Annotated in this window: 46 protein-coding genes and 1 tRNA gene (1 of these 47 only partly in view); 24 read left to right on the top strand and 23 right to left on the bottom strand. The window is 45.7% G+C overall.

Features of this window, described 5'->3' with window-relative positions:
* The 7 genes in view from OV592_RS04205 to OV592_RS04175 are tightly spaced (at most 10 nt apart) and all read left to right on the top strand, a layout consistent with a single transcriptional unit that may run on beyond the window.
* Nucleotides 1-1,777, top strand: partial view of a TonB-dependent receptor gene (locus OV592_RS04205; protein ID WP_406610509.1) — the 3' portion only. The gene continues 449 nt to the left of window position 1, outside the view; the window shows 1,777 of its 2,226 coding nt (coding positions 450-2,226); its start codon lies off the left edge, out of view; it ends in the stop codon at nt 1,775-1,777.
* Nucleotides 1,778-1,787: 10 nt separating this feature from the next.
* Nucleotides 1,788-2,558 (top strand): ABC transporter ATP-binding protein, encoded by a 771-nt coding sequence (locus tag OV592_RS04200; RefSeq protein WP_406610508.1) that lies wholly within the window; start codon nt 1,788-1,790, stop codon nt 2,556-2,558.
* Entirely contained in the window at nt 2,555-3,499 is a 945-nt protein-coding gene (locus tag OV592_RS04195) for an ABC transporter substrate-binding protein (protein ID WP_406610507.1), read from the top strand. Before OV592_RS04200 ends, OV592_RS04195 begins: the two co-directional genes overlap by 4 nt.
* The gene (locus tag OV592_RS04190; RefSeq protein ID WP_406610506.1) at nt 3,492-5,414 is read left to right on the top strand and encodes an iron ABC transporter permease; all 1,923 of its coding nucleotides are present in this window, start codon (nt 3,492-3,494) and stop codon (nt 5,412-5,414) included. The genes OV592_RS04195 and OV592_RS04190 overlap by 8 nt, the downstream gene beginning before the upstream one ends.
* Nucleotides 5,411-6,034: a nitroreductase gene (locus tag OV592_RS04185; protein WP_406610505.1), complete on the top strand. Its 624-nt coding sequence runs from the start codon at nt 5,411-5,413 to the stop codon at nt 6,032-6,034. The genes OV592_RS04190 and OV592_RS04185 overlap by 4 nt, the downstream gene beginning before the upstream one ends.
* Nucleotides 6,031-8,757 carry a GNAT family N-acetyltransferase gene (locus OV592_RS04180; RefSeq protein WP_406610504.1) on the top strand — a complete coding sequence of 909 codons (2,727 nt, stop codon included), beginning with the start codon at nt 6,031-6,033 and terminating at the stop codon, nt 8,755-8,757. The genes OV592_RS04185 and OV592_RS04180 overlap by 4 nt, the downstream gene beginning before the upstream one ends.
* 10 nt (nt 8,758-8,767) lie before the next feature.
* Nucleotides 8,768-10,084, top strand: coding sequence for a lysine N(6)-hydroxylase/L-ornithine N(5)-oxygenase family protein (locus OV592_RS04175; protein WP_406610503.1), 1,317 nt, complete (start codon nt 8,768-8,770; stop codon nt 10,082-10,084).
* Nucleotides 10,085-10,200: 116 nt separating this feature from the next.
* Here the strand turns inward: OV592_RS04175 and preA are convergent, their stop codons facing one another.
* Nucleotides 10,201-11,475 carry an NAD-dependent dihydropyrimidine dehydrogenase subunit PreA gene (preA, locus tag OV592_RS04170; RefSeq protein WP_406610502.1) on the bottom strand — a complete coding sequence of 425 codons (1,275 nt, stop codon included), beginning with the start codon at nt 11,473-11,475 and terminating at the stop codon, nt 10,201-10,203.
* Nucleotides 11,476-11,479: 4 nt separating this feature from the next.
* Complete coding sequence (locus tag OV592_RS04165; RefSeq protein ID WP_406610501.1) at nt 11,480-12,835, bottom strand: NAD(P)-dependent oxidoreductase; 1,356 nt, start codon at nt 12,833-12,835, stop codon at nt 11,480-11,482.
* A gap of 293 nt (nt 12,836-13,128) precedes the next feature.
* Here OV592_RS04165 and OV592_RS04160 point away from each other — a divergent pair, with 293 nt between their 5' ends.
* Nucleotides 13,129-13,779 carry a TetR family transcriptional regulator C-terminal domain-containing protein gene (locus OV592_RS04160; protein ID WP_406610500.1) on the top strand — a complete coding sequence of 217 codons (651 nt, stop codon included), beginning with the start codon at nt 13,129-13,131 and terminating at the stop codon, nt 13,777-13,779.
* 86 nt (nt 13,780-13,865) lie between these two features.
* Here the strand turns inward: OV592_RS04160 and OV592_RS04155 are convergent, their stop codons facing one another.
* Nucleotides 13,866-15,137: a Zn-dependent hydrolase gene (locus OV592_RS04155; RefSeq protein WP_406610499.1), complete on the bottom strand. Its 1,272-nt coding sequence runs from the start codon at nt 15,135-15,137 to the stop codon at nt 13,866-13,868.
* Nucleotides 15,138-15,573: 436 nt separating this feature from the next.
* Here OV592_RS04155 and hydA point away from each other — a divergent pair, with 436 nt between their 5' ends.
* Genes hydA through OV592_RS04130 form a run of 5 tightly spaced genes read left to right on the top strand, consistent with a single transcriptional unit; the run spans nt 15,574 to nt 20,792 of the window.
* Entirely contained in the window at nt 15,574-17,013 is a 1,440-nt protein-coding gene (gene hydA / locus OV592_RS04150) for a dihydropyrimidinase (protein WP_406610498.1), read from the top strand.
* Between the two features lie 37 nt (nt 17,014-17,050).
* Nucleotides 17,051-17,884: an ABC transporter ATP-binding protein gene (locus OV592_RS04145; RefSeq protein WP_406610497.1), complete on the top strand. Its 834-nt coding sequence runs from the start codon at nt 17,051-17,053 to the stop codon at nt 17,882-17,884.
* Nucleotides 17,885-17,904: 20 nt separating this feature from the next.
* On the top strand, nt 17,905-18,792 hold the full coding sequence (locus OV592_RS04140) for an ABC transporter permease (protein WP_406610496.1): 888 nt from the start codon (nt 17,905-17,907) through the stop codon (nt 18,790-18,792).
* The gene (locus OV592_RS04135) at nt 18,785-19,747 is read left to right on the top strand and encodes an ABC transporter permease (protein WP_406610495.1); all 963 of its coding nucleotides are present in this window, start codon (nt 18,785-18,787) and stop codon (nt 19,745-19,747) included. The genes OV592_RS04140 and OV592_RS04135 overlap by 8 nt, the downstream gene beginning before the upstream one ends.
* Nucleotides 19,748-19,787: 40 nt before the next feature.
* Entirely contained in the window at nt 19,788-20,792 is a 1,005-nt protein-coding gene (locus OV592_RS04130) for an ABC transporter substrate-binding protein (RefSeq protein ID WP_016401617.1), read from the top strand.
* A 238-nt stretch (nt 20,793-21,030) separates the two neighbouring features.
* On the opposite strand, the gene OV592_RS04125 is transcribed toward OV592_RS04130, so the two are convergent.
* Entirely contained in the window at nt 21,031-21,519 is a 489-nt protein-coding gene (locus OV592_RS04125) for a DUF2937 family protein (protein WP_406610494.1), read from the bottom strand.
* A 224-nt stretch (nt 21,520-21,743) separates the two neighbouring features.
* A tRNA-Leu gene (locus OV592_RS04120) sits at nt 21,744-21,830 on the bottom strand.
* Between the two features lie 208 nt (nt 21,831-22,038).
* Between OV592_RS04120 and OV592_RS04115 the strand changes: the two genes are divergently transcribed.
* Complete coding sequence (locus OV592_RS04115) at nt 22,039-22,509, top strand: RDD family protein (protein WP_016401644.1); 471 nt, start codon at nt 22,039-22,041, stop codon at nt 22,507-22,509.
* Between the two features lie 2 nt (nt 22,510-22,511).
* Here OV592_RS04115 and lptG read toward each other — a convergent pair whose 3' ends face one another.
* Together lptG and lptF are read right to left on the bottom strand one after the other, a co-directional pair.
* On the bottom strand, nt 22,512-23,579 hold the full coding sequence (lptG, locus tag OV592_RS04110; protein WP_406610493.1) for an LPS export ABC transporter permease LptG: 1,068 nt from the start codon (nt 23,577-23,579) through the stop codon (nt 22,512-22,514).
* Complete coding sequence (lptF, locus tag OV592_RS04105) at nt 23,563-24,678, bottom strand: LPS export ABC transporter permease LptF (protein WP_152784291.1); 1,116 nt, start codon at nt 24,676-24,678, stop codon at nt 23,563-23,565. The genes lptG and lptF overlap by 17 nt, the downstream gene beginning before the upstream one ends.
* A 192-nt stretch (nt 24,679-24,870) precedes the next feature.
* Here lptF and pepA point away from each other — a divergent pair, with 192 nt between their 5' ends.
* From pepA to OV592_RS04085, 4 genes are all read left to right on the top strand, one after another.
* Nucleotides 24,871-26,379, top strand: coding sequence for a leucyl aminopeptidase (pepA, locus tag OV592_RS04100; RefSeq protein ID WP_016401647.1), 1,509 nt, complete (start codon nt 24,871-24,873; stop codon nt 26,377-26,379).
* 125 nt (nt 26,380-26,504) lie between these two features.
* Entirely contained in the window at nt 26,505-26,951 is a 447-nt protein-coding gene (locus OV592_RS04095) for a DNA polymerase III subunit chi (protein WP_040307119.1), read from the top strand.
* A gap of 14 nt (nt 26,952-26,965) precedes the next feature.
* Nucleotides 26,966-29,839 (top strand): valine--tRNA ligase, encoded by a 2,874-nt coding sequence (locus OV592_RS04090; RefSeq protein WP_406610492.1) that lies wholly within the window; start codon nt 26,966-26,968, stop codon nt 29,837-29,839.
* 60 nt (nt 29,840-29,899) lie between these two features.
* Nucleotides 29,900-30,601 (top strand): DUF445 domain-containing protein, encoded by a 702-nt coding sequence (locus tag OV592_RS04085; protein WP_406610491.1) that lies wholly within the window; start codon nt 29,900-29,902, stop codon nt 30,599-30,601.
* A gap of 177 nt (nt 30,602-30,778) precedes the next feature.
* On the opposite strand, the gene OV592_RS04080 is transcribed toward OV592_RS04085, so the two are convergent.
* From OV592_RS04080 to nudF, 10 genes are all read right to left on the bottom strand, one after another.
* Entirely contained in the window at nt 30,779-31,525 is a 747-nt protein-coding gene (locus OV592_RS04080; protein WP_406610490.1) for a substrate-binding periplasmic protein, read from the bottom strand.
* 85 nt (nt 31,526-31,610) lie between these two features.
* Nucleotides 31,611-31,982 (bottom strand): ribonuclease E inhibitor RraB, encoded by a 372-nt coding sequence (rraB, locus tag OV592_RS04075; RefSeq protein WP_152784283.1) that lies wholly within the window; start codon nt 31,980-31,982, stop codon nt 31,611-31,613.
* Nucleotides 31,979-32,761, bottom strand: a complete 783-nt coding sequence (locus OV592_RS04070) for a 1-acylglycerol-3-phosphate O-acyltransferase (protein ID WP_406610489.1) — start codon at nt 32,759-32,761, stop codon at nt 31,979-31,981. The genes rraB and OV592_RS04070 overlap by 4 nt, the downstream gene beginning before the upstream one ends.
* A 74-nt stretch (nt 32,762-32,835) precedes the next feature.
* A complete protein-coding gene (parC, locus tag OV592_RS04065; protein WP_406610488.1) occupies nt 32,836-35,127 on the bottom strand; it encodes a DNA topoisomerase IV subunit A in 2,292 nt (763 codons plus the stop codon).
* 14 nt (nt 35,128-35,141) lie between these two features.
* Complete coding sequence (locus OV592_RS04060; protein WP_406610487.1) at nt 35,142-37,544, bottom strand: putative bifunctional diguanylate cyclase/phosphodiesterase; 2,403 nt, start codon at nt 37,542-37,544, stop codon at nt 35,142-35,144.
* Between the two features lie 14 nt (nt 37,545-37,558).
* Entirely contained in the window at nt 37,559-39,451 is a 1,893-nt protein-coding gene (gene parE, locus OV592_RS04055) for a DNA topoisomerase IV subunit B (RefSeq protein WP_406610486.1), read from the bottom strand.
* 11 nt (nt 39,452-39,462) lie between these two features.
* Nucleotides 39,463-40,047 carry an esterase YqiA gene (yqiA, locus tag OV592_RS04050; protein ID WP_406610485.1) on the bottom strand — a complete coding sequence of 195 codons (585 nt, stop codon included), beginning with the start codon at nt 40,045-40,047 and terminating at the stop codon, nt 39,463-39,465.
* The gene (cpdA, locus tag OV592_RS04045) at nt 40,048-40,872 is read right to left on the bottom strand and encodes a 3',5'-cyclic-AMP phosphodiesterase (RefSeq protein WP_406610484.1); all 825 of its coding nucleotides are present in this window, start codon (nt 40,870-40,872) and stop codon (nt 40,048-40,050) included.
* Nucleotides 40,873-40,892: 20 nt separating this feature from the next.
* Entirely contained in the window at nt 40,893-41,333 is a 441-nt protein-coding gene (locus OV592_RS04040; RefSeq protein ID WP_406610483.1) for a DUF1249 domain-containing protein, read from the bottom strand.
* Nucleotides 41,323-41,973, bottom strand: a complete 651-nt coding sequence (nudF, locus tag OV592_RS04035) for an ADP-ribose diphosphatase (RefSeq protein WP_016401660.1) — start codon at nt 41,971-41,973, stop codon at nt 41,323-41,325. Before nudF ends, OV592_RS04040 begins: the two co-directional genes overlap by 11 nt.
* 245 nt (nt 41,974-42,218) lie before the next feature.
* Between nudF and tolC the strand changes: the two genes are divergently transcribed.
* Nucleotides 42,219-43,544, top strand: coding sequence for an outer membrane channel protein TolC (tolC, locus tag OV592_RS04030; protein WP_152784274.1), 1,326 nt, complete (start codon nt 42,219-42,221; stop codon nt 43,542-43,544).
* A 66-nt stretch (nt 43,545-43,610) separates the two neighbouring features.
* Here the strand turns inward: tolC and hldE are convergent, their stop codons facing one another.
* Nucleotides 43,611-45,044 carry a bifunctional D-glycero-beta-D-manno-heptose-7-phosphate kinase/D-glycero-beta-D-manno-heptose 1-phosphate adenylyltransferase HldE gene (hldE, locus tag OV592_RS04025; protein ID WP_221074736.1) on the bottom strand — a complete coding sequence of 478 codons (1,434 nt, stop codon included), beginning with the start codon at nt 45,042-45,044 and terminating at the stop codon, nt 43,611-43,613.
* Nucleotides 45,045-45,162: 118 nt separating this feature from the next.
* On the opposite strand from hldE, the gene lpxL reads away from it, so the two are divergent.
* Nucleotides 45,163-46,089, top strand: a complete 927-nt coding sequence (gene lpxL, locus OV592_RS04020) for an LpxL/LpxP family Kdo(2)-lipid IV(A) lauroyl/palmitoleoyl acyltransferase (RefSeq protein ID WP_406610482.1) — start codon at nt 45,163-45,165, stop codon at nt 46,087-46,089.
* 65 nt (nt 46,090-46,154) lie between these two features.
* On the opposite strand, the gene glnE is transcribed toward lpxL, so the two are convergent.
* Entirely contained in the window at nt 46,155-49,016 is a 2,862-nt protein-coding gene (gene glnE / locus OV592_RS04015; RefSeq protein ID WP_406610481.1) for a bifunctional [glutamate--ammonia ligase]-adenylyl-L-tyrosine phosphorylase/[glutamate--ammonia-ligase] adenylyltransferase, read from the bottom strand.
* 225 nt (nt 49,017-49,241) lie between these two features.
* Between glnE and OV592_RS04010 the strand changes: the two genes are divergently transcribed.
* Nucleotides 49,242-49,988 (top strand): potassium channel family protein, encoded by a 747-nt coding sequence (locus OV592_RS04010; protein ID WP_406610480.1) that lies wholly within the window; start codon nt 49,242-49,244, stop codon nt 49,986-49,988.
* A gap of 12 nt (nt 49,989-50,000) precedes the next feature.
* Here OV592_RS04010 and OV592_RS04005 read toward each other — a convergent pair whose 3' ends face one another.
* Together OV592_RS04005 and OV592_RS04000 are read right to left on the bottom strand one after the other, a co-directional pair.
* Complete coding sequence (locus OV592_RS04005) at nt 50,001-50,765, bottom strand: YdcF family protein (RefSeq protein WP_406610479.1); 765 nt, start codon at nt 50,763-50,765, stop codon at nt 50,001-50,003.
* 3 nt (nt 50,766-50,768) lie between these two features.
* A complete protein-coding gene (locus OV592_RS04000; RefSeq protein ID WP_406610478.1) occupies nt 50,769-52,256 on the bottom strand; it encodes a CYTH domain-containing protein in 1,488 nt (495 codons plus the stop codon).
* Between the two features lie 183 nt (nt 52,257-52,439).
* Here OV592_RS04000 and OV592_RS03995 point away from each other — a divergent pair, with 183 nt between their 5' ends.
* The 3 genes from OV592_RS03995 (at nt 52,440) to OV592_RS03985 (ending at nt 55,131) form a co-directional block, all read left to right on the top strand.
* The gene (locus OV592_RS03995) at nt 52,440-53,117 is read left to right on the top strand and encodes a TIGR00153 family protein (RefSeq protein ID WP_016401668.1); all 678 of its coding nucleotides are present in this window, start codon (nt 52,440-52,442) and stop codon (nt 53,115-53,117) included.
* 26 nt (nt 53,118-53,143) lie between these two features.
* Entirely contained in the window at nt 53,144-54,409 is a 1,266-nt protein-coding gene (locus OV592_RS03990) for an inorganic phosphate transporter (RefSeq protein WP_406610477.1), read from the top strand.
* 110 nt (nt 54,410-54,519) lie between these two features.
* Entirely contained in the window at nt 54,520-55,131 is a 612-nt protein-coding gene (locus OV592_RS03985; protein ID WP_338624064.1) for a TIGR04211 family SH3 domain-containing protein, read from the top strand.
* A gap of 64 nt (nt 55,132-55,195) precedes the next feature.
* Here OV592_RS03985 and OV592_RS03980 read toward each other — a convergent pair whose 3' ends face one another.
* Nucleotides 55,196-56,008 (bottom strand): general secretion pathway protein GspB, encoded by an 813-nt coding sequence (locus OV592_RS03980; RefSeq protein ID WP_406610476.1) that lies wholly within the window; start codon nt 56,006-56,008, stop codon nt 55,196-55,198.
* Entirely contained in the window at nt 56,008-57,630 is a 1,623-nt protein-coding gene (locus OV592_RS03975) for an AAA family ATPase (protein WP_338624059.1), read from the bottom strand. Before OV592_RS03975 ends, OV592_RS03980 begins: the two co-directional genes overlap by 1 nt.
* Between the last annotated feature and the right edge of the window lie 41 nt (nt 57,631-57,671).

The raw sequence follows: 57,671 nt of genomic DNA, 5'->3' as shown, positions 1-57,671 counted from the left end.
CACCAAAAAAGCGACGCCAGATGAAACTAAAGTTGAGCTAAGAGTTGGCGGTTCTTCTGGTTTTAATAGCAGCGAAGATCTCAACAAGAACCTAGCATTAGCAGTTTCTGGTGGTAGCGAAAAACTACGAGGAAGACTGTCTGCAGCCTACGAAGGGCGCGGCGCATCCTACGACGCCAATGGCCAAATGATTTTGCCAGACATCACCCAAACCGATCTGCAATTTAATCAAAGCATCGATATCATGGGTAATCTTGAATTTGAACCCACCAGCGAACAGCTATTATCGCTTACAGGCCAATACTACAACAGCGAACAAGATACAGAGTACGGCACTTATTTGGGTCCAAACTTAGCCGGTATTTTTGGTGCACCAGAACTAATTAGCATACAAAAAGGCCTGCAACTAGAGGAGCAACCCGCCACCGAGCGTGTGCTTGTAAATGCGCAATACCGCCATAATAATTTGCTAAATCAAACCATGCTGGCCCAAGCGTATTACCGCAGCGAGTCGATGCAGTTTTATCCCTTCCCATCAATTTATCAAGTAACTGGCTCGCCGCTACCCGGTAATAGCTATCCCTTATACGGCGCGTCATTACAAGAAACCGATGTACTTGGCGCAAAACTGCTGTTCACCAAAGACTTTGATAGCCTAGAAATTAGCTACGGTATTGACGCCGAGTCTGAGTCTTTTTCTGCCAAGCAAAAAATCTTTGATACCAACACCGCGCTAGCCTCTGGCGGCATGAACTTTAAGCAAGTACAAAGTCTGCAGCGCTACCCAGATATTGATACCCAGAAGCTGTCGGCTTTTGGCCAAGCGAACTGGGATATCAACCAAGATTGGAGTGTATCTGGCGGCCTACGTTACCAATACATTGAACATGAAGTAGGCGACAACGTAGGCGTATTGCAACAACACTTAGCAGGCATTGGCGCTTACGGCCCGATTTCACCTGATGCCATTAAAGGCGGAAAAACCGACTACAACGAGCTACTGCTTAACCTAGGTGCAATTTATCGCATTAACGACCAACAACAGCTTTGGGCCAACTTTAGCCAAGGTTTCAACTTACCAGATCCAGCCAAATACTACGGCAACGGCACTTACAGTGGCACCTATGGAGACGGCCCAAGCTTGGTTGACAGCATTAACGTTGCCGATAACCGCCTTGAAGGGGTTAAAACTAACTCACTCGAACTAGGTTGGCGTACCGCCCAACAAAACTACGATGTGCAACTAGCGGCTTACTACTCATTGTCGGATAAGACCACCTCTTACGATCGCAGCAACCTAGCAGTAGTTGTGAACGACGATGAACGACGCATCTACGGACTAGAAGGACAAGCTAACTACCTGTTCACCGAAAGTTGGTACGGCGGTGTACAAGCGCATTTAATCAAAAGCCAAACTAAATCAGATGGCTCTTGGAGCGCACTAGCAGCCGAAGAAACCAGCCCATCTAATGCTGTACTGCGCGGTGGTTACGACAACTTTAACTATGGCGCCGAGCTGCAATGGCAAACGCTGGCTGACTACAGCGATGACAACGGCGGAGAGCTTAAGGGTTATTCGTTAGCTAACTTAAGCGCTTACTACGCCTTGCCGGTTGGCCAACTTAACTTTGGTATTCAAAACCTCTTCAACAAAGACTACGAAACCCTATGGTCACAACGCGCGCAGATCCTTTACAGCAGCATTTCGGCACCAGAATTGTTTAGCTTTAAAGGCCAAGGCAGAACCTACGCACTTAGCTACAACGCTGAATTCTAGGGGATAGCGCTTGTTTACTTTTAATAATATTTCCCTCCAACTGGGGGGAAATACCATTCTCAAAAATATGAGTGGAACGATACAACAAGGCGCAGTTACCGCGCTTATTGGTCCTAACGGCTCAGGCAAAAGCACCCTTTTGTCGGTGCTGTGTGGTTTGCAAGCCCCTTCCAGTGGGCAAGTGGAATTTGCTGGCCAAGCTTTACCAAGCTATAGCCGTGCTCAGCTAGCTAAAAAGCTAGCCTTGTTACCACAACGCAACCCCGTGCCTGCCACCTTAAATGTGGCCGACTTAGTGTGTTTTGGTCGTCACCCTCACCGTCCTTGGTACAAAAATATCTCTAACGACGATAAGGAAATCATTGATTGGGCGATGCAAGAAACTGGGGTTAAACATTATGCTCGGCAATTGCTTACCGATTTGTCGGGTGGCGAATTACAGCGTGTTTGGTTAGCGATGGTGCTTGCTCAAGACACCGAAGTATTAATGTTGGATGAACCGACCTCTTGGCTAGATATCTCTCACCAATTAAGCCTGCTTAAAATTGTTCGACGTTTGAACCAGAAATACCGCAAAACCATAGTATGGGTACTCCACGATTTAAACCAAGCCGCACAGTTTAGCGACCACGCCATTTTGATAAATCATGGCCTCATTGTGAATAGTGGTAAGGCAAAACAGGTGATTAACGCCAAGGACGTAAGCGAAGTTTACCAAACACCGGTTACCAGCCACCAACTAGGGCAACAACAAATACTATGGCCAGAGGAACAGCAATGATCCTGCTAGCAACTCGCCTCATGTTTTTAGCCATAACCTTACTAAGCACAACAGCGACTCATGCCGCGGGACAGCAAGTATGTTTAAGCAATTGCGTTAGCCTCGAGCAGCCTGCTGTGCGGGTAGTGGCACTTAATTGGTCTGCAACGGAAATGCTGCTGAGCTTAGATATTGTGCCAGTGGGAGTAACCTTAACTAAAGGCTACAAAAAGTGGCAAACTAACCACCCTGCACTGCCCGACTCGGTCACCGAAATAGGTCGTCGCCAAGAGCCAGATCTGGCCACTATCGCGAGGTTAAAGCCCGACTTAATTATCGGTTATGAATTTCGCCATCGCCGAATTTTAGACGCCTTAGGGCACATAGCGCCTACTTTGCTTTACCAGCAATTTCCCTCAGCTAAGCAAACTGACTTTAGTTACTTTGAGCAGTCGCAACAGGTATTTAGTGGCATTGCTAAGTTAGTGAATAAAACTGAACTCGCCGATGCAACTTTACAGCGTTTAAGCCTGCGCTTAGCCGAGCTAAAACAGCAACTTGCAGACCAAGGTTTAAGCAATAAACCAGTTGCTTACGCCAAGTTTGTTGGCATGGGTTACGGCTTAAGAGTGTTCACCGATAAAAGCCTGGCCGGTGCGATAAGCCAACAGCTAGGGCTTAATTATGTTTGGCAGCAAGGTTTGCCGGGTAAAGACTTTATCCACCTGCAACTTGAGCAGCTGCCAAAGCTAAGCAACAGCCATTTGCTGCTTGCGGGTAACCAAGTAGACGGCGAGCGCATGATGCATTCACCGGTGTGGCCTTTATTGCCTTTTGTTGAGCAGAACCAGTTATCGGAAGTTGAACCTTTATTTAGTTTTGGTGGGCCCCTGTCGTCGATAAAAATGGCTGAATCCTTTGCTAATTCACTACTAGATTGGCAGGAGCAACAAGGTGGTTAAATCTCTTTCTTCAAGCCTAGGTTTATTACTGTTACTGCTAAGCGCATACTATTTTAGCCGCCCCGCCATTGCACCGGTTGGTTTGGCAGACGCAATGCTGACTAACATTTGGCTACCTACCGCGCTGATGGCTTTATGCACTGGCGCATTGCTGGCAAGCTCTGGCTTCTTAATTCAAAACAGCTTAGATAACGACTTTGCCTCCCCATCTACTTTAGGAATTGCGGCTGGTGCATTGCTCGGTGCAGTGCTAGTAAGGGTAATTGTGCCCGAAGCCAATCTACAACTGGTATGGATGGGTGCCTTAGTGGGTGGCCTGTTGCTGTCTTTAGCGGTATTAGCGGTTAGCCAGCTAATTGGCGGTGGCAAACTGCCAGTGGTATTAATTGGCATGGCGCTGGGTTTAAGCGCTGGCGCGCTCTCTTCGCTGTTTATGCTGTACTTCGAAAATCAAACCGATGGCTTGTTTTTATGGGGCAGCGGCCAAGTACTGCAAACCAACCCAGAAGTACTAAAACAAACAGTGCTCCCCATGCTGGCATTTTTGGCCTTAAGCCTCTTGGTCTTGCCTAAGTTAGCGCTATTTTTATTAGGCGATACCAATGCCGCAGCCTTGGGTTTAGCAGTTAAACCTTGGCGCTGGACTATTTTGCTGCTCGCCATTGGCCAAGCTGCCTTAGCCACATCAATCGTTGGCATGATTAGCTTTGTGGGCTTAATGGCGCCTCACCTTACTCGCTTAGTATTAAGACTCGCTAAGGGCGAAAACAATAATGTCGCTTTACAATGGCTAGTCACCGTTATTATTGGTGCAGCCTTAGTATTAGCCGCAGAGTGGTGCTCGCGTAGCTTACTGTTTCTAGGGTATCGCTTACCAACTGGCGCTTTTACTGCCTTGCTTGGCGCGCCTTACTTTGTATTCCTGCTCTTTCAACGCTCGGGTAAAGCGCTTGCAGCCGTGGAAAGCCAAAACATCGGCTTAACGCCAATCATTCATGCCCGACCTCGCGTGGTACTGGCTTCGCTTTGTGCTCTGCTTGGTTTAAGTTTGTTTTTTTGTTTGCGCAGCCCACAAGATGTAGGCGCAATATGGGTAAATCAGCGGGTGCTGCTGGCAGGTTTAGGTGGCTTTGGCTTAGCCTGCGCAGGTACTTTGCTGCAAACCTTATTTAAAAACCCCATGGCCAGCCCAGATATATCTGGTGTAAGTGCGGTGGCAGTATTACTGATTTCCGTGGTATTGGTGTACTTTCCAGCAGCAAATCAATGGCAGTTAACCCTCGCCGCGTTAGTAGGTGGAAGCTTGGTGATTGGCTTACTGTCTTGGGGCTTAAAACAGCAACTCAGTGTTGCCCAGTTAGCCTTATTTGGCATTGTAATTACTGCCTTTGCTGGCACCGCCACCCAGATTTTACTCACCTTTGGCAGCTCCACCGCCTCGGTCACCATGATGTGGTTAGCGGGTACCACCTACGGGGCAACCTTTGATCGCATCATCCCAATAGCCTCGGTTATCGCCCTTTGCTTGGTTGCCATCATCCCGCTGTTAAGGCAGTTAGATTTAATGTCGCTTGGCGAAGTTATTCCTAAAACCTTAGGCCTGGCATTACAGCGCCAACGTTACTTGTTATTGGCTATTTCGGCGGTTCTCACTGCTATTTGTGTATCCAGTATTGGGGCGATTAGCTTTATCGGCTTATTAGCACCGCACTGTGCGCGGCTTTTAGGTTTATACCGCCACAAGCATCTATTACCTGCATCGGGCATTACTGGTGCCATTTTATTGATATGGGCCGACCGCTTAGGCCGCGAATTAATGGCGCCTAACGAAATACCCGCTGGCCTTATGGTATCGGTTATCGGCTCCATCTACTTCATTTTACTCTTGCTTCTTAGCTACAGGAATCGCGTGTGAATACACTCCAACAATTTCTCTCTCAACGTGTGTCTTACCACGTTCATGAGCTGTCTTTGCCGGCGCCTAATACCCAGCAAATGACCGATATATTACAAGCGGCCATGAGCACTCCCGACCACGGAAAGCTAAAGCCATGGCACTTTTTAGTGATTAAGCAAACTCGCATTGAAGAGCTAATCAGCTTGCTACAAACCGCATGGCAACAAAGCAATAGTGAGCTAGATCCACAGCGAGCGAAACGCCTTGCTAGCTACTTAAAACAAGCCCCCAGCATCGTGTTGGTATCAGCCGAAATAAACGAGCCCAGCCCCATCTCCAAACAAGACCAAGTGTTCTCTGCAGCAGCCGCGTGCCAAATGATTTTGTTAGCTGCAGACGCTTTGGGATTTGGCGGAGTTTGGTATAGCACTGATGCGGTCGAGCTACCTAATGTGCGCCAATTATTGGGCTTACAAAGTAAGCACCAACCAGTAGGTTTTTTGGTATTAGGTAGCCCAATAAGTAAAAGAGAAAAAGCCCGCGCGAATGTGAGCGACCACAGCTTCGAGTGGCTTGGCGCGGCAAACGTAAGCCCTTGGGGAGAAACTAAATCAGCCAATCAGGAGCGACTAAAATGAGTACCCATGCACTTTGTCAGCAGGCCTTTTTCAATAGCCTTTTGGCTGAAACCGCCAACAAACATCTCGAGGGAGAGTCGGTCTTTCTTCCTCTTTCTACTAAGGCCAGCTTGGAGTTAAAGCTACGTTACGTATCGCCCAGCTGGCGCCACCGTTATAGCGGCGAAATCATTTTGCATGAGGCGCAAAGCCAAAGCCCAATAAGCTTTAAGCAAGCTACTACGCTGGTTGTAAATGCACTTTACCCTCAGTTAAGCGAAGACAAAAAAGCCTTATTCTTACAGCGGGTGCAAGATTCTAATTGCTACATAAATAGCGCTGAGCAGGCACTAGCAGAGCGCTCTGCGCTTACGCTAGACCAGTTTATTATGTCGGAGCAAAGTTTAACTGGTGGCCACAGCATGCACCCTGCAGGTAAAAGCTGCGAGCCGCTTAACCAGCAAGAGAAAACCCAATATTTGCCAGAGTTTGCTGGCCAATTCTCGATAGAATGGTTTGCGGTACATAGCTCGCACTTAGTAGGCGAAAGTGAAATTGGCGACCTGAGCGAAAAGCTCAAGCAGCTGTATAGCAACAGCGTTAAGATCGCCAAAGAGCCGAGCGAGATTCAATTTATCGATAAACAATGGGTGCCGTTTCCAATGCACCCCTTGCAAGCTAAAGCTTGGCGAGAAAGCCAGCAAGCTTTAAGCCTGAACGAAGTGGTAAAAGACTTAGCACTAAGCTCACCAGGCTGGACAGCCACCTCGTCTAGCCGTGCGATTTACCATCCACAACAAGCTTGGATGTTAAAGGTTTCATTACCGGTTAAGCTCACCAATTCTTTACGCCTATTAAGCAGCAAAGAAGCCAAACGAGGCATTCAATTTTCTCAACTACTTAACAGTGAGAACGGAGCAGAGTTACGCCAACGCTTGCCAAACAGCTATTTTATCGAAGAGCCGCTTTGGGCCAGCATTAACGACATAGATGGAGAGGTGTTAGATCTTCCACTCATTAGTTTTAGAGAAAACCCCTTCCATAAATCCAATCAAGAGAAAAGCCAGTTAAACGCAGCCAATGTGTATTGTTTAGCCAGCATAAACCAAGTTAACGCCAGCCAAACCGAGCCGCAAATAGTGAGTTGGATTAAGCACCATGCACAACAACAGCAACTGTGTTTTGAGCATGCTGCACTGCATTGGATGTCGACTTTTTGGGATAATGTAATCAAGCCACTGTGTATCGCACGTTCAGATTATGGCTTTGTATTGCTGGCCCACCAGCAAAATATCTTGGTCAAGATTGAAGATAATTTACCTACAGGCTCAGCCTTTAGAGATTGCCAAGGTATCGGCTTAACCAGCCAAGCATTAGCATTATTCAAAGAGCAACTTAGCGATGGCGTACCTGAGTACTTTATGGAAGCTGAGCAGGTGAATCCTTATCACGCTTACTATTTGATAGGAAATACCTTACTCAACACCATCGCTGCCATCGGAGCAGGCGAGCTAATTAACGAAACCAAACTGTGGGATTTATGTCGTGACAAAATGAGTGAGCTTAGCGCCAGAAACCCAAAAGATAACTCTTTTTACAGCTACTTACTCAACTCACCAAGCCTTCACTGGAAGCGCAATTTCTATTGCTTTTTAGCCGACCATAACGAGGCAACATTAGCCGACCCGAGCCAGATTTACTGCTCTATTTCAAATCCTTTTAAACAGCAAAAAGCTGAGCAATTAAGCTTTAAAAGCTTAGCCGGAGGCCGAACCCTGTGTTTCGCAGATGAACGCATCTCGGATAATGCCATTAAGTTCGAGATTCGAGAGAACGGGACAAGCCTAAGCCGGGGATTAATAGAAAAAGTAGGTGCTTGGTGCCAACTCAGTTTTGAAGAAGATAATGCGCAGCTAAATGCGACTCATAAAACCGATGACTTACTATGGTGGAGCGCTGCTGAACATGGCTTGTTCCAACTTAACGTAGCTGCCTTGCAAAGTAACTACTACCCCAAAGCAGCCAAAGCATTAGTTGCGGAGTCTCAATATAAGGCTTTGAGTTTAAGTCAGTTTTTGCAAACTGCGCCACTATGGCGAGAGCAACAAGCAGCGCATCAGCCACAAACCTCAGTGGTCACTAACGGCATAAAGCATCCTTCTCGCCCCAACAAACCAACCGGGCAAGTATTTACCCGCTATTTTTATCACCTTAAGCGACAAGTCACCTTTAGGGTGATAGACAAACAGCGAGACTTAAGCTGCTTTAACCGCTGGCACAACCACCCCATTATCTCACCGGTGTGGGAGTTAGAAGGCAGCCTTCAAAGCCACACTGAGTACCTAAGCAAAATGGAAGATGACGCCCATCAATATGCCGTAATTGGTGAATTTGACGGCGTTCCCTTTGGTTATTTTGAGGTGTATTGGACGCCAGAAGACCGTTTAGGTCCGCATTATCAATGCCAAGATTACGATCGAGGAGTACACATACTGGTAGGCAATTTTAGCTTTAGAGGCGGCGTGTACTTTGATACGTGGGGCAGCGCTATTTTGCAGTACTGCTTTTTAGATGAGCCCAACACCCAACGAATCATGGGCGAGCCGCGTGCCGATAATCACCGCGTAGTTAGCATTACCGAAAGACTGGGTTTAGAAAAGCAATTCGAGTTTGATTTTCCTCACAAGCGAGCGGCGCTATTACAGTGCGACCGCGAGCGTTTTTTCACTCAATATGCGATTTAGGGATAGTAATATGAACACTCAAAAAGTAGATCTATTAGGCGTTGGTATTGGCCCCTTTAACCTTAGTATTGCCGCGCTTGCCAGCACTAAATCGGCCCTTTCCACTCTATTTTTGGAACGAAAGAAGGAGTTTGCGTGGCACCCTGGCTTGTTGCTTAACGACGCTAAAATGCAAACCTCTTACTTAAAAGATTTAGTCACTGGTATAGACCCAACCAACCCCTATAGTTTTTTAAACTACTTGGTGGAGCAGCATAAACTCTATCCGTTTATTGCTTCCGGTCAATCGGTAATATCGCGTTTAGAATTTTCCCACTACTTAAGCTGGGCGGCCCACAGCTTGGCTAATACCCGATTTGACCAAAACGTTCAGTCAATCGAGCTTGATGGTGACCTTTTTAGCATCGAGACCGACGATCAGTGTTATCAAAGTAAGCATTTGGTTGTAGGCACCGGCATGCAACCGCAAGTACCTGTGTTTTGCGAACCACACATAAGCAACAGCTGTTTTCATGCCAGTGAATTAGCGCTTAGAAAACCTAATTTAAGCGGTAAACGAGTAGCTATCATTGGTGGCGGACAAACCGGTGCAGACGTATTCCAACACCTCTTCGACAATACCTTTGGTGAGGTAAAAGAGATTAACTGGATATCGCGCCGCTCTAACATAGAAGCCTTAGATGAAAGCTGCTTTACCGACCAGTACTTCATGCCAGATTACGTAGATGGATTTTACCAACTGGCACAGCAAACCAAGAACAGTGAAGTATCGCGACAGAAACTGACCAGCGATGGCATCACCAATGATTGCCTACAAGGCATTTATCAACGTTTATATCACGACCGTTTTGTACTCAATAAACCGAGTTGGTGGTCTATTCAACCCAATCGTACCCTTATGTCTATGGCATATTCAGAGCTTGGTTATAAGCTGCATTTAGAACATGGCCTAACCCACGACAATACTCAAATAAACGCCGATGTAGTGATTTTGTGCACCGGTTATAGCCGCGCCCTGCCGGCCTGTTTAAGTGAACTTGCCAAGCAAATTCCACTTAATCCACAAGGCCTGCCCGAGCTATGCCCAGACTTTAGCGTGAAATGGCCTGGTGCGAGTCGCAACCACATTTACATGGTTAACGCTGGCATACACAGTCACGGTATTGCCGAGCCACAACTAAGCTTAGCCACTTGGCGTGCGGCCAAAATACTTAACCACGCCAGCGGCCAAAATCTCTACGATATTGAGCCCGCCGAGGCAGTCGTTGACTGGGGGTTAAATGCTATAGAGCAAACCGACCAGCGTTTAGCTGCATTAGGTTCATAGTAATTAATTGCGGCTTCGGTCGCTTTATTTCCTTCTAGCTGCCCCTAAGTAATCCACAAAGAAACAAGCCTCCAAAAGATCTGGAGGCTAGTAGTTATGCGCAGAAACTAAGGCACTTATGAAGCATCTTTATAGGGGTTACGCGGGTCTTGCGTCCAGTTCATGTAAGGCTTCTCGGTCTCCTTTTGCTCCATCTTAATACACTGCTCAACTGGGCAGGTGATTTGGCAAAGGTTACAGCCAACACATTTATCTTCAATTACTTCAAACGCAACACTGCCATCGGCGCGCTCTGTTTTATTTATGGCTTGGTGAGAGGTATCTTCACAGGCAATATAGCAGCGGCCGCAGCCAATACATTTGTCTTCGTCAATATCGGCTACAACCTTGTAGTTCATATTGAGGTACTTCCAATCGGTTGTATTGGGAACTGCTAGGCCTTGGAAGTCAGTGATTTTTTCATAACCCTTGCTGTCCATCCAATTAGATAAGCCCGACTTCATCTCTTCAACAATTCTAAATCCGTAGATCATCGCCGCGGTACACACTTGTACTGAGCCCGAACCCAAAGAAATAAACTCTGCTGCATCGCGCCAATTACCGATACCGCCAATCCCCGAGATGGGTAAGCCGGCGGTTTCCGGGTCACGAGCAATTTCGCTCACCATGTTTAAGGCAATCGGCTTAACGGCTGGGCCACAATAGCCGCCATGAGTACTCTTGCCATCTACAATCGGTCTGGCGGCCATTTGGTCCAAATCGATACCAGTAATTGAATTAATGGTGTTAATTAGCGATACCGCGTCGGCACCACCTCGTTTTGCCGCCTGAGCAGAAAAACGGATGTCGGTAATGTTAGGTGTAAGCTTTACGATAACCGGCATGCTACTGTAGATTTTGCACCAGCGAGTCACCATTTCTACGTACTCTGGCACTTGTCCTACCGCTGCGCCCATGCCTCGCTCGGGCATCCCATGAGGACAACCAAAGTTAAGCTCTAAACCATCGGCTCCTGTTTGCTCAACTTGTTTTACAATTTTCTTCCAGGCTTCTTCTTCACAAGGCACCATTAGCGATACCACTAGCGCCCTATCTGGCCAGCTTTTTTTAACCGCTTCAATTTCACGTAAGTTAACCTCTAAGCTGCGATCGGTAATTAACTCGATATTGTTAAAGCCTGCCACTTCGCCATTGTGGTCGTAAATCGCCGAATAACGAGAGGAAACATTTACCGCCGCAGGGTCTTCGCCTAGTGTTTTCCACACCACTCCACCCCAGCCAGCTTCATAGGCTCGTTCCACATTGTAAGCCTTGTCTGTTGGCGGAGCAGACGCTAGCCAAAATGGGTTTGGAGATTTAATTCCTGCAAATTCTATTGATAAGTCAGCCATAATTTCACACCTCTACCGAATTAATATGTTGATGAATCGCTAAGGCTGCTAACTTGCCTTGCTGAACAGCTTCAACAGTAAGATCTTGTCCCTCTGCGGTGCAGTCGCCACCAGCAAACACGCCATCTAGGCTGGTAACCTGCTGGCCTACGGTAGTGATTTTGCCGTTACTTAGAGTGGGAATTAACTGCTCTTTTTCTGGGTAAGCAAATTTTTGCCCCACCGCTTTGAACACAGCAGAGCAAGCAATATCAAAGGTTTGCTCGCTATCTTTTAATTGCCCGTCTTCGCTATAGGTTTTCCTAAAGGTCATACTGCGTAGCACGCCATCATGGTCGAGGTTAATCTTCTCGGGTTTGGCCCAGGTTTTTATTCTCACCTGATGATTTTTAGCAATTTGTTGTTCGTGTTTGGTGGCGCTCATTTGCTCTTCACCACGGCGATAAACTAAGGTAACTTCTTCGGTGCCTAAACGTTTAAGCTGGCATGCCATGTCTATTGCGGTATTGCCCGCCCCAATAACTACTGCGCTTTCCGGTGGGATATCGAGTTGATTTAGGTCACTGGCTTGGCGCAACTCTCTAATAAAATCAACAGCATTAATCACTTGAGGATGAACTTCGTTCACCAACATTAATGACTGCACATCTTGTAGGCCCAGCGCCAAGAACACTGCATCAAACTGGTCTTTTAGTTGCTCTAGGCTGATGTCTTTTCCTAAAGCTGTTTCGGTATGTAAGGTAATACCGCCAATGCTTAATATAAAATCCACTTCTTTTTGCGCAAAGTTGTCGGTGAGCTTATATTTGGCAATGCCATACTCATTTAGGCCACCCGCTTTGGATGCAGCTTCGAAAATTTCCACATCATTACCCAACATCGCTAAACGGTGAGCACAACTTAAACCGGCTGGCCCAGCCCCTACAACAGCTACGGTTTTTCCGGTGGCGGCTTCACGCTTAAAGGGATGACCAACAAATACTGCGTTGTCTGTCGCATGACGTTGCAATAGGCCAATCTTCACCGGAGCCTGTTCTTGTTCTTTGTTTCGAACACATGCTTGTTCACACAGAATTTCCGTTGGACACACCCGCGCACAGCTGCCACCCATAATGTTTTCTTGGTAAATGGTTTTGGCAGCACCAGTTAAGTCATCAGCATGAATACTGGCAATAAAACTAGGAATGTTAATTTTTGAAGGGCAAGCGGTTATGCAAGGCGCGTCGTAGCAATAATAACAACGCGAACTTTCTATTCCGGCTTGGCGGGCACTTAACGCAGGGTTGATGTCCTTGAACATTTGATCAAGCGCTAGCTGCTGTTGCGAATAGCCTTGTGGCTTCTCCATACTCATCACCATGTGATCTCCTTATCTTTTTTATTACTGAGACGTGCATCTCTAGTTGTAAAAAAAAGGCAAAGCTCATGCCATCTCCTGACCACACGGTCAGAAGATTACTTTGAAATAATCAATATCATCATATCCATTTGTTTTATATGGATAATTAAGCCACTTTCCAGCTAAAAATAACCTAGCACTATTACAACTGCTGCAATTACACGGTATGCTTTAGTTAGGCTACTTGCTCACTTTAAAGGCAAACAGCTACATAATAGTGCAATAAGTGCTCTTACATTGAGAAACCAATTAGTATGAAAACTCCGCCGCCAGGCAAAGCAAAACGCCGTAAGCTCGCCGATATTCGCAAAGACAACTTGAAGCAAATCTTAGAGGTAGCAGAAAAGCTATTTGCTCAAAATGGCTATAGCGCCACTACCATTGCAGCCATCGCAGCCGAAGCTAACTTACCCAAAGCAAATGTGCTCTATTACTTCAAAACTAAAGAGGCCTTATATAAGGGTGTTTTAAGCCAACTATTGGTGATTTGGATGAGCCACATGGATGAAATGACAGCTGATAACCACCCCAAGCTGGCGCTACGCCAATACATATTGCAAAAAATGACGCTATCTAAAGAGCACCCAAATGCCTCTCGAATATTTGCTGCCGAAATCCTTCATGGTGCGCCTTACCTGCGTGAGCAATTAGCCACCGAGCTAAAACAACAGTTTGATAAAACCTGTCAGGTATTTAGGGAATGGATCGCCAAGCAGTGGATGGATCCCATCAACCCAGAGCACCTGCTATTTATGATTTGGTCGTCTACTCAGGCTTACGCCGATTATGCAATGCAAAGCAGTATGATGATGGATAAAGAGAAGTTGGAAGAAAGCGACTACGAGGAAGGCGTTGAGTTTCTCACACGCATGGTACTTAAAGGTTGTGGCGTTAAACTATTCTAATAAAACAATAGCTTAACACCACGCGAAACCAACAGAGCAAGCAAGATTACTCAGTACTCTGGCTAGCATTTTTCGTTAATTTAAGTTCAAGCCAAATCACTTGCCAGCATCGTACTATCTTCACTAACTTGTTCTGCCATTGTCAGCATGGCATTTAACAATACCGAACAGCCCGCTTCACACTCTTCTTGGGTCGTGCTCTCAATTTCGTTATGACTAATCCCATCTAGACAAGGGGTAAAAATCATTCCAGTAGGCGCAAAATCGGACACATAACAGGCGTCGTGTCCGGCACCGGCGATAATATCCATATGGCTGTACCCCAGTTTAGCCGTCGCGTTTCTTACTGCTTCGACACACGCTTTGTCAAAGTGGATAGGCTCATAATACCAAAACGGATCCAGCTCAATCGCTACTTCGGTTTGCGCGGCTAACTCAGCAACAAAATCACTCAGCTCTTTATCCATAGCACTTAGCTCTTCATCCAAGGGGTGGCGTAAATCAATACTCATTTCAATTTTACCGGGAATGGTATTTCTAGAGTTGGGCGTAACATTAACAAAGCCTACGGTTCCACATCCCGGGGGGTGAGCTTTGGCAATGTCTTCAACCTTTTGAATGAGCTGAGTACTGGCCAACAGCGCATCCTTACGCAAGTGCATTGGAGTAGTACCAGCGTGTGACTCTCGACCCGTTAACGTAGCATTAAACCAGCGCTGCCCCTGACCTCCGGTCACTACACCAATCTGTTTTTCTTCTGCCTCTAAGTAGGGACCTTGTTCAATATGCGTTTCGAAAAAGGCATGGAACTGTCTGCCGGTTACTGGAACATCTCCGGCAAAGCCTATTCGCTGCAGCTCGTCACCTAAACGCAAACCATCAACATCACGACTGTCCAATATCTCTTGCAGACTAAAGCGGCCAGACACCACCCCAGACCCCATCATTGCTGGTGCGAATCGCGAGCCTTCTTCATTAGTCCACACCGATATTTCAATAGGATATTTGGTTTTAATACCAAGGTCATTGAGTGAGCGCACCACTTCTAAGCCGGATAGTACGCCAAAAACCCCATCAAATTTACCACCCGAAGGTTGAGTATCTAAGTGACTGCCTGTTCCAACAGGCGCTAAACTCATATCCTCACCGGGGCGTACACAAAATATGTTGCCAACCTGATCAACACTTACCGTACACCCGGCTTCTTCAGCCCACTTAATGTAAAGCTCGCGACCTTGCTTATCGAGATCAGTTAAGGCTAAGCGCTTGCACCCCCCTTTGGCTGTGGCACCTATTTTTGCCATTTCCATTAAACTGTCCCACAAGCGGTCACTATTAATTTTAAAGCTACTCATCATGGCCTCCAATAACCAAACTACGCCTAGTACTAAGCAGTGAAGTAACAAATCAGTTCTATACGAGGTGGACACATGCAAACTACTGACCACGCGGACAGGATATAAACCATAAACACATAAATAATTGATTTATTTAAATATAAATAAATCACACACAAATGAAATCAGTTAATTCCCGAGTAAATTGCTCAGTTTTTATGCACTAATATTGGGCTTAACCGCCCAGCCTTGAGGCGTTAGCCTTCTTTGCCAAGCTATATAATCACTGCCACCTTAAGTACCCAAGCCAAGTAAGTACGGGGCTTACAGCATACTCAAATACAACTTCTGTCCACATGGTCAGTAGATTGCATAAGCATAAATACCTCAAAAGAGATAGATGAACACCTCAAGCATGGTGTTGTCTTTAAGCAAGTCGAAATGGAGTTTGTGAGCCATGAGTTTATTAATAAAAGGTGGAAAGGTAGTAAACGCTGATCAAAGCATATTTGCCGACGTTTACTGTGAACACGGTTTGATTAAAGCAATAGGCGAGAACCTAAGCGTTCCCGACGATGCCGAAGTCATCGACGCCAAAGGCAAGCTGGTTATGCCTGGAGGTATCGATCCGCATACTCACATGCAGCTTCCGTTTATGGGAACAGTGGCAAGCGAAGACTTCTATAGCGGCACTGCTGCTGGCTTGGCCGGCGGCACCACCATGATTATCGACTTTGTGATCCCCAATCCTCAGCAACCCTTGATGGAAGCGTTTAATACTTGGAGAGATTGGGCTTCGCGCTCGGTAGCTGACTACTCTTTCCACGTAGCGGTAACCTGGTGGGACGACAGCGTATACCAAGATATGGGCCTGTTAGTTAACGAGCACGGAGTGAACAGCTTTAAACACTTTATGGCGTATAAAAATGCCATTATGGCGGAAGACGAAACCTTGGTGAACAGCTTCAATCGCTGCTTAGAATTAGGCGCTATGCCTACGGTTCATGCGGAAAATGGCGAGCTAGTCTACCACTTGCAACAAAAGCTACTTGAAGCTGGCATGACGGGCCCTGAAGCTCACCCCCTTTCTCGACCTACCGAAGTAGAAGGCGAAGCCGCCAACAGGGCGATCCGTATCGCGCAGTCACTGGGCGTACCGCTGTATTTAGTGCACGTTTCATGTAAAGAAGCGGTAGATGAAATAGCCAGAGCTCGCCATGAAGGCCAGCGGGTTTACGGCGAGTGTTTAGCCGGACATTTAGAGTTAGATGACAGCGTTTATCAAAGCACTGATTGGGCGACTGCCGCAGCTCATGTTATGAGCCCGCCTTTCCGACCTAAAGGTCACCAAGAGGTATTATGGAAAGCACTACAAGGTGGCACATTACAAACTACCGCTACTGACCACTGCTGTTTTTGCGCTGAGCAAAAAGCGGCAGGGAAAGATGACTTTAGCAAAATACCCAATGGCACTGCCGGCGTAGAAGACCGAATGATGGTGCTTTGGGATTCGGGCGTCAATCAAGGCCGTTTAAGCGAGCAAGAGTTTGTCGCGGTCACATCGACTAACTCGGCCCAAATATTCAATATTTACCCACAAAAAGGCTGCATTGCTGCGGGCTCAGATGCCGACATCGTTATCTGGGATCCTCAGAAAAAACATACCCTCTCGGCCGCCACCCATAACCAGAAAATTGATTTTAATATCTTTGAAGGGCGCACTGTAACCGGCGCACCTCACATCACTATTAGCCAAGGTAAGGTGGTATTTAAAGATGGCCAGTTGTTCGTAGAGGAAGGAGCCGGGCGCTACATAAAACGACCCGCTTTCCCTTCTATTTTTGATGCCGTGGAAAAATTTAATAAGGCAAATACTCCAGTGCCAGTAAAGCGCTAATTATTTACCGAGTTAATCGCAAGATAGAGGGACAACAATGCTAGCAATTAAACAAGTCATGGATGAACAGACAATAGACCAAGCTGCTGAACTCAAACGCTCTATGATTTCGGTAGAGGATCTGTCGCTGGTGTTTACTACCAACGACGGCCCAGTAAATGCCCTTTCAAACATTAACTTGAATATTAACGAAGGCGACTTCGTTTCATTTATTGGGCCATCAGGCTGCGGTAAAACCACTCTGTTGCGGGTAATTGCCGACTTAGAACAGGCCACTTCTGGCAGTATCAAAGTAGACGGCACTTCTCCTAAAGACGCCCGACTTAATCGACTTTATGGTTACGTATTTCAAGCGCCTGGCTTACTGCCGTGGCGCACCATTCAACAAAATTGCGCCCTGCCAATGGAGATATCGGGTCAGTCTGGTGCTCATCAACAAAAGCAGATTGATAAAAACCTGAAAATGGTTGGCCTACTAGACTTTCACAACAAGTTTCCTTGGCAGCTATCTGGAGGCATGCAACAACGCGCCTCAATAGCCCGTGCTTTATGCATTAATCCGCAATTACTGCTAATGGATGAGCCCTTTGGAGCTCTAGATGAAATTACCCGTGACCACATGAACATGGAGTTACTACGCATCTGGCAGGAAACACAGAAAACCGTGGTATTTGTTACTCACTCTATCGACGAAGCGGTGCTTCTCTCCACCCATATCGTGGTGATGTCGCCGCGACCAGGGCGAATAGTAAAAGTGATTGAGAGCCCCTTACCTAGGTTAAAAACACTGGCACTACGCGACCAAGCGGCTTTTCATCAATTGGCTGCCGAAATTCGTAGCGCCCTAGCCAACGACCATGCCATTGATTAGATTCATGGGAGAGTAGTGATATGAAAAACCTCAACTTCCGCGCCAATTGGCTACCAGTCGTCAGCATGATTTTAGCCATTATTGGTATTTGGTATATCGCTGCCTTGCTGATGAATGGTAACCAGCTAATCAACCAGCTAGAACGGAAAAAACAACAGTGGACATACAGCCAAGTTATTAGCCAAGCCTATCAAGTAAAGCGCCCCATGCTGCCGGCCCCGCATCAAGTAGCCTTAGAGTTAAAAAAGTCGGTTTTTGATACGGCAATTAGCTCTAAGCGCTCCTTAGTTCACCATAGCTTAATTACCTTAAACTCCACCATGCTTGGTTTTCTTTTGGGCTCTGTTGTAGGCATTGTGATTGCCATTGGCATCGTTCACAACAAGACCTTAGAAGCGAGTTTAATGCCCTGGATTATCGCTTCCCAAACCATTCCAATACTCGCTATTGCCCCGATTATTGTGGTGGTATTAGGCGCGTTAAATATCACCGGGGTATTACCTAAAGCGGTAATCTCCATGTACTTGTCTTTCTTCCCGGTCACCATTGGCATGGTAAAGGGATTGCGCGCCTCAGACACTCTGCATGTAGAACTTATGCACACCTATAATGCCAGCGCTCTACAAACGTTTTGGAAGCTTAGATGGTATTCGGCGCAGCCCTACTTATTTGCCAGTTTAAAAGTTGCTATTGCGGCTGCATTAGTAGGGGCCATTGTTGCCGAACTGCCAACAGGTGCTCAGGGTGGTTTAGGCTCACGCTTGTTAAGTGGCTCTTACTATGGCCAAACGCAACAAATTTGGGCAGCGCTGATCATGGCAGCACTCCTCGGCTCATTACTGGTATGGATAGTTAACCTAGCAGAAACCGCCTTGCTAAAACGTCGCGGAGGGTTGAGCAATGCCTAAGTATGTTTTAACCATAATTTACCTCAGCCTATTGGCAGGCCAACTAGCCTTAGTAAGCTCGAGTGAGCAAGGCTTCTATCAACAATCTCCAGCCTTGCTAATGCTGCTTGCAGTATCCACTTATGCTGTTGCTGCCTTACTCAGTCAACTCACACAACTGGCCGAAACGCGCCCCAGCTACGCTGCCGTTACTAAGGTACTAGTGCCTAGCTTGTTTGCCTTTATGCTACTGCTTACTTGGCAAAGCATAGTGGTAGGTTTTGCCGTCTCAGCCGTGTTGCTGCCAGCACCTAGCGATATTTTTTATAGTTTAACTAACAACTTACCGATGTTTTGGGCCGACTTTAAGCAAACTTATTTAAAGGCGGTTTTGGCGGGTTACTTCCTAGGTTGCAGCGCTGGATTCATAGTTGCTCAAGTGGCAGTAAAAAGCCGGTTTTTGCGAGCAGGTTTAGTGCCATTGGGGAACTTTATGTCGGCGATCCCAATTGTTGGTATCGCCCCCATCATGGTGATGTGGTTTGGCTTTGACTGGCAATCAAAAGCCGCAGTGATTGTAGTGATGACATTTTTCCCAATGTTTATTAATACGCTTGCTGGTTTACAGTCAACCGACGCCATTCACAACGACCTCATGCATACCTACGCTGCCAACAAGTCACAGATTTTTTTAAAAAGCCAACTACCACAGGCTTTGCCGTTCATTTTTAACGCCTTAAAACTCAACTCTACGCTGGCACTCATTGGCGCAATTGTGGCTGAGTTTTTTGGCACACCTATCGTAGGTATGGGCTTTCGGATTTCTACTGAAGTAGGCCGAATGAACATGGATATGGTTTGGGCCACGATTGTTGTTGCAGCAATTGCGGGGTCCTTAAGTTACGGAGCTTTGGCTCTTTTAGAAAGGTCACTACTGTTTTGGCATCCCGCTTTTAGAGGAAGCCATAAGCGCTAATTTACACACTCAAGCATTGTTGCAATAAAGGGAATTAACTATGAATAAGAAACTGATTTCATTGGCATCAGGCGCTGCGTTACTTGCAGCTAGTTTTGGTACATCTGCAGCAGAGAAGCTGACTTTACAGCTAAAGTGGGTAACTCAAGCTCAGTTTGCTGGATACTACGTAGCGTTAAACAAAGGTTTTTACCAAGATCAGGGAATTGATTTAACCATTAAGCCAGGTGGACCCGACATAGCCCCAGCACAAGTACTTGCCGGTGGCGGAGCCGATGTAGTGGTCGACTGGCTACCTTCAGCACTAGCAACACGAGAAAAAGGCTTACCACTGGTTAACATAGGGCAGATTTATGGCAAATCGGGCATGATGTTAACCTGTTTGAAATCTAGCGGAATTTCTAGCCCTGCCGACTTTAAAGGCAAAACGTTAGGGGTGTGGTTTTTTGGTAACGAATACCCGTTCTTGAGCTGGATGTCTAAACTAGGCTATGACACAACGGGTGGCGAAGATGGAGTTACAGTTCTAAAACAAGGATTTAATGTAGACCCCATTTTCCAAGGACAAGCAGATTGTGTTTCAACCATGACTTACAACGAATATGGCCAAGTGTTAGATGGCGGTTTAAGCAATGAAGAACTGATGCTGTTTAAGTATGAAGAAGAAGGCGTTGCTACTTTAGAAGACGGCTTATATGTACTAGAAGACAGCTTAAAAGACAGTAAAAAACTAGCTACTTATGCCAAGTTTTTAAAAGCAACGATTCAAGGCTGGGAATGGGCGGCAGCTAACCCTAAAGAAGCAGGCCTAATAGTATTGGATTACGATGATACTGGCGCTCAAACAGAGGAGCACCAAATTCGTATGGCTAACGAAGTAGCCAAATTGCTGGCCAGCAGTGATAAAGGTATTGGCTACTTAGACCCAGCAGCCTTTGACCGTACAGTGAATGTTTTACTGGATAGTGATTCGACGCCGGTAATCACCAAAAAACCGGAAGGCGCGTATACTCATGCAGTATTCGAAGCCGCGGCAAAACTATAAAGAAATAATCAGACTTGGCTAATCCAAAGGCTGCTTAATGCAGCCTTTAACTTACTTCTGGTAACGGCTTCTCACTTATACCAATCACACCAAGTAAGTGATCAGAAATAACGCAGGAAAAATACTCGAGAATAAGCCAGAATTTTTCGGTAAGCAGTTATTCTACAATCAAAAATTCTAACGCAGTTATCGAGTATTTTAACCAGATAAAATGAACAGTTACTTAGTACGATTGGTATTAAGACTTAAGTGTCCGCCCCGCCCTTCTAATCGGCCACATCAGCAGGCCGCCAAACAACAAAGCGGCCAATCCACTATAGGCTAATAATAATGGCTCTAAAGATATACCAGGTTTGAAGTTAGCGAGTACTTTATCAAGCGTTTCCCAGCGCTGAGGGCTAAACATGTATTTGGCCTTTTGATAATAAGTGCCTTGCTCAAAGATTATAATGGCTTGGTTCAGCTCCTCGTATTCATACATGGTTTGCTGTTTTTGCTCGGCGTCTGTGCGCACCGCCAAGTTAGGATTATTCTTAAAGTCATCAATCATCGCGTCAATGCTTGAGTATTGGTGCAACTCAGCATTCTGTTGAAAGTTGTCCACTTGCTGTTGCAATACATCATGTTGGCCACTGACAAACTGCAAGTAATGATTGCTTAACAGCGGCAACTGCATAAAGCCCAACAACAGAACCGCAAATAAAACCTTGTCTAAGGTATTAACCAACAAACCGCGCCCTCTTAACAACCGATGCTAGACAAGAACAATAAGCGAAGTCAGAGCTTACTTCAAAGCCATTGATTGCTAACGCTCACCAATAAGCACGTGAAACAGGATTGCTTGTTTAAACTATTTGATTGAAGTCCGATTGGGCTAAATGATGGCACATATAGGGAAAACGCTGGCATCAAAACGCAAAAAAGCCGTCACTAGGACGGCTTTTTCTAATTTGGTACCAGAGGCCGGACTTGAACCGGCACGCTATCACTAGCGGGGGATTTTGAATCCCCTATGTCTACCAATTTCATCACTCTGGCATTTGTTTACCCGCCTTGGCGAGTGATTGGCATTATAAGCTGCGTTTTTAGATTGGCAAGCGCTTTTTGTTTTAAAGCCCACTAAGTGTTTAAGAATTGTGCTAGCAGCCTATTAGTGAAAGAAAGTCGATGATTTTGCTGCTCAGATTAATTCTCAGCCAGCGCAGATTTGCTACCATACAAGAAATTTCTTAGAGGCAACAAAACCATGGCTAACGCTAGCGCCACCACTTCACTGCCAACCGCAGGTTTCTTTCGTCGTTTAGGGGCTTATATTTACGATGCTTTAATGGCCATTGCTATAGGCATGGTAGCCACCATGCTTGGTTTAGCTGCAGTAGCCATAGGTACCAGCATAGGGCTTATTACGCTCCCCGAAGGGGTTGAGCACTCTACCTACCTAGTTGGTCAAATTTGGTTTCAGGGCTTAATTTGGGGCAGCATAATCATGTTTTATATTTGGTTTTGGCATAACCATGGCCAAACCATTGGAATGCGAGCTTGGCGTTTACGGGTGCAAAATAAAGACGGCTCGAACATTTCTTACACCCAAGCACTTATTCGTTTATTTACTTCGGCACTTGGGGTAGGAAATTTGATGGTAATAGTCACCAAAGACAACACTGCTTTCCAAGATATTTGGGGCAGATGCCAAGTGGTGACCTTGCCTAAAAAGTAACGCTAGGTTCTACGATTAATCAAAAAGAACGCAATACCTAGTACAAGTACACTAGGTATTGAAGCACTAATGTAAGGATGCACCCCGTAAACTAAGCTCATTGAACCAAGCACCTGATCTAAGATGTAATAGCTAAAGCCAGCCACCACACCCAACATGATTTTTGCTCCCATACTCGAGCTACGAAGTGGGCCAAATACAAACGACAAAGCCAATAGCATCATAATACCGGTAAGTATCGGCATCATTAACTTACGCGCCAATGCTAGCTCGTAACGTGCTGGGTCTTGGCGGTTTTGCTTTAAGTAGCCAATGTAAGAGTACATGCCAGAGATAGACAGATCGTGAGGTTTAACGGTTACTACACTCAGTTTATCGGGAGTTAGCGTACTGCTCCAAGGGTAGTTCTCATAGCGAGTCTCAATAATCCCATCATCACTAAAGTCGATAACTTTGGCGTCTTTAATCAACCACCGGTTGGTATCATATACCGCCTGGTCACCTTCAACCTGTTGGTACAACTCTGCATCGTCATTAAAGCGATAAATGGTGATGTTAAATAGCTCTTTACTCTCTTGTACTTCGCCAATATTTACAAAACTTTCACCATCTTTTGCCCACACACCACGCTGCACAGCAACCATGGCTCCGCCCGACATTTTACTTGAGCGCAACTCTTTAGCGGCCATGTCTGCGCGAGGAGCCACGTATTCACCCAACAACATCATCACAATCATCATTGGTACTGCAGTTTTTAGAACTGCTACCGCAATATTAAACCGTGATAAACCCGAGCTTTGCATGACCACTAATTCACTAGTGCTAGCTAAAGAGCCTAAGCCAATCAACGAGCCAAGCAGCGCCGCCATGGGAAAGAAAATTTCAAGCTCGCGAGGCACACTAAGCAATACATACCAAAGAGCGTCGGCAATTTGGTAATCGCCTTGTCCTACGCTGCCCAGCTGTTCGACAAATTTCACGATCATGCTCAAGCTTTGCAAAGTAACCAGTACTAGCAAGCTAGACATGATGATGGTGCGGCCTATATACCAATCAAGAATCCGAAACACAGGCCTTCCCTTTAACTTTTCCGCGAACTTTCAAATAATACTCACTGCGTATAAACAAATAGCTGAGTGAAATAAACAACATTAAGGCATGTACCGACCACAAGCCTACTTCTGGCGGTATTTTACCTTCTTCCAGCGCACTTCTTGCAGCACTTAGCATCAAGTAATAACTTAGGTACAACAAAATAGCAGGCAACAATTTGGCATAACGGCCTTGGCGTGGATTAACTGCCGCTAAGGGCACCACCATTAAGGTTAAAATAGGAATAGTAAGCGGCAGAGAAATACGCCATTGCAACTCGGCAATTTGGGTTAAATCCTCAGAGCCAATTAACTGTTTTGTAGGTAAAGACCACAAACGGCGCTGCGATTGATTGCCTTCTTGCTCGCGTAAATACACTCGATAACGTTCGAAGTGTAGGATGCTGTAATCCAGTTCCTCCGGTGCTTGCTCATAACGTTTACCATTGCTTAGCACCATCCATTGAGAGCCATCGGTTCGTCGCTCAATGCCACCCTCTTCTGCCATTACCACAGAAGGGCGAGTATCACTGCCCTCGGCAGGCGTATGCGCTACAAATACTTTTTCTAGATGTTGGCCTTTGTTTTCAATTTGCTCCACAAAGGTCACCACCCCGCCACCCAAAGACTCAAAGCGCCCTTGCACCAATACCGATATGCCAGCTTCAGCATCCATTTGGTCAAATAGCTGTTGCTCTAACTCGTTGGTATACGGGCTTAAATACAAGGTGTTAAAACCTGCGGCCGCAGTAGACAGCAAACCCAGCACCATAGTATCGCGCAGCAACTGGGCGGTACTATAACCACACGCTTGCAGCACCACCATTTCACTGTCTGCGTATAAACGGCCATGAGCCACCAAAACGCCGATAAACATACTTATTGGTAGGATAAGAATCAAAAAGGCAGGCATGTTCAATAACATGACCTTGGCGATAATTTCACCCGCAACGTTGCCTTCGGCGGCTTGAGATAAGACTCGAACAAACTTTTGCGAGGTAAAAATTAATAATAAAACAGCCAACACCGCCAGTTGGGTTTTTGCTGTTTCTCTAAATAAGTAACGGAATATTAGCACTCAGTCATTCACTTCAAACATAGAACTTTGCTGGTAATAGCAAAAAATTCAGATAAACTTTCTATTTTTTACAGTTTCACATAGCAATATGTGCCTGTATAGCTCATATTTATTTAAACAGTAGATAGAATCGGCCACCCGTTCTAGCAGGTTAGCTATCTTAACCCAGTTTTGGAGATTGTAGGAGTATTCATGGAGTTTAGCGTAAAAAGCGGTAGCCCGGAGAAGCAACGTAGTGCGTGTATAGTTGTAGGTGTGTACGAACCACGTCGTTTATCGCCCGTTGCCGAACAACTCGACAAAATTAGCGACGGCTATATTAGCGCTTTATTACGTCGCGGCGATTTAGAAGGCAAAGCCGGCCAAGTACTGTTGTTGCATCATGTACCTAACGTATTAAGCGAGCGCGTATTATTAGTTGGCTGTGGTAAAGAGCGCGAACTAAACGAGCGCCAGTACCGCCAAATCATTACTAAAACCATTAATACCCTAAACGAAACGGGTTCTATGGAAGCGGTATGTTTCTTACCAGAGTTGCATGTTAAGTCTCGCAATACCTATTGGAAAGTTCGCCAAGCGGTAGAAACAACTCAAGAAACGCTCTACAGCTTTGATATGCTGAAAAGCAATCGCGAAGAAACTCGTCGCCCACTGCGCAAAATAGTATTTAATGTACCTACCCGTCGTGAGCTCACCATTGGTGAAAGCGCCGTTCAACACGGTTTAGCAGTAGCTCAAGGGGTTAAACACGCTAAAGACCTAGCCAACTTACCACCTAATATTTGTAACCCTGCTTATTTAGCTGAACAAGCTAAAGAGTTACAAAGCAACTACGACAACGTAAAAGTAACCACCTTAGGTGAAGCGCAAATGGCGGCACTTAAAATGGACTCATACTTGGCTGTAGGTCGTGGTTCAGATAACGAATCAATCATGAGTGTGATTGAGTACTGTGCACCAGGCTGCGAAGATCAAAAACCAATTGTATTGGTGGGTAAAGGGCTTACTTTTGACTCAGGTGGTATTTCACTAAAACCAGGCGCTGGCATGGATGAAATGAAATACGACATGGGCGGTGCAGCTGGTGTTTATGGCACCATGAAAGCGCTGGCCGAATTACAGTTACCGCTTAAAGTTACCGGCATTCTTGCAGGTTGTGAAAACATGCCTGGCGGTAACGCCTATCGCCCTGGTGATGTTATCACCACTATGTCGGGCATTACTGTAGAAGTACTAAATACCGACGCTGAAGGCCGCATGGTATTGTGTGATGTGCTCACCTATGTAGAACGTTACGAGCCAGAGCTAGTGATTGATGTAGCCACCCTAACCGGTGCCTGTGTCATTGCGCTAGGCCATCACACTACTGGTTTAATGACGCCGCACAACCCACTTGCACACGACTTACTTAACTGTGCCGAGCAAAGTGGTGACAAAACCTGGCGACTACCTTTAGGCGAAGAGTATCAAGAGCAGCTAAACAGTAACTTTGCCGACATGGCCAATATTGGTGGTAAAACCGCAGGCTCTATTACTGCAGCTTGTTTCTTGTCGCGCTTTACTAAAAAGTACAACTGGGCTCACCTAGATATTGCCGGTACAGCTTGGAAGAGCGGCGGCGAAAAAGGCGCAACTGGTCGCCCAGTGCCATTGCTTACACAATTCTTAATTAGCAAAACTGATCAAGAAATAGAAGAATAAGCCAATCCGCTTATTCACTAGAAGGGAGCATTTGCTCCCTCTTTTCTTTTCAGGGCAAAATTTCTTGCTCAAAGGCCTAAAACTAAGCATTGCCGTGCATATTTCAAACAAGTAGTCTCTAGCGTATGAAAGCGAAATTTTATATCATGCCCGATTCTGTCATCACTGACAGCGAAGCGTTCGATAAAATAGTGTGCGATGTGCTTGCACAATACTATCGAAACGGGGAGCGCATACAGGTGTATACCTCTTCCAAGCAGCATGCAGAGCGGATTGACGAAGTGCTTTGGCAATTTGAAGCCGAGCAATTTGTGCCGCATAACCTCAGTGGTGAAGGCCCCCAAGGAGGGGCGCCTGTCGAAATATCGTGGCAGGCACCTAGGCAACGTCGCCAGTGTTTAGTGAACCTCACTGAAACGGCACCAGATTTTGCTAGAAATTTTCAACATATTATCGATTTTGTGCCAGCAGATGAAACCGGCAAGGCTGCGGCTAGAGAACGTTATCGAGTGTATCGCCAACAGGGTCTACAATTAGACACCGCAGCGTACACAAACCCAGAAATTATATAGAGTCAGTACATCCAATGGAAAAGACCTACAACCCAAGCGCAATTGAACAAGCGCTATATCAAGAATGGGAACAACAAGGCCACTTTAAGCCGCATGGCGATACTTCAAAAGAAGCCTACAGCATTATGATCCCACCGCCAAACGTCACTGGCAGCTTGCATATGGGACATGCGTTTCAAGACACCATTATGGATACCTTGATCCGCTACCAACGCATGCAAGGTAAAAACACCTTGTGGCAAGTAGGTACTGACCACGCCGGCATTGCCACCCAAATGGTGGTGGAGCGTAAAATTGCTGCTGAAGAAGACAAAACCAAACACGACTATGGTCGTGAAGCTTTTATCGACAAAATTTGGGATTGGAAGGCAGAATCTGGCGGCACTATTACTAAGCAACTACGCCGTTTAGGTGCCTCGGTCGATTGGGAGCGAGAGCGCTTCACCATGGACGACGGCATGTCTAAAGCCGTAGAAGAAGCCTTTGTACGCCTTTACGAAGACGATCTTATCTACCGCGGTAAGCGCCTAGTTAACTGGGATCCAAAACTGCACACTGCTATTTCTGATCTTGAAGTTGAAAACAAAGAAAAGAAAGGCCACATGTGGCACCTGCGCTACCCGCTAGCCGATGGTGAAACCACCAGTGAAGGTAAAGATTATTTGGTGGTTGCCACTACCCGTCCAGAAACCATGTTAGGTGATACTGGTGTTGCGGTTAACCCAGAAGATCCTCGTTACAACGCCCTTATTGGCAAGTTCATCGAGCTACCATTAGTCGGTCGCCGTATTCCTATCGTAGGCGACGAACACGCCGATATGGAGAAAGGTACTGGTTGTGTAAAAATCACTCCCGCTCACGACTTTAATGACTGTGAAGTTGGCAAGCGCCACAAACTTCCGATGATCAACATTCTTACCTTGAATGCAGACATTCGCGATGCAGCCGAAGTATTCACTAGCAATGGTGAGCCATCAGAAGTTTATTCAACGGATATTCCGGCGGAGTTCCAAGGTTTAGAGCGCTTTGCAGCGCGTAAAGCCATTGTGGCTAAGTTTGACGAGTTAGGCCTGCTACAAGAAATAGCCGACCACAACAACACTGTACCTTACGGTGACCGAGGCGGCGTAGTAATTGAGCCAATGCTGACCGACCAATGGTATGTACGTGCCGCGCCGCTAGCTAAAACCGCTACCGAAGCAGTAGAAAATGGCGACATCAAATTTGTACCACAACAATACGAAAACATGTACTTCTCTTGGATGCGCGACATTCAAGATTGGTGTATTTCACGCCAACTTTGGTGGGGCCACCGCATTCCCGCTTGGTATGATGAAAGCGGCAAAGTGTATGTTGGTCGTAACGAAGCAGAAGTGCGTAGCAAGCACGGCTTAGGTGACGAAGTAAGCCTACGCCAAGACGACGACGTACTAGATACCTGGTTCTCTTCAGGTCTATGGACATTTGCGACTCAAGGTTGGCCAGAGAAAACGCCAAACCTTGCTACCTTCCACCCAAGCGATGTATTGGTAACCGGTTTTGACATCATCTTCTTCTGGGTAGCCAGAATGATCATGATGACCATGTACTTCATCAAAGACGAAAACAACAAGCCTCAAGTACCTTTTAAAACGGTATACGTAACAGGGCTTATTCGTGATGAAAATGGCGACAAGATGTCGAAGTCTAAAGGCAACGTACTTGACCCTCTAGACATGATCGACGGTATCGATTTAGAAAGCCTAGTGACTAAGCGTTGTGGCAACATGATGCAGCCACAACTTGCTAAAAAGATTGAAAAAGATACTCGTAAAACTTTCGAAAACGGCATTGAAGCCCACGGTACCGACGCCTTACGTTTCACCCTAGCCGCTATGGCGACCACCGGTCGTGATATTAACTGGGACATGAACCGCCTTGAAGGTTACCGAAACTTCTGTAACAAGTTATGGAATGCCAGCCGCTACGTATTAATGAATACCGAAGAGCAAGACTGCGGCCTCTCTTCACAAGAGCAGGGCGGCGAAATGGAATTCTCTCTAGCAGACCGCTGGATCGAAGGCCAATATCAGCAAACCATCAAAGCTTACCGTGAAGCATTAGATACTTACCGCTTCGACATTGCTGCCCAGCTAATCTACGAATTCACCTGGAACCAGTTCTGTGGTTGGTACTTAGAACTAACTAAGCCAGTGCTGTTTAAAGGCAACGAAGTGCAGCAACGTGGTACTCGCTATACCTTGCTAAACATTTTAGAAAGCTTACTGCGTTTAATGCACCCAATCACGCCTTACATTACCGAAACTATTTGGCGTCAAGTTGCGCCATTGGCCGGTAAAGCACAGGCCAGTGATAGCATTATGCTGCAAAGCATTCCAGAGTTTGATGCCTCACGTATTGATGAAGCTGCGGTAGCCGATTTAGAGTGGCTTAAACAATTTATTTTGGCGATTCGAAATATTCGCGGTGAGATGGACATTAGCCCAAACAAACCGCTTAACGTTCTGTTGAAAAACGCCTCAAGTGAAGACTTACGCCGCTTAAACGATAATGCACCGTTTTTGGCTTCTCTAGCTAAACTAGAAAGCACCACCGCATTAGCAGAAGGCGAAGCGGCTCCGGCCTCAGCAACTGCTATTTTAGGCGACATGGAAATACTTATTCCTATGGCTGGCCTAATCGATAAAGATGCAGAGCTAGCGCGTATTGGCAAGCAACTTGAGAAACTAGAAAAAGAGCTAGCAAAAGTGTCTGGCAAGCTATCAAATCAAAAATTTGTAGCCAATGCACCTGAGCAAGTTATTGCTAAAGAACGTGCCAAACTAGACGAAATGGAAAGTGCTAAGGCTAAGTTGGTAGCCCAGCAAGAGACCATTGCCGCCCTTTAGTTTGTAACTTATGACAAAGTCCTCCAGTGGAGGACTTTTTTATTTGTGAAAGGATAAACAATGAACAAGAGTTTACTCACTAACTTAGCCACTTTGCTACTGGTAACTGTAGGCTATTTTACTGCCAATGACTTAATCTTCTCGATTGGTTTGTTTGCTCTATCCGGCGCATTTACCAACTGGATAGCGGTGCATATGTTGTTTGAAAAAGTGCCCGGTTTATATGGCTCTGGGGTTATTCCGGCGCGCTTTGACGACTTTAAAGACGGCATCAAGCAGTTAATGTTGACCCAATTTTTTACTGCAGAAAACATCGACCGTTTTCTTTCTGATGCGAGTGGAAAAGCGGTGCAATTAAATCTGCGCCCAGTGATTGATAAAACTGACTTTAGCCCCGCTTATCATGCTTTGGTAGATACTATCGAAAACTCATCTTTTGGCGGAATGCTAGCAATGGTTGGTGGCAAAGAAGCGCTAACGCCACTTGAGCAGCCTTTTGTAGAAAAACTCAAAGATGCTGTGATTGAAATTAGCCAAGATGAGCAGTTTAGCGAAGCACTCAGAGAAGAATTAGAGCAACCTGAACATCTAGGTGATGTGCAACAAAAAATCACCTTAATTATCGAACAGCGGCTTGCTGAGCTCACTCCTCAATTGGTTAAACAAATCATCCAAGAGATGATTCGCAAGCACCTAGGCTGGCTGGTAGTTTGGGGCGGTGTTTTTGGTGGAGTGTTTGGCCTAATACATGGCCTAGTGTAAGTTGTAATAGCAATCAACCTAAGTAAGTGACCAGAAATAACGCAGGAAAAATACTCGAGAATAAGGGCGGATATTTCAATAAGTAGTTATTCTACAATCAAAAATGCTAACATAGTTATCGAGTATTTTAACCAGATAGAATGAACAGTTACTTAGTACGATTGGTGTATCATCCAGCTAGTTGCTGCCAGCTAGCTGTTTTCCTGCTATCAAGGCGTCTATCTCTCCGCTATCTAACATCGCTTGTAGTAAGTTTGAGATCTCTTGCTGACGCTCAACTAAGGGTGACAGCTTTGAAATAGCTAAATAAACAGGACGCTGTGTTTGCTGGCGATAATCAGCATGTTTAAACCATGAAGCAATACCCTGCTCTTTTAAGAAATAATCCCCTTCCACACAAGACATCACCACGGCATCAACTCGCTGACCTTTGAGTAAACGAAACGCCGACAGGTCATCAATAACCTCATGTTTGCTCAGCCCTTGGTCTTGGTCGAAACGCTTGAAGTAAGCCACCTTGCTTTGTACCGCGATAGTCAAGGAGTACAAATCTTGATAGCTATTTAGATCAAATTGGCTGTCACGCTTCAAGTAAAAGCAATTACTTTGAAAGCTTCGATAAGCAGGCTCCACAAACGTCATATATTGTTCGCGCTCAGCGTTTCTATAAAGCCCGGTCATTACATCGCTTTCGCCCATCAGCATGTGCTTTAAGCAACGCTTCCAGCCACACCCTTTGGTATGTAATTGTAAATCCAGACGCGCACTTAAAACCTTAAGCAGCTCTATTTCTATCCCAGTCAAGCTACCGTCGGATTCGATGGTTCGCCATGGCGGCCAATGCGCATTTGCGGTAGTGAGGGTTTGTTGTGCCCAAGCAGGGTAGCTAAGCAGCAAACACAGAAAAATGCGCAACAAAGTCACAGCTAGTCCTTTAGGCTTATATTGTTAATAGTGTAGTCAAAAAAAAAGGCGCTAAATGCGCCTTTTAATAATGAATAGTTAAAGCTTATTGCTCGTCTTCTTCACCAGATTCGAAGTAGGTGCCCCAACCATCGTAAATCACTTTATGTTTGTCAGCGATTTTAGCTAAGGTTTCTATATCTTCTTTAATCCCATCGGCTTCAAGAGAGGCTTCAACAATCACATCGAAACACCATACTTTTCCGCCATCTTCTAATTCAGCTTCTTCGGCATCACTTACTTCAAAACCTGCTTTAAAAACGTCTACAGCAGCTTTTTCAAGCACTTTAAAGTCTTTACTAGCAATGTGATGCTCAATGGTATATTCAGCGTCAGGATCGCTGCCATCGGCCAACAACTCTTGGATAATCAGATCGGTTTCTTCTTGCCAATCACTGATAATTTGCTGCATGCTCATGCTTGCTCTCCCACCGCGGCTTGATTTAAATCGACTTGTTTTTTATGAACTTCTTGGTAATCGGCGGCTTCGCCACGCGCTTCCATGGTCAGCTCATAGATGCGTTGTTCCATAGTATCGTGCAACTGGCTAATTTCGGTACGTAAATTGTCTTTCCATTGGCTCACATCTATCGGCTTACCCACTTCTACAATCACTTTACCGTTATTCCAGCGGTTAAGCTTTACTTGGCCATGAGTAGACGAGCAGCAAATCGGTAACATTGGAACCTTAGCCTGCATAGCAAGATGAAAAGCGCCGGTTTTAAAGGCTTGTAAACCGCGGCCGTAGCTACGTGTTCCCTCTGGGAACATCCATACCGAAAGGTGGCGTTTATCGATAGCTTCGGCAGCTTGTTTAATCGTATCAGCGGCTTTACTACGGCGATCACGGTCAATAAGAATGTTACCGGTGATCCAGTAAATTTGGCCAAAAAATGGAATTTTAGCCAAACTCTTTTTGCCTATCGACACCACACCTTTGCGCAAAGCAAAAGGTAAGGTGAACATATCGTAGCTGTTTTGATGGTTGGCGATCCACACTGCTTTATCGGGAATATCGTCGCTTAAATACCTAAGCTCCACTTCGATACCCACAAAGCGACCACATTTTGCGATAAGTACACCAATTTGATGCACTAAGTCGGGATGGCGAGGTCGCGTTAAACAGTACAAAATCACAAACGGAAATGCCGTCAGCATTACCAAGGCAATAAACAAAATTCGAATTACGGCTAACATGGCACCCCCATTAAAACAGCCCGCAGTATACGCGCTGTCATTTAGGTGAACAAGTGTAAGCTGAAAAACTTAATCTAAGCGTCATCTGTTGTTGGCTCATCATTTTCTAAGGCAGTGGCCTCAATTTCAATGCCATCAACACGTTGCAAACCGCGCGGCAGTTTATTACCACGACGACCTCGCTCGCCACGGTAGTGATCTAAATCGCTTGGTTTTAGGGTAAGTTTGCGCTTACCGGCAAACAAGGTGACCGATGCATCGGCGGGCACCACTTGCAACAGGGTGACGTATTCTTCGCGATTTTTAACCCGCGCCGTTGGAATGCTTATTAGTTTATTCCCTTTACCTTTTGCCAGCTCTGGCAGGCTGGTAAGTGGGAAGACTAACATGCGCCCTTCGTTGGAAATGGCTAAGCAGCTATCGGTATCGTAACTGCGCACTTCAATCGGCGAGAGTACCTTGCTGCCCGCTGGCAGATTTAGGTAAGCCTTACCATTTTTGTTTTTGCTAAGCATGTCGGCATATTTGCCAATATAGCCATAACCAGCATCCGAGGCAATTAAATAGCGCTGTTCATCATCGGCCATCACCACATGGCTAAACATTTCACCAGGTGCAGGATTAAAGCGTCCAGTTAAAGGCTCGCCCTGGCTACGTGCAGACGGCAGAGTATGCGAGTCTAGTGCGTAACTTCGCCCTGCGGTATCGAAGAATACTGCTTGTTGGTTACTTCGCCCACTAGCACTACCAAGGAAGCTATCGCCCGCTTTGTAGCTTAAGCCCTGCGCATCTACCTCGTGACCTTTTGCAGCTCTTGCCCAGCCTTTTTCCGATAAGACCACGGTAATGGCTTCGTTAGGCATGAGTTCTTTTTCGCTTAAGGCTTTAGCTTCTGAGCGTTCCACTAAAGGTGAACGACGTTCATCACCATAGGTTTCAGCATCGGCTATGAGTTCTTTCTTAAGCAATGTGCTCATGCGACGCTCACTGCCTAATAGCTTTTCAAGCTTATCGCGCTCTTCAGCAAGTTCGGCTTGTTCGCCGCGAATTTTGATTTCTTCAAGTTTGGCAAGCTGGCGTAACTTGATTTCAAGAATCGCTTCAGCTTGTTTATTAGATAAACCAAAGCGTTCCATTAAGGCGGCTTTAGGTTCATCTTCGGTACGAATTATTTCAATCACTTCATCAATATTTAGGAAGGCAATCAACAAGCCATCCAAAATATGTAAGCGTGCCAGCACTTTATCTAGGCGATACTGGAGGCGGCGGCGCACTACATCACGGCGGTAGCGTAGCCACTCACTTAATATTTGCACTAAACCTTTCACTTGAGGGCGATTATCTAAGCCCAGCATGTTGAGGTTAACTCGGTAATTACGCTCGAGATCTGTAGAAGCAAACAGGTGATTCATCAGCTGATCAACGTCTACTCGGTTTGAGCGCGGAACCACTACGATACGAGTAGGATTTTCGTGGTCTGATTCATCACGTAAGTCCACCACCATTGGCAACTTTTTAGCCTGCATTTGCGCGGCGACTTGCTCCAAGACTTTGGCACCAGACACTTGGTGTGGCAGTGCCGTAATCACTACTTCACCATCTTCGGTATGAAATACTGCGCGCATCTTCACCGAACCACGGCCAGTTTCGTAGATTTTACGAATGTCTTTGGCTGGCGTGATAATCTCAGCTTCGGTGGGGTAATCAGGTGCTTGAACGTGTTCTAGTAAGTCTTCAAGTTGCGCTTTGGGATTATCTAGCAAATGCACACAAGCATTAGCGACTTCTTTCACATTATGTGGCGGAATATCGGTAGCCATGCCCACCGCAATGCCAGTAACGCCATTTAGTAGAATGTGTGGCAAGCGCGCTGGCAGCGTCTTAGGCTCATTCATTGTGCCATCAAAGTTAGGGATCCAATCACAAGTTCCCTGACCTAACTCGCTCAGCAATACTTCTGAGAACTTAGATAGCTTGGCTTCGGTATAACGCATTGCAGCGAAGGATTTCGGGTCATCTGGCGCACCCCAGTTACCTTGCCCATCCACCAGAGGGTGGCGATAGGAGAATGGCTGAGCCATTAATACCATGGCTTCGTAACAGGCCGAGTCACCGTGTGGGTGATACTTACCCAGTACGTCACCCACGGTACGTGCCGACTTTTTGTATTTCGCATTGGCCGATAAACCTAGCTCCGACATAGCGTAAATAATGCGTCGTTGCACCGGTTTTAAGCCGTCACCAATATGCGGTAAGGCGCGATCCATGATGACGTACATGGAATAGTTTAAATACGCCTGCTCAGTAAAGTTACTCATTGATAGGCGTTCAACGCCTTCTAAACTGAGTTCATTGGCATCACTCATGCTTTAATAACCTTTTATGTTCCTTGCAAAGCTAGCACTGCTGATGCTTTGTCAAATTGCCAGAAATAGCGTGCGCTAGCTGGTTTACCGATGTAATAGCCTTGCGAGTAATCGACTCCCAAGTTGATAAGTTCGTTGTTTAATGCTTCCGACTCTACAAACTCGGCTACGGTTTTATGGCCAAGCTGATTGGCAATATCAACCAGGGCTTGAATAAATACTTTGTCTTCATTCTGATTAAGAATTTCGCGGACAAATGAGCCGTCGATTTTTAGGTAATCAAAGGGCAAATGTTTCAACGAATGGAACGATGAATAGCCGACACCAAAGTCGTCTAGCGCGATGGCGCAGCCTAAAGCTTTAAGACGACGAATATGCTCCTCTGCTTGCTTCATGTTTGGCAGCGCAGCGGTTTCGGTAATTTCAAAGATAATCATATCACCAGCGATATTACGGCTAACAAACTCGCGAGCAATGCGCGCAATCACTTTTTCGCTACAGAAAGAGCGTGCCGACAAGTTAATTGCAAGCTTGTCGGTAAAGCCGTTACGCAGGTTAGTTTCCATTTGTTGCAGGGCTTGCTGTACTACCCACAAATCAATTTTATCAATTTGACCGTTTTTCTCAGCAGCCAAAATAAGCTGATAAGGCGAATGCAATTGCTCGTTTTCATCACGCACTCGTAATAGCACTTCGTAGTGTTCAACCTTGTTGAGCTTGTTATTCATGATTGGCTGATAGTGTAGCTCTAGGCGATCACGCTCAATGGCGTTTTGTGCTAAGTCTAACCAGTAATGTTTTTTGGCAAGTTCAGTATCACTGTTTTCTGCTTGGAAGGTAACCACACAGTTTTTGCCTAGCTCTTTTGCTTGGTTGTTACAAATATCTGCCTTGGCCATTAAATCTTCAAAGCCGTTGCCGTGCTCAGGGAAGGCAACAATGCCCACACAGGCCGACGCGGTATGAATAATGTTATGTCCTGGTACACTCACCTGCGCCAACATGCTAATGATTCGCTGAGCCACCACTTCGGAATAGGCAAGGCTGGTGCCTTCCAAATAAATTGCAAACTCATCACCGCTAATACGCGCCAATAAAGTATCGTTTGGCAATAAGCGCTCCAAGCTAGAAGATACTTGGCGCAGCATTTCATCACCCGCGCCGTGACCACTGATGTCGTTTACATATTTGAAGTTATCAAGATCCACCATTAGCAAACAGCCGTAGCGCTTCTCTTTAACCATTTGGGTAATGACTCGCTCAAACTTACGGCGGTTAGGTAAATCGGTTAAGTTATCGTAATTGGCTACCCACTCTAGTTCTTCGGCGCGGCTTTTAAGCTGCTGCTCCAAAGCTTCTAGCTGGTAGGAAAGACGAATTAAGGTGTGATTAAGCTCGTCAGATTCGTCTTGCAAGAAACGCTTGCTGTTGCTTTCTAGGTTTCGACGGAACAGGTTATGTGACGAGCGAGCTAATAAGGGCAGGTTATCAATGGTGCGGCGGATCCGCCTAAGTGATGGACTCAGTGCAAAAACAATAATTGCGCCAGCAAAAAACAACGCGCCAATACCAAACAGTAAGTTGTTGTAATCGGCACGCTTAAGCTGATTTAGCTGAGTATTAATGTCGTTCACAATGGCGTAGTAAACAGGTTTTTGCTGACTGGTATTATTTACCTTAAAAGCATGCAGCTCGGTAAGGCCCATCTCAGTATTAAACTGCTCCACCCCATGTATTATATTTTCAGCGTTTAAACCTACTAATAAGTCTTGAACCATTTCACGAAAAGCCGACTCTGCGTAAAGTAATTCAAGGCTGTTATCGTCGTTAAGCTCAACTAAAAAGTGATGGCTACCTTGGCTTGCTGGGAAAAGCTCCAGCAATCGTAAGGAATCAATACTGTAGAAAATTCGATAGCTGCCCTGCTCTTCCATTTTATCGAGGTCAGTTGCGATGATAATGCGACAACTTAAGGGACAATCGAGTATCCATTTTGCTTGCACGTCGTCGGGATCTTTTAGCATCCACTCTAGCGCTTTCTCGCTATGGGCAATGTAACCAAATTCGTATTTTAAACCCTCTAGAGGGTCTACCACTGCAATGCTACGCACTGGTAGTTCGGTATTAGCCCGTAGGTCTTGCCAGAAAGAATCGAATATCGCAGGGAGGTTTTCTTGTTGGTAAGAGTCAAAACGATAAGACTGGCTAGAAGTTACGCCTTGTAAGCGCGCAAACACATCGCGGTAGTATTTTTGCAGTTGGTATTGTTGGTTGTCGATAACTTGCGCGCGGCCAAGCTGAAAAAAGCTTTTTAAGTTGTCATGGTTGAAGCTGATTAAGCCCACCAAGGTCACTAACAAAACACCGCATAACAGCAACAATGCTTTACTAGCTAAACCTAATCGCAAATCGCGCATGCTCAATCTGTTCCCTATACCAAGTCTGAGGCCATATCGCCTTTGGTCTCTAGCCACTGTTTACGATCGCCCGAGCGTTTCTTGGCTAACAACATGTCCATTAGCTGAACGGTGGCTTCTTCCTCTTCAACGGTAAGTTGAACTAGGCGGCGAGTATTTGGATCCATGGTGGTTTCACGCAGTTGCAAAGGGTTCATTTCACCCAAACCTTTAAAGCGCTGTACATTAACTTTACCGCGTTTTTTCTCGGCCTCAATGCGATCTAGTATGCCTTGCTTCTCATCTTCATCGAGTGCATAGAAAACTTCCTTACCCACATCAATTCGGTACAAAGGCGGCATAGCAACGTAAATATGCCCCTGCTCAACCAATGGTCGGAAGTGCATCATAAACAAGGCGCACAACAGCGTGGCAATGTGTAAGCCATCGGAGTCAGCATCTGCCAAAATACAGATTTTTCCGTAACGTAATCCACTTAAGTCATTACTGTCTGGGTCAATACCAATAGCAACTGAGATATCGTGAACTTCTTGTGAACCCAATACTTCTGTCGCATCAACTTCCCAAGTGTTTAGGATTTTTCCGCGCAGTGGCATAACAGCCTGAAATTCACGTTCTCGAGCCTGCTTAGCGCTGCCGCCCGCAGAATCACCCTCCACTAAAAACAGCTCGCCAGTTGACGGGTCTTGACTCGTACAATCGGTGAGCTTGCCGGGTAATGCCGGACCAGAAGTGACCTTTTTACGGGCAATCTTTTTAGTTGAGCGAAGTCGGCGCTGGGCATTACTAATGAATACTTCAGCCAATAGCTCAGCTTGATCGGTATGGGTATTCAGCCACAAACTAAAAGCATCTTTAACAATCCCTGACACAAAGGCTGCTGATTGGCGCGAAGATAATCGCTCTTTAGTTTGTCCGGCAAATTGCGGATCTTGCATTTTTACCGACAAGACATAACAACAACGATCCCATATATCATCAGGCGTTAGTTTTAAGCCTCGCGGTAAGATATTGCGAAACTCGCAGAACTCACGCATGGCATCAAGTAAACCTTGGCGTAAGCCGTTTACATGAGTACCGCCTTGCGCAGTGGGAATAAGGTTTACATAGCTTTCGGTAATGCTTTCGCCACCTTCTGGCAACCAACTTACTGCCCAGTCTACTGCTTCGTCTTTACTCGAAAATGCACCAGTGAAAGGATCTTCTGGCAGGCTTATGTAATCTTTAAATGATTGGCTTAAGTAATCTTTTAGGCCGTCTTCAAAAAACCACTCGTCGTTTTGTTTGTTAACTTTGTCGACAAACTTAATATTTAAGCCAGGACAGAGTACCGCTTTAGCTCGGAGCAAATGACGTAAACGAGAGACTGAAAATTTAGGGCTATCAAAGTAGCTGGCAGTTGGCCAAAAACGTACTCGCGTTCCGGTATTGCGCTTGCCAACCGTACCCGTGACCGTTAGTTCTTGAACCTTATCGCCGTTCTCAAAGGCCATTTCAAATAGCTGGCTATCGCGGCGCACTTGAACTTCAACTCGTGAAGACAAGGCATTCACCACGGAAATACCCACACCATGCAAACCACCAGAGAACTGGTAGTTGTCGTTAGTAAACTTACCACCAGCATGTAATCGGGTGAAAATAAGCTCTACCCCGCTTACCTTTTCTTCTGGGTGAACATCGGTAGGCATACCACGGCCATCATCAATAACTTCGATGGACTGGTCTTCAAATAAGGTAACGGTAATCGCGCGCGCATGGCCAGCTAAGGCTTCATCGACACTGTTGTCGATAACTTCTTGGGCTAAGTGGTTGGGACGAGTGGTATCGGTATACATGCCAGGTCGGCGTTTAACCGGGTCTAAACCACTTAATACTTCAATAGAGTCTGAATTATATTGATCAGCCATGATAGAAATTGTTACCTAAGTGCCAAAAAGTCGAGAATGGCAGCACAGTGATTTTCAAATCCTTGAAAACTGTGGTCGCCGCCTTCTTCAATGGTGAAAGTTGCTCCCTTATATTCTGTGACTGCTAAATTAAAGTCCAGCACTTCATCTGCGGTTTGTAGCATCACCCAAAGTCGCTGCTGACAACTTAATTGGCTTACTTCTAATTGCTTTAACTGCTCGATGTGCTGTTGTTCTAATTGATAATGCTGCTGAGTATAAGGGTTTTGTTGCTCGCCTAAATAGTCTTTTAGCAGTTCATAGGGTTTAACTGCTGGATTAACCAGCACCGCTTTAGCTTTAGTTTGCTGAGCTACTCGAGTCGCTAAAAAGCCGCCCAAAGAACTACCCACTACACCGAGCTTTTTGCCACGGTGTTGATTGAGAATGTCTTCAATCTGCTGCCAAGCATCGTTGGGATAACAAGCAAGTTGCGGGCATACCAGCTGAATTTGATCTTGATATGGTTCAAGATAATGGGCCATTGCTTGCGCTTTAGCCGAATTAGGAGAGCTATTAAATCCGTGTAAATACAATAATACTGAAGGTGGCTCCACTCAATAACCTTTCGATTTAGGATCAGGAAGAAAACTGCGCTCAGATAGACGCCGCAAGCGAGTAGCAATGCGTCCTTCAGCTGTTAATTGCAAGTAGCGCCAACCAGGTTGCTGATGATCTAAGGCAAAATTAGCCGATAAAGGCAGAAACTGAATACAAGTGCTGGGCGTTGCGATAAAAGCAATACCGTCGAACTGGAACTCGTAGTTTTGATGAACATGGCCAAAAATCACCCCACGAACATTTGGAAAATCAGCAATCACCGCAAAAAACTCATCAGCATTTTTAAGATTGTGTTGATCTAACCATTTGCTGCCCACGGGAATCGCTTGATGGTGCATAGCAATCAACACATGTTTGTCGGGATACTCAGCCAAAGCTTCAGCTAGGTTGTCTAACTGACGTTGGCTCATTATTCCGTGAGGCTCACCTTCTAGCTGGGTATCCAACATAATGATTTGCCAATGCTCACTCACCAATTGCTTTGCAGCCAGCACCCCATGCTGCTCAAGTGTCAGCATGTTTTCTTGCATGTCATGATTACCCGGTAACCAGACACAAGGACGTTCTAACTCGGCAATTCGTTCAGCAAAACGTTGATAAGAGCGCTTGGTGTGATCTTGAGATAAGTCACCCGTTGCAAGAATATAATCGAAGGAGATATTGTCACTTTTAATGTTTTCTATGACTGCACTGAAACTGTCGTTGGTATTAACCCCCAACAAGCCAGTTTGCTCATCGGCAAACAAGTGCGTATCGGTAACCTGCAATAAGTGCACACTTCCGTCTGGTGCTGTGTTTATGTTTAATTTATTAAATGCCACAATGTTTTCTTGTAGTTTGCTTAAGCAAACTCAACTTTAATCCGCTGTTTTAAACAAAATACTAACCAGTCATTAAGAAACTGATTTGTTTGATGCTTTTCATCTTGATGATGCATCTTTTTATTCGGGTAATCATACCTTGGTTTAAGCTTATAAATCTGCTGACTAGCACACACTTCCGCCAACCGTGCATCGTGATACAAACGCACCAACAGCTGTGGCTGCAGGTAATTATAGGCTTGAGCACTGGCTTGCCTTATCTCGTAAAGCGCCGTATAGCGAGTAAGTTCTTTGCTTTCCAGTAAATAATCTTCACCCAATTTGGGAGTCAAACGCAGTATTTGTCCCACTTCATGCGGCCCAGGAAACAAACGCGTCATCAAGCTGTAATTGGCAGCATACAGCTGCATCAACTCGTCAAGATTAACTCGATAACGACTAGGACCAGTATTACTGGGCATCACCATCGCCATCATTTTGCCACTGCTGGCGTACCTTCTGCAAATTCAACTGCAACCACTGAATAGCAATAACCGCTGCTGCATTGTCGATAATACCTTGCTGCACCCACTCGAAGGCCTGCTCACGACTAACCACTTTAACCAATATGTCTTCGTTTTCTTTATCTAGACCATGAACACCGCCCGCTTGGCTTGCATCCACTTCACCAATGTACAAATGAATACGTTCACTTAAGCCACCAGCGCCCGGCAAAAAACTGTTGCAAGAAAATACCCGATTTACGCTTAAGCCCGCCTCTTCTTCGGCTTCGCGCACTGCCACCTCCAAAGGAGGCTGGCCACTGTCTAGCATGCCGGCAACAATTTCCAGTAACCAAGGGCTAGCGCCAGTTTCAATAGCGCCAATTCTAAACTGCTCCACCAACACAACTTGGTCTAACTTTGGGTCAAATAACAAAATACCGGCAGCATGACCACGGTCCATCATTTCACGCTGAATCCAGTTACTCCAACCGCCTTGATACAAACGATGGCGCAGAGTATAACGCTGCATCTTGAAGAAGCCTTGATATACATCTTCTACATCTTTGATTTCCACATCTTGATGAGAGAATTGACTACTATTTTGCAACTTTGTCATATTGACCAAGACTCCTTTTTGTAACGGTTGGTATAAAAATTGTCAGAACTTATTGATCAAACACAAGATTGACCGTAAATTTATGCTTTTTCTTTGTTATCTAGGTCTTACTCTAGAAATAAAGCTGGTATAGACTAGCATTAATTAAACTGTGGTAGTTTTAAACTATTAAGATTTAGTCTACACAAAGTAAATATCTATTCCCGAAATAACCTCGCTAACACAGCGACCAAAGGAAAGGCGTAATGAAGCTGAAAATCAAATCGTTAATATTAGCTTGTGGAATGAGCTCTTTAGCATTCCAAGCTCAAGCTGATGATTTATTGCAAATTTATCAACTCGCTCAAGAAAAAGATCCTGTAATTTTGCAAAGTAAAGCTCAGCGTGACATCGCCTTTGAGCAAATTACCGAATCTCGTGCATCACTGCTTCCACAAATTGGTTTTGGTGCCGGTGCTAAATACACTACTACCAGTAACGACACCATCGACAGCATTACCAACACCAATGCATCGGTTGGCCTTAGCCAGTCGCTTTACTCTAAAACCAACTGGACCAGCTTAAGTATCTCTGAAAAGAATGCGACACGTTCTGAAGCCGTATATGGTAATGACGTACAAAGCCTTATTATTCGTGTAAGTAATGCCTACTTCAATGTATTACGCGCCATGGACAACGTAAGCTTTGTAGAAGCTAACAAAACAGCCGTTGGTCGTCAGTTAGAGCAAACTAAACAACGCTTTAACGTTGGTCTTACTGCGATTACCGACGTACACGAAGCCCAAGCTGAATATGACCGTACCCTTGCCCAAGAAATTCAAGCCCGTAACGACTTGTCTAACAGCTACGAAGACTTACGAGAGCTAACCGGTTTAGAGCACCGTGAGCTTAACATTCTTAATACTCAGCGTTTTGAGCCAAACCCACTTGAGCAAGGCTCAGACTTTTGGTTAGCTACTGCGACCGACCGCAACCTAGAGCTAAACGCTCAGCGCATTAGTAAAGAGATTGCTCAAGAGCAAATCGAATTAGCACAAAGTGGTCACTTACCAACCTTAGACCTAACTGCAGGTATTGGTTATGACAATAACCAATACGGTAACGACGCCTATGATTCGCTTCAAGGTGGTAGTTCAAATGCTGGTAATATTGGTCTTGAGTTCAACTGGCCTATCTACTTAGGTGGCAGCATTGATTCACAAGTACGACAAGCGCAGTTTAGCTACATCGCCTCTTCAGAAGCGCTAGAGCAAACCTTCCGCACAGTGCAAAGCACGGTTAACTCGGTAGTGAATAACGTAAGTGCCAGTATTGGTTCGGTTAAAGCCTTTGAGCAGACAGTAGTGTCTTCACAAAGCGCACTAGAAGCCACCGAAGCAGGCTTTGAAGTAGGTACTCGTACCATTGTTGACGTACAAGACGCCACACGTAACCTGTACTCTGCAAAAAGTGATTTAGCTAACGCCCGTTATGATTACATTCTTAACATGCTAGCGCTTAAACAAGCAGCCGGCACCTTAACTGAAGAAGACGTAGCCCTGGTTAACTCTGGCTTAATGCCTCCCCAGTAACACCGTTGGTAAAGATTTGAAATAAAAAAGGCGCCAATTGGCGCCTTTTTTGAATCAACGACAAAACTAGTCGATTTGATTTTGACGAATAGACTTAATGATTTCTGAAGTTGAACAACCATCTTCGAAGTTAAGCACTCGCACTTCACCGCCATTGGCAATCACTTCTTGCCCACCAGCAATCTCTTCTGGCTTGTAATCGCCGCCTTTCACCAATAAGTCTGGCAATAAGTTGGCAATTAAACGCTGTGGCGTGTCTTCACTAAAATCAACCACCCAATCAACCGCGCCTAAACCAGCAAGCACCGCCATACGGCGATCTACACTATTTACTGGGCGCCCTTCACCTTTTAGGCGCTTTACAGAATCATCATTGTTTACTGCAACAATTAAACGGTCACCCAAAGTGCGTGCGTGATTAAGGTAAGACACATGACCGGCATGCAAAATATCGAAACAACCGTTGGTCATCACCACCGTTTCGCCGCGACGCTTAGCAGCCTCCAAAGCAAACTTAAGCTGTTGTTCACTTAACACGCCAAAGCCAGTTTCCTGCGAACCATACACTGCGTTGGCAAGCTCAATGGTAGACACCGTAGAGGTACCTAGTTTTCCAACCACAATGCCTGCAGCGGCATTGGCTAAGGCACAAGCATCGTCTAAGCTCGAGCCAGCCGCTAGTGAGCTAGCTAAAGTAGAAATCACCGTATCACCAGCACCGGTTACATCGTAAACCTCTTGAGCTAGCGCGGCTAAATGCAACTCTGGTTGGCCCTTACGGATAAGCGTCATACCGTGTTCACTGCGTGTCACAAGCAATGCTTCTAGGTCTAACTGCTCGATTAGCGCTTCGCCTTTGCTAATAATTTCGTCTTCATCTTTACAATGACCAACCACCGCTTCAAACTCAGAAAAGTTAGGCGTGAGCAAAGTTGCACCGCGATACTTATCAAAGGCACTGCCTTTTGGGTCAACCAATACAGGAACACCCGCATCGCGTGCCAGAGCAATTAAATCGCCAACTTGGTTTAATGCGCCTTTGTTGTAGTCAGATAAAATAACCACTTGATGTTGCTTCACCTGTTCAGCAAAGCTAGCGCTTAAGTCTTTACTATCTACTTCATGAAAATTTTCTTCAAAATCTAAACGAATTAATTGCTGGTGACGGCTTAGCACCCGTAGTTTGGTAATAGTTGGGTAATCAGCAAACTTAGTAAATTGGCACTCTACACCAACCGCTGCCAACTTGTTTTCTAAGGCAATGCCTGCTTCGTCTTCGCCACTCATACCTAATAACGTAGAGCCTGCGCCTAAGGCCACGGCGTTTAAGGCTACGTTAGCCGCGCCGCCAGGGCGTTCTTCAATTTGTTCAACTTTAACCACTGGAACCGGGGCTTCAGGCGAGATGCGTCCGGTAGGTCCATGCCAATAGCGGTCTAACATTACATCGCCAACTACTAACACCTTAGCTTGGGCAAACTCAGGGAGGGTTATTCTCATTGTTCACTCTCATCGAAAAATAATTATTAACAGTTTATCATAGTTAAACTTATGGTCTGCGGCATAATCTCTTGATATCCAGTAGACTTTACACATTATTACAGTGACAAAGTAAAATATGGCGAAAATTTCATCACCCAAGCTTAACGCACAATCTTTTCACCCAAAGAACTGGGGGGCCTGGGTATTAATTGGCTTTATGTTTAGCATCAGTTTACTGCCTTATCGCGTTCAGCATTACTTGGGTTTAGGCATCGGCCGCTTAGGCCGAGCATTGATGAAATCACGCGTACACATTACCCGCCGCAATTTGGAAATTTGTTTTCCAGACAAAAGTGAAGCAGAGCGAGAGCAACTGGTTGAAGGCTGCTTTCGTCATTTAGGGCATTCGGTAGTGGATACCGCCAATGCTTGGTTTTGGCCACAATGGCGCTTTGCAAAACACTTTAAGGTTGAAGGGCTTGAGCATCTCAAGAAGGCACGCGAACAAAAAGGCGGCATACTATTAGTCAGTGCCCACTTTTGGACCTTAGAAAGCCACGCTCGCGCTTATGGCACGTTGGATCCCGGTGTTGGGATCTACCGTCCTAACAAAAACTCGGTTTATGAGTACTATCAATATCACGGTCGCACCAAGTCCAATAAATACTTAGTAGATCGCACCGATGTGCGCGGCATGATTAAAGCTCTGCGCCAAGACAATGCGGTGTGGTACGCACCTGATCATGACTACGGTACCCATGCTGCGGTGTTTGTACCGTTTTTTGCTCAAGATAAAGCTGCCACTATTACCGGTACCGCCACCTTAGCTAAAGTGAAAAACGTGCAAGTATTGCCTACCTACGCGCTACGTAATGAAGATGGCTCAGGCTTTACTTTGGTGATAGAGCCAGCCCTAGATAACTACCCGCAAGGTGATGATGAACGAGATGCCCACACTATCAACCAAGTGGTAGAAAAAGCTATTCTACGCGCGCCCGAGCAATATATGTGGATCCACCGCCGCTTTAAATCTCGCCCAGAAGGTGAACAAGGCGTTTACTAATAAAAAGGCGCTGACTTTAACTTAAACGCAGCGCCTTTTTTAAGCCTTAAAACTGTTGTTTAGTATTAAGTAAACAGCTGTTGCCAAGTATCGGTCACTACACTTAAATCTTGCTTAAACTCGGCTTTGTTGGCCAAACGTGGCAAACCTTGCAAACCACAGCGGTGACACTCATCGCGAATATCCAAGTAGCTTTGGCTTAGCCCCTGCGCTTGTTCAGGCTTTAATAAATCAAGCTCGGCACAGCTTTCAAATATTCTTACGTTGTCAGTCCATTTACTTAACTGAGGGTACTCTTGGGTATGCAGTAATACTAAGTATTGAGCAATGAATTCAATGTCTACCATACCGCCAGGAGATTGCTTGAGATCCAGAACGTCTTCAGTTTCTCGGCTTAAATGCCCCTGCATTTTACTGCGCATCTCTTGTACTTGTTTGGCTAGCTCTGAAGCTTGGCGTGGCTGAGCCAAAATTTTATGGCGAACTTGGGCGAAACTCTCTGCGAGTTCTGCATCGCCATAAATCACTCTGGCACGCACAAGCGCTTGGTGCTCCCAGGTCCACGCTTCCTTCACTTGATATTGCTCAAAGGCTTCAATGGCGGAAACCAATAAACCAGAAGCACCAGAAGGGCGTAAGCGCATATCTAATTCATACAGTACACCTGAAGCGGTGCGTGTATTAAACAGATGCATAATTCGCTGTGCAAGCTTTAAATAAAACTGCTTACTGTCGATTTGCTTTGGCCCATTGGTATAGGTGCTACTATCGCTATTGTGCAAAAAGACTAAATCTAGATCGGAGCTATAACCAGTTTCGATGCCACCAATTTTGCCATAACCCACTACCGCAAAACCGCGTTGTTGCTCGCCTAAATGCTCTGGGTAACCATGGCGCTCAACCATCTGACTCCAGGCCTGCTCAACCACCGCGTTTACTATTACTTCGGCTACCGCGGTTAAGTGATCGCTCACTTTCATTAGCGGCAATGCACCAGCAATATCGGCCGCTGTAATACGTAGCTGCTGAATTTGTTTGAATTGACGCAGCGCCTCCATTTGCTGTTCCATATCATCAGGCGGAATACGCAACATAAACTCACGAAGCTGCTGAGCGTAGCTGTCTTCGCTAGCTGGATTGTACAGAAGCTTAGGATCGAGTAATTCATCCAAAAGAATAGGAAAGCTAGCCAGCTTTTGCGCCAACATGGCGCTGCCTGCGCAGAGCCTTAATAACTGTTGAAGCGAAGCAGGGTTTTCTGCTAACAGCTCTAAGTAAGCGGTTCTTGATAGAATCCGCTCAAGCAATACCATTACCCGCGGCAATACCAAACTGGTTTGAGGATGCTCAAACAGCTGCTGTAATAAACTTGGCATCATCCGCTCTAGGGTTTGGCGACCGCGCTGACCAATTTGGCGTTTCTCTACGGCGTGCATAAAATGGTACATGGTTTCTACACGGGCTTTTTGTTCTTCCTCGCTACAAACATGTTTACTCATCAAGCTAGCAAGGGCTTCTCTATCAGCGCCGCAATGCCACAAATCATCATATTCTTGGCCTGCTTGGTGCTCTTCTTGTTCCTCTTCACCAATGGCAGATTGGAAGCAGGCGTTCACCTGAGCAAGTCCTTGCTGCAATTGTTGGTAGAAACTCTCCCAATTGTCATGACCCATTACCCAAGCAACGCGCTGTTGGTCACCGCTTGTATCTGGTAGGGTTTGAGTTTGCTGGTCGTCTATTTGCTGCAGAATGTTTTCCACTTGGCGTAGATACAAATAGTGTTCGCGCAGCATCTTGGTTTGAGCTTCACTCAACTCACCGTGCTCACTTAACTGCGACAAAGCCTGTAGTAGTGAACGGGTTTGTAGCACCGGCTCGCGCCCACCACGAATAAGCTGAAAAGTTTGTACAATAAACTCAATTTCACGAATGCCACCCGAGCCCAGTTTGATATTGTCGCGTAAGCCTTTACGACGGATTTCAGAGTTAATCATGGCCTTCATCGAGCGCAGTGCTTGAATAGCACTAAAATCGATGTAGCGACGATAAACATAGGGTTTAAGCATGGCTTGAATATCTTGGTCAAAGCGCAAGTCTTGGTTAATCACTCGCGCCTTAACCATGGCGTAGCGCTCCCAATCTCGGCCATGATGTTGATAATAATCTTCAAAGGCTGCGTAACTAACCGCCAAAGGACCAGATTCTCCAAATGGTCGCAAGCGCATGTCTACCCGAAATACAAAGCCATCTACAGTGGTTTGATCAATGAGTTGAATAAGCCGTTGTCCCATGCGAATAAAAAACTGCTGATTGGCAATACTACGGCGGCCACCTTGGGTTTCTCCGTTCTCGGGAAAACAAAAAATCAAATCGATATCGGATGAAAAATTTAGCTCTCGCCCGCCCAACTTGCCCATGCCAATTACCACTAATGGCTGTGCATTTCCTTCGGCATCACTGGGCGTACCAGACTCACTACAACAGCGTTTGTATAACCATTGATTAGCACAATCTACGCAGCTATCAGCCACAGCCGACACTTGGGCAAAGCTGTCTGTTACAGCTTGCTTAAGAAGCAAATCGCGCCAAGCAATAAGCACCATTTGCATGCGGCGAAACTGACGCAGTACCTTTTTGGCACCGTCGTCGGTAATTTGCTCGGCCAACTCGGCACTTAACTGCTCACGCATTTGTTGTTCGTTTAAGGGCTGCTCTAACAATTGCTGTTGCCAAATATCAGAGAGAAGACTTGGCTGGCTAATGCAGCTTCTGGCGATAAAATCACTCAAAGCAAAGGCGGTTTTACTCTGCAACTGTTGTTGGGGATCTAGTTGCTCTAATAAATTTGGCGCTAACTCGATAAGGCGCTCCCAAGATTGCTCAGCAATAGTAGAAAGCTCGCTAGGGACAGGAAGAGTACTTGGCATGATGAAGAAAATCCGAATCCAAAATTTGGCTTAATATCATCATGATTCATGCTTGAGCACAAGCTGGATCGCAGGGAGTGTAAGCCATATCAACTTGGTGATTAGCTGATAGCAAAAAACCAAGCAAAAATTGACTTCATCTGCCATTTTTAAGCACCAAAAACCGTTGTTTGATAAAATTGGCGTATAGTAAAATCAGCCGTACTTATCCTTCGGAATTAATAAATGAAAACGCACATCAATGCCTTCGACTTAGTGATGCTGTCTCTGTCGCTAATAGCCATTGTGATTGTTAGCAGCTTGTTCTTTTACCCCGCAGATTCTCAACTTAAAGCCTTACTGATCAATCTAGATACGCTTATTTGCGTTGTATTTATTGTGCACTTTATTGTGAGTGCCGCTCGCAGCAAATCTCCACTTGCTTATTGCAAACATCATTGGATAGACCTTCTAGCGAGCATTCCTATGGTGGAGGCGCTGCGCCTATTGCGTTTTTTCCATGCGATAAAACTGATTAAAGCCTTAAGTGAGCAGCGCCACCTGCTGGCTAGCTTAAAACATCGTCGAGTAGAATCCGCTGCGGCAACCGTTTTGTTCAGCTTGCTGGTGATAATCCTGCTGGGTTCTATTGGCATACTGTTGGCAGAGCAAGACCAAGCAGGCAGCCAAATAAGCAGCGCAGGTGAAGCCTTGTGGTGGGCAATAGTGACAATATCTACCGTGGGTTATGGTGATTTTGTGCCGGTTACAGATGCTGGGCGCATTATTGCTGGAGTGATGATATTAACCGGCGTTGGCTTTTTTGGTGCGATATCAGGTTTGATGTCTACTTTTTTACTTCGTGGAAAATCTAATTCAGAGCATCAAATTCAGCAGTTGCTCGTAGAGCAACAAAAAGAACATCAGCAACTAAAACAACAATTGAGCAATATTCAACAACAGTTGAGTGAACTGCAAAAGAAGTCTCATTGAAGCGCGGTTTAATTAACTACCTCGCAGCTTAAGCCAAGCATGGGCTAGCGCTTCGTATGCCGCGGTATCTGCTTTGCTTATATGGCTAAGCCGCGGAATAAAGCTTTGCCAGGTAAAGCCAGCATGCCAGTTTTTCACCTGATAGTAAGTAGGAGCGGCAGTAGGATAAAGCCCCTGCATGGCAAATAGGCGCATCGCTCTTGGCATATGAGAAGCTTGAGTAACTAAGGTTAATTGAGTATTCGGGTAAAGCCTGGCAATGTTGGCGGCTTCTTCAGCAGTATCTTTAAGCTGATAGCTACGAATTAATCGAGACTCAGGCACCCCTAAAGACAAAGCCAGTTTGGCAAGCATATCAGCATGTTGCACTCCACTGCCTTCATTATCACCACCCGATAATAATATTTTCACTTGCGGTTGCTGGCGCCATAAACGAACCGCTTCCACAACTTTAACTGCGCCACAAGGCAGCACCTGACTAGATAGCGGCTGATTTTCATCTTGATAATGCAAACAGCCCAATACCACAATTATTTGCGCATCTGGCGGTAGAGAATGTAAACCGTTGTATTGCTTTTCCCAATGATAAAGAAGTGCGCCACTTACCGGATATAGGCTTAAACAAAACATCAGCAACAAACTAATTATGGCGCAGCTGCGGGCTAGTAGCTTATGACCGCGCAGTCCAAAAAAGAGGGCTAACAACAACAGCAGCCATAGTGAGGTACTAGGCATAGCCAACACGGTGAGTAGTTTCTTTAAGGCGAAACCGTCCACGACTTACCAATACACCGCTTGTTGCAGCGCTTGCTGGCGAGAAAACTCTAAGGCATCCAGTAAGGAGCGCTCTTTACGCTGCACCCATTTTTCAATCGCTTGCTGTAACTCAGCATCCAGCTCTGGCAATAGTTCTCGCATCGGCTTAAACAAACTCAGTTCTTCAATGCCCGATAAAATATCTACCCAAGGCAAGCGGAATTCTTGGCGCAGCTCTTGGTCAAATAACTCACCCACACACATGCCCACCAGCAGGTTACGTCGCAGCTTAGTGGCCTGTTTCATATAAGCATTACAATCAAGCTGAGGTTCAGCCAAAGGCGATTGTTGCAAGTAATCCCAACTAGTTTGCAACATTGCTTTGGCTAAATGCTGAATATTCTCTTGTTGCAGAGCTTGGCTGTGCTGCCATTTAGCTTGATAAAGCCAGCGGGTTATTTTTAACATCAAACTACAATAGCGGGCGCTATGCATTAATTGATAAACATCATCAGGTTGCGGCAAATCATGCTGACGCTGTTGCAAAGTTTTTAATAAAGAGCGCTGCTGAGGTAACTTCTTAATCAATGCACCTCGTTCAGCAGTCAGTTTATTTAAACTGGCTGCTTGGGTTAACCACGCAAACTGTTGGCGCAGCCAACGTAATTCATTAAGCCAAGCGCATTCTACTAAATCGCGCTCACTAAACATTTTGCAGGCTTGAAACAACATTTGCACCGCTAGAGAGACTTGCTCTAAAGCGGCAAAACTTCGCTGCTCCACAAATAGCTGTTCGTGGTATTGCCAATGTTCGAGTGCACCAACAAAAATCCGATTTAAGCATTCACTAGTACTATCGGCATCACTAAGTTTAACTGCGTTTAGGGTTTTAACTTGTTGTACATGAGCGGTAGCCAGCATATATCCACGCTGGGCTTTGCTAATGTTTGCTAAGCGTAAACCTTCTATTGAAGCAATGTCGCTGGCGAGTTCGAAAAGCTGGCTAATGTCGCCTTTCACAAACTCCAGCTCAATTTCGCATATGGCTTCGTGCTCGCTTCCTGCAGTAAGCGAACCTTGATCGAAAGCTACTTCAATTAAGGTATCGTTAGGCAAGTCAACCAACCAAGTTTGTCTATCAAAGGTGGTAGTAAACAACGGGCTTAGCTGATTATTAAGACTGGAAAGTTCTGCGCCGGCTGGCCATTCAACCTCTTCAAATAAGGCTAATTGCGGTTGGTTAGATTGAAGCACACAATTGTATTCAGGACGCTGGTGTAAACCGCCTACACTTAAGCCATCGGTTTTAATGGTTTGAACATTGTCGCCATCGCCACTGCGAATGCGCAGGCCCATGCCCCAACGCATCAGTTGGCGGTCATCAGTATCAAAATAAACACTGGTGAGAGTTTTCACTTCGGTTTGCAGCACACTATACTGATTGAGCCGAGCCAATAACACCGACGCGCATTGCGGTGTAGCTAAGAGCTTGATTTCAATTTCATTGTTCATGGTTTATCCATGTAGGCTGATGCAGCGACCTGCTCCCTCTGTTCAGTTTTCATACAAAACCTTTGATTCAGCTCAAGTAAAAAGCAACAAATTGTAAGATAAATGCTTGCACTTAAGCTCCGCTACGTTACCATGCGCCTCGCAAAAAATATATCCTTTGCATAGCTAATTGGAACAGAGATTATGTCCGGAAATACAATTCTAGGTTTGTTCGCTAAATCGCCGATTAAACCTCTAGAAGAGCATATCAATGTAGTACACGAATGCTGTGAAGGTCTTGTACCTTTTTTTGAAGCAGTACTTAATAAAGATTGGAAAACTGCGGCAAAACGTCGTAGAGACATTTCAAACTTAGAAAAAGAAGCTGATCGCATGAAGCGTGAAATTCGCCTGAATCTACCTGGTGGTATTTTCATGCCAGTTGAACGTTCAGACGTACTCGAGCTGCTTACTCACCAAGATCGAATTGCCAATAAAGCAAAAGACATTTCAGGTCGCATGTTAGGCCGAAAGATGGAGTTACCACCTAAACTTGCTGAAATGTTCATGACTTACTTAGCGCGTTGTTTAGATGCAACTGGTAAAGCTAAAGAAGTAATCAACGAACTGGAAGATCTGCTAGAAACCGGCTTTAAAGGCCGTGAAGTAGACCTAGTGAAAAAAATGGTACACGAACTCGATATTATCGAAGACGATACCGACGCACAGCAAATCAAAATTCGTCGAAAATTACAAAAGCTAGAGAAGAAACTAGACCCTATCGACGCAATGTTCCTATATTTCATCATTGAAGCTATCGGCGAACTAGCCGACCAAGCGCAGCGCGTTGGTGCTCGCTTAGAACTGATGATCTATCGCTAAACAAAGAAAATACTTAGGTAACTCCAATGGAAATTCTTGCAACTTACGGCACTACGCTGATTGTTATTGCGGCCGTTTTTGGCTTTGTTATGGCGTGGGGTATTGGTGCCAACGACGTAGCCAACGCTATGGGTACATCGGTAGGCTCTAACGCTATTACCATTAAACAAGCGATTATTATCGCGATGATCTTTGAATTTGCCGGTGCTTATTTGGCCGGTGGTGCGGTAACCAATACCGTACGTAAAGGCATCATTGATTCTGGCGCGTTTGTTAACACTCCCGAGCTATTAGTATTCGGTATGATTGCCGCGCTGCTTGCTGCTGGTACGTGGCTATTAATTGCCTCTTACAACGGCTGGCCGGTATCAACCACTCACTCTATTATTGGTGCCATTGTTGGTTTCGCCGCAGTAGGTGTAGGCACAGAAGCTGTAGAATGGGCCAAAGTGGGCGGCATTGTAGGTAGTTGGATTATCACTCCGGCTATTTCAGGTGTATTTGCTTACTTAATCTTTGTGAGCGCCCAGAAGCTTATTTTTGAACACGAGAACCCACTAGAAGCCGCTAAGCGCTACGTGCCAGGTTACATGTTCTTAGCAGGCTTTATGATGGCGCTAGTAACCATCAAAAAGGGCCTTAAACACATTGGTTTAGAGCTAAGCAGTGTTGAAGGTTACGTATGGGCTGTAGCCGTTGGCGTATTGGTTGCTGTTGTAGGTAAGGTGATTATTAGCCGCCTAAAAATCGACCCTAAAGCCGACCGTCAAATGCACTACACCAACGTAGAAAAAGTATTTGCAGTACTAATGGTAATTACCGCTTGTTGTATGGCTTTTGCTCACGGTTCAAACGACGTAGCAAATGCTATTGGTCCATTGGCGGCAGTAGTTAGCGTAGTAAACAACAACGGTGAAATTGCCGCTAAAGCCTCACTAGCATGGTGGATTTTACCACTAGGTGGTTTAGGTATTGTGGCCGGTTTAGCCCTATTTGGTCACCGCGTAATTGCTACTATTGGTAAAGGTATTACCCACCTTACACCTAGCCGTGGTTTTGCTGCTGAACTCGCTGCTGCAACAACAGTAGTTGTTGCCTCGGGTACTGGCTTGCCAATCTCTACCACTCAAACCCTAGTAGGTGCGGTGTTAGGCGTGGGTATGGCACGTGGTATTGCCGCTCTTAACCTCGGTGTAGTACGTAGTATTGTAGTATCTTGGGTAGTAACTCTGCCGGCCGGTGCAGCACTATCTATCGTGTTCTACTACATTATGTTGGCTATTTTTAACTAGTATCTCACTAAACTAGTTAACTTTACTCACATTAACAACGTTGCTGGTTGAGACTAGCAACGTTGTTTCGTACACTAACGGCGAAACTATTCTAAATAAAGAGATACGCCGTGATTGTCAGAACATTATCTGCTGCTTTTTTATCGCTTGCCCTCGCCTTCCCTGCTCTTGCTCAAACTCGTTACATCTCTGACGACTTATATGTCTTCATGCATTCTGGTCCTAGCAACCAATTTCGAATTGTGGGTAGCGTTAACGCAGGTACTAAAATCAATCAGGTTGAATTCAACCAAGAAAACAAATACGCCAAAATTGTTTTAGAGAATGGCCGCGAAGGCTGGGTAGAAGCTAAATACCTTAATCGCTCACCAGGCTTAGCTGCTCAATTAGAACAAGTGAAAAGCCAGTTAGAAAAAAGCCAAACTGCGCTTAAGCAGCAACAGCAAGACAGCGGCGCAGCCTCTGCCGAACAAGCTGAGCAAATTGATGCCCAGCAACAGCAAATTGAACAACTTCAGCTTACTAACGATCAATTGAACGAACAGCTTACTCAAATTAGCCAGCAAAATAATGCCATCCAACATGAGCTAGACACCAAAGATGAAGCGGTGCAAATGCAGTGGTTTATGCGAGGCGCAGGTGTAGCGGGTATTGGTTTAATTCTAGGTATATTGCTGCCAATGATCCCTCGTCGTAAAAAGCGCGATAATCAGTGGATGTAATCGCTGTTATTTTTCCATTAAAAAAGGCGCTTAGTGCGCCTTTTTTGTTAGCCCCACTTTTTTGTTAACCCCAATCTGACAAAGCATTCAGTCGACATAAGTTACCTGCAACCCGCAGCACAATGTCATCAAGACGAATCGCCACCAACTCGATGTTCTTGGTAACAAAATCCCCTTCAACCAACTCTTTATCATTAAGGGTGACATAACGACGGTTCGGATCTGACGAAAATACGTGCGAGTTAAAGGTAATGGCTGGTACCAATTTTTGCACCTCTGGGTCGAGCGCCCCAACCATGGGTGCGTCGTCATAAGTACTTGGGTCAAGCTCCGCGTCCCAGCTTAAGGTATTGGTTGCTTGTACAGCCGCAGCAAAGCGTTGCTCTAAGCCCTTTTCTTCTGCCGAGCTAGGCTTGGCAGGTGCCGACTGCTGCACTGGCGCAGGCTTACTGGCCACTACAGTAGAGCGGGCGTTTGGCGTAGCCACTGGCTCTGGCGCTTGATACTGCGGAATAGGTGCATTTAATAAGGTTTCAAACTGCTTTTGGCGTAGCGCTAGCAAATCAACCTTTTCTAGCCCTTCTAATTGAGGTAAAGGCAACAGCTCAATCTCTAACTTAGGCTCAACCACCCGAGAGACCCGCATTATTGGTTTGGTTTCTAACTCTTTAGTTACAGGCTGAACCGCAGCCTCCACTTTAGCCGGCGCGGTATCTTTGTTTGATTGTTGCCACAACCAAAAACCGCCAGCGCCTAAAGATAAGGTGAGAACCGAACTTAGCACTGCGGTTAATACTGGATTAACTGGCGAGGGCGCAACTAAAGCAACCGCTTCGTTTGGCTGACTGCGGCGCTGTGCGTCTAAAATACTGGACATTAGTTCAACTCCTGCAAGCGCGGTTGATCAACGTAAATCTGTTGGTTAAGACGTAATAAAGTAAACACACCAGCTATGCCATCGGCACTTAGGCGATTTTGCTGCTGGAACTGCTGCACTTGGCGGCTTAACTGGGCATCAAAATTAAAGGTTTTGCGTGGACGCTGTCCTTGAATTAACGACAAGCTTTGCTCCAACCAATAAACGGCTTCGCCTTGGTTGCCTTGTTTAAGCACCCCTGTAAAGCCTGGGGGTTGCTTCCAGAGAACTTGAAACTCACCGTTCCAACGTTGGCCAAACCAAGATCGACTAACCATAATTGCGCGGTCACCCATCCATAGTTCTAATTTAGGCCCCCAATGGCGCACCACCGCATAAAAGTAATGACCGTCTTCTTCTAGCTCAACTACCGCGGGAAGGTTCACTTCTCGCAAAGCCCGCTCGCCGCCTGTAAGGTTTAAACAATATAAATCTAAGCTTGTTACTAGGTTGCAGTTTGCTTGCGCATTCGCCACATCGTAACCCCAAGTACGCAACAATAATTGCCAAGAGCGCGCTGGCAAACTGTTGTTCGCTCGTAGTTGCTGCCACTCTTGCTTAATTGCTTGAATGTCATCTTCGCTTTGTTCCAACACTGGAGCAGGTTCTACAGCAACAATCTCGGCTGGGCGCTCAACAACTGGCGCAGCTATCGGCTGGTTGTCTATTTCAACTGCTGGCGTTTGCTGCAAGATAAACCAAGCCGCCACAATCAAGCAGCCTAATAAAGCACCACTCAATACATAGTTAAGGTTAAAGCCTTGAGACTTAGGCTCGCCCAAGGCCACTTCTTCAATCGCTTGGTTAAGCGCTTTTTTGTCTACCTGCATTTGGTCGCGGCCGTAGGCGGCTAACAGCGCACGGTCGCATAACAAGTTAATCACTCGCGGAATACCGTCAGCGGCCTTAAACAACTGCTTAATCACCGAGGGAGCAAATAGAGGGCGCTCACACCCCGCCACCATTAAGCGATGACGCACGTAGGCTTCTACTTCATTTACGGTTAATGGCAGCAAGTGATAGCGAGCGGTAATACGCTGAGCCAATTGGCGTAAAACAGGTTGCTTAAGCTTTTGTTGCAGTTCGGGTTGGCCAATTAATACCACTCGCAACAACTTGCGCGTATCGGTTTCAAAGTTGGTTAATAGCCGTAATTGCTCGAGGACTTCTACCGACAAGTGCTGCGCTTCATCAATCAGCAGCATAGTATTGCCACCTTGGAAGTGGTTCTCTAACAAGCGCTGACGAATCGCGTCACCAAAATCTTTTACGCTAAAAGAGTCACGGTCGTATTCTATGCTCAGTTCGTCACACACTGTGGCTAACAACTCTAGTTCGGTAAGGCTTGGGTTTAACACCAAGGCCACTTGGGTGTTTTCGGGCACTTGTTTAAGCAAGGCGCGCGACACCGTGGTTTTGCCGGTACCAACCTCACCAGTAAGCAATACAAAGCCACCAGTCTCGCCCAAACCAAAGGTAAGGTGAGCCAAGGCTTCTTTATGACGCTCGCTCATAAACAAGAAATCAGGGTTTGGCGCTATCGAAAAGGGACTTTCCTTTAAGCCAAAGTAATCCAAATACATTAAACCGCTATCCTTTCACCGATTATGGCTGCCACTTATAT

The sequence above is a fragment of the Agarivorans sp. JK6 genome (assembly GCF_045277145.1).
GTDB classification, from domain to species: Bacteria; Pseudomonadota; Gammaproteobacteria; order Enterobacterales; family Celerinatantimonadaceae; genus Agarivorans; species Agarivorans albus.
This window is presented reverse-complemented; position numbering and strand designations above follow the sequence as displayed.

What these genes read in the sequence shown, in the direction of transcription:
- OV592_RS04195 (WP_406610507.1), top strand. Translation starts at nt 2,555, where the DNA reads ATGATCCTGCTAGCAACTCGCCTCATGTTTTTAGCCATAACCTTACTA.
- OV592_RS04180 (WP_406610504.1), top strand. Translation starts at nt 6,031, where the DNA reads ATGAGTACCCATGCACTTTGTCAGCAGGCCTTTTTCAATAGCCTTTTG.
- OV592_RS04175 (WP_406610503.1), top strand. Translation starts at nt 8,768, where the DNA reads ATGAACACTCAAAAAGTAGATCTATTAGGCGTTGGTATTGGCCCCTTT.
- preA (WP_406610502.1), bottom strand. Translation starts at nt 11,475, where the DNA reads ATGGCTGACTTATCAATAGAATTTGCAGGAATTAAATCTCCAAACCCA.
- OV592_RS04165 (WP_406610501.1), bottom strand. Translation starts at nt 12,835, where the DNA reads ATGGTGATGAGTATGGAGAAGCCACAAGGCTATTCGCAACAGCAGCTA.
- OV592_RS04160 (WP_406610500.1), top strand. Translation starts at nt 13,129, where the DNA reads ATGAAAACTCCGCCGCCAGGCAAAGCAAAACGCCGTAAGCTCGCCGAT.
- OV592_RS04155 (WP_406610499.1), bottom strand. Translation starts at nt 15,137, where the DNA reads ATGATGAGTAGCTTTAAAATTAATAGTGACCGCTTGTGGGACAGTTTA.
- hydA (WP_406610498.1), top strand. Translation starts at nt 15,574, where the DNA reads ATGAGTTTATTAATAAAAGGTGGAAAGGTAGTAAACGCTGATCAAAGC.
- OV592_RS04145 (WP_406610497.1), top strand. Translation starts at nt 17,051, where the DNA reads ATGCTAGCAATTAAACAAGTCATGGATGAACAGACAATAGACCAAGCT.
- OV592_RS04140 (WP_406610496.1), top strand. Translation starts at nt 17,905, where the DNA reads ATGAAAAACCTCAACTTCCGCGCCAATTGGCTACCAGTCGTCAGCATG.
- OV592_RS04135 (WP_406610495.1), top strand. Translation starts at nt 18,785, where the DNA reads ATGCCTAAGTATGTTTTAACCATAATTTACCTCAGCCTATTGGCAGGC.
- OV592_RS04130 (WP_016401617.1), top strand. Translation starts at nt 19,788, where the DNA reads ATGAATAAGAAACTGATTTCATTGGCATCAGGCGCTGCGTTACTTGCA.
- OV592_RS04115 (WP_016401644.1), top strand. Translation starts at nt 22,039, where the DNA reads ATGGCTAACGCTAGCGCCACCACTTCACTGCCAACCGCAGGTTTCTTT.
- pepA (WP_016401647.1), top strand. Translation starts at nt 24,871, where the DNA reads ATGGAGTTTAGCGTAAAAAGCGGTAGCCCGGAGAAGCAACGTAGTGCG.
- OV592_RS04095 (WP_040307119.1), top strand. Translation starts at nt 26,505, where the DNA reads ATGAAAGCGAAATTTTATATCATGCCCGATTCTGTCATCACTGACAGC.
- OV592_RS04090 (WP_406610492.1), top strand. Translation starts at nt 26,966, where the DNA reads ATGGAAAAGACCTACAACCCAAGCGCAATTGAACAAGCGCTATATCAA.
- OV592_RS04085 (WP_406610491.1), top strand. Translation starts at nt 29,900, where the DNA reads ATGAACAAGAGTTTACTCACTAACTTAGCCACTTTGCTACTGGTAACT.
- rraB (WP_152784283.1), bottom strand. Translation starts at nt 31,982, where the DNA reads ATGAGCATGCAGCAAATTATCAGTGATTGGCAAGAAGAAACCGATCTG.
- OV592_RS04070 (WP_406610489.1), bottom strand. Translation starts at nt 32,761, where the DNA reads ATGTTAGCCGTAATTCGAATTTTGTTTATTGCCTTGGTAATGCTGACG.
- parC (WP_406610488.1), bottom strand. Translation starts at nt 35,127, where the DNA reads ATGAGTGATGCCAATGAACTCAGTTTAGAAGGCGTTGAACGCCTATCA.
- OV592_RS04060 (WP_406610487.1), bottom strand. Translation starts at nt 37,544, where the DNA reads ATGCGCGATTTGCGATTAGGTTTAGCTAGTAAAGCATTGTTGCTGTTA.
- parE (WP_406610486.1), bottom strand. Translation starts at nt 39,451, where the DNA reads ATGGCTGATCAATATAATTCAGACTCTATTGAAGTATTAAGTGGTTTA.
- OV592_RS04040 (WP_406610483.1), bottom strand. Translation starts at nt 41,333, where the DNA reads ATGCCCAGTAATACTGGTCCTAGTCGTTATCGAGTTAATCTTGACGAG.
- nudF (WP_016401660.1), bottom strand. Translation starts at nt 41,973, where the DNA reads ATGACAAAGTTGCAAAATAGTAGTCAATTCTCTCATCAAGATGTGGAA.
- tolC (WP_152784274.1), top strand. Translation starts at nt 42,219, where the DNA reads ATGAAGCTGAAAATCAAATCGTTAATATTAGCTTGTGGAATGAGCTCT.
- hldE (WP_221074736.1), bottom strand. Translation starts at nt 45,044, where the DNA reads ATGAGAATAACCCTCCCTGAGTTTGCCCAAGCTAAGGTGTTAGTAGTT.
- lpxL (WP_406610482.1), top strand. Translation starts at nt 45,163, where the DNA reads ATGGCGAAAATTTCATCACCCAAGCTTAACGCACAATCTTTTCACCCA.
- glnE (WP_406610481.1), bottom strand. Translation starts at nt 49,016, where the DNA reads ATGCCAAGTACTCTTCCTGTCCCTAGCGAGCTTTCTACTATTGCTGAG.
- OV592_RS04010 (WP_406610480.1), top strand. Translation starts at nt 49,242, where the DNA reads ATGAAAACGCACATCAATGCCTTCGACTTAGTGATGCTGTCTCTGTCG.
- OV592_RS04000 (WP_406610478.1), bottom strand. Translation starts at nt 52,256, where the DNA reads ATGAACAATGAAATTGAAATCAAGCTCTTAGCTACACCGCAATGCGCG.
- OV592_RS03995 (WP_016401668.1), top strand. Translation starts at nt 52,440, where the DNA reads ATGTCCGGAAATACAATTCTAGGTTTGTTCGCTAAATCGCCGATTAAA.
- OV592_RS03990 (WP_406610477.1), top strand. Translation starts at nt 53,144, where the DNA reads ATGGAAATTCTTGCAACTTACGGCACTACGCTGATTGTTATTGCGGCC.
- OV592_RS03980 (WP_406610476.1), bottom strand. Translation starts at nt 56,008, where the DNA reads ATGTCCAGTATTTTAGACGCACAGCGCCGCAGTCAGCCAAACGAAGCG.
- OV592_RS03975 (WP_338624059.1), bottom strand. Translation starts at nt 57,630, where the DNA reads ATGTATTTGGATTACTTTGGCTTAAAGGAAAGTCCCTTTTCGATAGCG.